The following is a 48,032-nucleotide window of genomic DNA, read 5'->3' on the forward strand; positions in this document are numbered from 1 at the left end:
GTGCTAGAGAAATAACTGAAGTAGGCAAATTATGCGTCGTCATATCTAACTCAAGCTTGCTCTAATTGTGTGAAGAGAAAATTAGTGTTTTCAGTAGTAGTTTTACTTTCTAAATTACCAATTAAAATTTTTGAACCACCACTTGGCTGACTTTGTTGATTTTGCGGTTGATTCTTTTTGGGAATCGTCGATAAACCCATCTGTTTGAGCAAGCGTTTGATGTGGCGATCGCTGATTTCTATACCGAATTCTTTAGCTAAATGTCTCTCTAAAAAATTAGCTGTCCAACGTCGGAAAGGATAGCCATAATCACGGGGATTACTGTTAACTAATACTCTTAATCGTTCAATATATTGATCATTTACTGTTTTAGGACGACCAATAGGACAATCTTGCCATTGATGAGCCATACCCGCACGCGCTATGTGCATCCAATGTCTCACAGTTGCAGGAGAACAACCCAATCTACGACAAATTACGGTTTGTGATTTACCATCATCTGCCAGTAACATAATTTCAATGCGCTGGCGGTAAGATGTCGAAAGATTTTCTTGCAAACTCTTTTCTAATAATTTGCGTTGAAACGGTGTTAAATACTTACCCTGAATATTTTGTGATCGATGTTCAGACATAATAGTTTGGTTCAACATCAGATTGTGCAAGTTATTTTTGTCACTCCGTAACCTAACTTCTCAACTCAGTAAATGTAAAAAATACAGAAGTATAGGTACGAGTTTTGTGCCAAAAATAAAACTCTTTATATTTATTCAGGGCAGTATGTAAGTTTTATGCAAAATGATTGGTTACGCGTCACATTATGTAACACTTAGCCGATAGCCACAATTTTGGGGGATCAACACTAAATTTCTCAGTAATTAAGTAGCAAATCCTGAGAGAATGTGTATTAGAGTCATAACGCTGCGCTTAATTACCAATAGTTACGAAACAGGTATAGTAAGTGAAAGCAAAATTGAGATAAAAATAGCAAAATACTATAATTAATTATTTGTGTTAATTACTAAGAATAACTTGATCTAAGCATTCATAAGAATTGCGATCGCTATGACTGCAACCACTAAAAAACTCACTTTTGCTGAGTATCTCAAATATAACGATGGCACAGATACCCAATATGAATTGGTAGACGGAGAATTAATCCCTATGAGTCTTGGTACTGGTAAACACGGTAGCATAGCCAAGTTTTTAGAACGCAGCTTTGATGACGAATGTGCCAAGATGAGTAAAAATTGGACAGCGCAAAAATTCTTTGTAGGAGTGCGTTCACCACGTGGAGGACGCTGGGACACTTTACGAGTGCCGGATGTAGTAGTATTAACGGCAGAGCAATGGGAAGCACTGGCTCATCGAGAAGCTGTAATTGAACTTAACGAAACTCCACCCATATTAGTAGTAGAAGTAGTCAGCGAATCTACACAAACAACAGACTACCGCAGTAAGCGTTCTGAATATGCCGTTCTGGAAATTCCTGAATACTGGATTGTTGATCCAATTCAAAAGATAGTCACAGTATGCACCCTAGTCGAAGGGTTTTATGATGCAATGGCATTCCAAGGAAAAGAACTCATCAACTCTGCCACTTTTCCACAGTTGAATTTAACGGCTGAACAAGTTTTGGCAGCTAAAAAGTAGTATTATTTCCAACTCCCAGCCTACATCAATTATCGAAACAATTGGGTCTAAAACCGGACTTCGTCCCGCTACGCTAACGCCTTTTAAGGCGAAAAGTTTTGGCACGGGGTTAAAACCATGTGACAAAACGTAATTGCGAATTGCGAATTGCGAATTGCGAATTAGTTTATCAGGTTGGGTCATTTATTGCACCCATAAATAAGATACTACCTGTTTGATTGTCGCGAATGACAGTAAAGAAGGGACGGTCAACAACCATATTAAATGGTGTTTCTGGCTGTCTGATAGATGTAGCCACTATCCCCACAGAAGTAGCCGCACTAGCTTCTGTACCTTCTTCATTGACTTCTACAAAGGTTTTATGTCTTACCTGACTAATAGCCAGATTTTTCCCCATACCGGAAAAGTTAGCTTGTTCAGTAAAAGCCTCACCCATACCTAAAGCCTGTAATGCGTCGTTGAGGGTGATATCGTAGTCTGTCTGAAACTTGGGTAACTTAATTGAGCCTTCACGCTGTCTAAATTGAGACATCCATTTGTCCCAATTTTCAGCATTTAATTTTTGAGAAAAGGCCTTGAGGTTAGAGTTTGACTTGGGTAAGAAAACGTACAGACTCACTTTACCATCTTGACCATAAGGCAAACTCACAGCCTGAAATTGTTCATTCTCGTAGTATTTATATTCACCCTTTTGTGACATCATTGGGTGTTGTTTTTGCTGAGTTGAGGAGATGTAAAAAGGCTGGGATTTAGTTTGACTGACATCAAACTTTTCACTCCATTGACCTTTGAAATATATAGCGTTCACTAAGAATAGAACTTGATTCGGCTCTATTTTGTCAACAATGCTGTCAATTTTACCCTTGGTATTATCTTTTACCCATTTGTTAATCGTCTTGGGGGTAGCAGCATCCTGAAAATTTAAACTTGTGACTTGAGCTTGATAGAAATCTTTGGCTTTTTGAATAAACTCAGGACGCAGACTAGCATTTTGATTTGCCCATAACGAGTTAGCAATCTGCAATTGGACATTGTGCTCAGGATTTTTTAACAGCTGATGGAGTGAAGCATAAGCAGAGTTAAGTTCTGGGAGATTGATACCCTGTAACTCCAGAGTCTTAGCCATTGCTTGCTGAGTCGAGCCGCTAGCCCCATTGTAGGTCATGGACAAAGCGATCGCGACACTAGTCGGCGACACAAAGATATTCTTGCTGTTACCCTCTTGTTTGGAGATTTCCTGAAATAGCTTAAAGCCAAACTTATTATTAGCAGAGATAACTTTTGTATCGGGAATTACTGTTTTTTTTTGCACTGATGAAGCTGTGGGTGATAGTTCAGATTGTGCTAGCGCACTGGTATTATCATTTACCTGGGAACAACCTAACACCCCAAACAAAACCACGCTAGCTGCTGCTAAAACATAACGTCTTCCTAAGCTAACAGCGTAACGTCTTTGCAGGAAACTTCTCTTCACACCACTGAATTTCTGCCGATTCATTCTACTACCTCGTGTGCCGAAATTTTTGCTATGTTTACCAAAAACTGACGTTAATGCTGTGTTCAATATCTAAATTCTGCACTAACAACAATTTAAATACCCTGTGGTTACAGTTTTGGTAACGGTAATTTTGCGGCAAAATTCAATGATGATAGATTGAATCGTTAGTAGATTTACTCACTAAAATTCAATAAATGTAGAATACATTTTCTAAAAATAAACAGTATTTAAAATTACAAAAATTCATCGAAAATTGGGAATGGGGCATAGGGAATTGGGCAGAGGGCATGGCGCATAGGGCATAAGAGTAAAATCTCCCTTGTCCCCAATCCCCAATCCCCAGTCCCCAGTCCCCAATCCCCAATCCCCTAATTCCCAACCGTCCACCACGCCAAAGCATAGGCTTGAGTCGGTTCGTTAGCTTGTTTTTGGAACTGTACACGAATTTTGTAGTTACCGTTAGCAGGTACAGGACAAAAAATGTGTTCTACGCTATCAATTTCACTAATTGAAGAACAAATCACGCCTTTATCGGTAGTTTGAGCATCGGCTTTGACTAGATAAAGGTCTAAATTATTTAAACCGCGATCGCTAAATTTTTCTCCCACATCATACATTTGATTATTGTTAGCATCCTTGAGTTCGACTAAACGATCCCAAGCCAAAGTGATAGAAACATAACTTCCCTGCTTTAACGGTTTTGCTAACGTATAATCAACAGCATTATTAACATCTACCTGTCGATAATCCCAACCAAGAGAGGGGATAGCAGCTGTCGGTTGCCATTGACCAGCACTAAACTGTTGATAGGCACGAGAAACATTTAAATGACCAGTTCCCATTTGAGCATCTAAAGGTACTTTAGGGTTTTGGTAAGCATCAGAAGCTAGCCAATCTTGATTTTGTTTATCAATCAAAGTCCGCGTCATCCCCAAAAGTAAACCGTTACCTTTATCTTGGATTTTATCTGCGGAATTCATCAACACAGCCTTCATCACTTGATGGCGACGACTATCAACACTCCAATTGGGTTGTTTTTTGCGTAGTTGTCTGTCGCCAAATTCTTGGAGTAAAGCCACAGTAGCCGTCACATGAGGTGCAGCAAAGCTTGTACCCGTAACTTTATTTAATTTGCCATCAGGATTCAGCAGAGAAATATTACTCCCAGGTGCAACTATACCTATAGCACGCCGTCCATCCAAATTAAATTCCCTACCCGCTAGTCGTCCACTCACCCCTTGATTTAAACCAGCCAGATTAGAAACATCGACTTTATTAAAAATCCCTCCCCGTCGGGATGAAAAAGCCACGTTGATTCCGTTAAAATTATCTGTAGGGATAGGAATACCACCTTTACCTTGATTGCCTGCGATCGCATACAAAACATCATGCACACGACTAGACCAATCAACACATAGCGTCAATAAAGCATTACCGTCTAAAGTCGCATCAGGCCGGGGGTCGCGGTTCAAAGGTTCGCCAAAACTAAAGTTAATAGCACGAACATCACCGCCATTTTGCAAAGCAATGTGTTGAGCTGATAAACACTCTTCTGGTTGACCCGTATTTTTTGTAGAACCTACAGCAGTAGAATATAGTCTCGCCTGTGGAGCGACTCCAGGATAAGCCTTATCTCTACTGACCATAACTCCAGCCACATTGTAAGCGTGGGGGTCAACACCATTATTAGACTTAGCCGGAGCATTGCGCGAAAAAACTGCCGCCAAAGAAACAGCGCGATTTTTAGAAACCGCCTTATCCCAACCAAACATCCCCGGACGACCAATTTCCACCTGACCTATAGCAATTTTCCGTCCCAATAAATTATAAGGAGCCTGATGTAACTTCAAAGCATCAATACCATTAGTTCCTAAAGAACTTTGTACAGCCACAGCCAACACCGGCAAACTCAAAACCGAAGCACCGAATCCCCAGAATATCCAAGTTAGTTTTTTAGTCATAGTCAATGGTCAATAGTCAATAGTCAATAGTCAATAGTCAATAGTCAATAGTCAATAGTCATTAGTCATTAGTCACCACCGGCTAAACGCCGCGCTTCCGCTAACAGCACTTATTACTCATTACTCAGCACTCAGCACTCAGCACTTATTACTCATTCTGATTTGTCCACTCAGTCATCGGTCAACAATCAATAATTATCAATGATCATTTTCAAAGTTCTCAATATTTTGTTACAGTATTTTGTTACAATGCTTACAGACGAGGACGCTTAAAAACCCACTAGCCATGACCCAAAACCGATCTGAAAAACCCATTGTTATTTCTCCATCTATCCTATCAGCCGACTTTAGTCGTTTAGGTGATGAGATTCGGGCTGTAGATGCAGCTGGAGCTGATTGGATTCACGTTGATGTAATGGACGGTCGTTTCGTACCTAATATTACAATAGGCCCTCTGGTAGTGGAGGCGATTCGTCCAGTAACTAAAAAACCTCTCGACGTTCACTTGATGATTGTTGAACCAGAGAAGTATGTAGAAGGTTTCGCTAAAGCAGGTGCAGATATTATTTCCGTACACTGTGAACATAACGCTTCTCCACACTTGCACCGCACTCTGGGACAAATCAAAGAACTCGGTAAGCAAGCTGGGGTTGTACTTAACCCTGGTACTCCTCTAGAACTAATTGAATATGTTCTAGAACTGTGCGATTTAGTATTAATTATGAGCGTTAACCCCGGTTTCGGTGGTCAAAGCTTTATTCCCGAAGTTGTACCCAAAATCCGCAAACTGCGTCAAATGTGTGATGAACGTGGTTTAGATCCTTGGATTGAAGTTGATGGCGGATTGAAAGCTAACAATACTTGGCAAGTTTTAGAAGCTGGCGCAAATGCAATTGTGGCTGGTTCTGCTGTATTCAACGCTAAAGATTACGCGGAAGCAATTACCAATATTCGTAACAGCAAACGTCCCACACCAGAATTAGCCAAAGTTTAATTCTATTAATAGTTCTGTAGCACAAAAATGAGGGTAGAAGATGTTCTACCCTTGTTTTTTGCTAAATCCTGGCAAAATCTTCTAAAGGCGCGATCGCATATTTTCCTTGCTCATCCTGACTCACTAAACCTAAAGCGAGTAAATCTCTATCAATAAACAACTTTGTCGCTTTACCACCTGCATCAATCTTGGCGTTAATTAACTGCACGGCGTAGCAGATAGTATCATAAACCCGTTGGGGATTGATTGCAGTGCTAATAGGTTGATATCTGCTGACTGATTCACATAGTCGGTAAACACCGTGTTCTTGAGATTGAGGATAGCCATAATGCTGAACGGCGCGTGGTAAGAAATATCCAGCCGTGATTGGCTGTTCTCCTGAAGGACGAACACAGGAGTAACTGCAATCACCAATTGTATCAGCAGCTATACTCCCAGGCATAAATCGCAGAACATTGAAATTTAAAAAGTCGGGATTGCACTTTTCAATTCCAAAGCGAATTGCTGCGATATCATCTGCAAAAGTTGTCGGTTCATAACCGATAATCTCAGTTTTATCATGCTTCAGCTTGGCTTTTGGCAATCCTAAAATCAAAAAATAACTGCTAGGTAATCCAGCTTGATTCATATCTTGAAAAACTCTGGCAATTTTATCTGGATAATCAAATGCTTGCTTAATTTGACTTAAAATAGAGCCATTAAATTTGTGACTTGCTAAGGATACTTCTGGTAAAGTATGCTCAACGCCAAAAAACATATATACACAATTATGTTCTACTAAATAACGCATCTGTTCATAGTTAATTTTATCGATGCGAGTATTTGAACCCCAAACAAATCCTTCTGCTTTGAGAATTTCTGCTTCCTGTCTAGCAGATTGATCATGAACTGTGAAAGTATCAACATCTAAGTAAATTGCTTCATAACCGCGCTGCTTTAATTGCTGTAACTGTCTGCGGAAAGAGGCTTCACTTAATCTGATGATATGATTACTCTCATTACTTTTATTACAGAAACCACATCTCCAAGGACATCCTCGCTGGGTAAAGATTTGAGCTGTTTTTAATTGTCTACCATTTGTATCTTTAAAAATATCCATATCATGCACTTGTTCTACATGAATCAAACCAAAATTTTGGTCGATATCGTCAAATTTATGAACTCTTGGTGCAATAGCATAATGAAAAACAGCATTTTTACTATCCTCATTAACGCGGTGAAATTTACCATCCTGAGTCATGAAACATAACCCGGATAAATGGTTCATCTCTTCATAAAAAGTGCCTCTAGCCATTGCATGAGCAATTTCGATAATTGATTCTTCTCCTTCCCCATCACAAAAGGCTGTAATCCAAGGAGTGATGCGGGCAATATCGGCAACACTTTTAGTTGCATAACCACCAACTAAAATTGGTACATTTTCTCTGCCATATTTTTGGAGTTCTGCGAAAATTTTGCTACCATGCTCGTCAATTTCTGTCCATTGATTTGTTAGACAACCAGAAAAAATGATTAAATCTGCATCTCTAATTTCATTTAAAACATCATTGAAATTTAAATCCCGACGTTCTAAATCTAATTGTACAACTTTACTAAATCCAGAATTTACCAAACTAGAGGCTAAAACAGGCAAGGCTTTGTTCGCACCGTTGAAGCTTCTGTGTTTGATATATTCACCAATCAATACAATTTTAATAGAAGGAATCTGAGTAGAGATTTGTTGATTTTGAGTTTGATATAATAACACCATTACATACCTAAAATGATTACTTTTGGATGGTGTAATGCCCTGGCTTTGCAATCTACACCTATAAATCATCTCAATAAGTGAATAGAAAAACAGAGTGATGGACTTGTATTCATATATCCTCAGCCGTATTTTAGTAACTCACTTTCATCAAGAATGTATTAATTAGACCTCTTGCATGAATCCTTGGGTGTTGCTAAAAATATTATTTAAAAGCTCACGCAAAGGCGCATACCGCTAAAGCGGAACCCGAAGGGTAGACGCAAAGAAGAACGCAAATAAATAACTCTTCAATTATTTGTGCAAGAGGTCTATTTTTGAGAAAACTACTGCTCAATAGCACCTAACATTTTTAAAGAAGCTCTTTCAGCATCGTTTAAGCCTGTAGTATGGCTAATATCCATGCGTTCATAGAGGCGATCAGATTTTAGCGATCGCGATCGGCTACAAGTTTGCATATCCCACAGCTGAATCTTTTCGTCTTCACTACCACTAGCTAATAACTTGCCATCGGGACTAAAAGCTAGAGAACGAATCGCTGCTGTATGTCCCAATTTCAGAATTTCTAGACACTCACCTGTATTCACTTGCCATAACATCACAGTGGTATCAGCACCAGCACTAGCTAAAATCTGTCCGTTGGGACTAAAGGCGACTGAGTGGACTTGTTTATCATGTCCTGTCAGGGTTTGAATACATTTGCCTGTGGTGAGATTCCATAACTTCACAGTTTGATCTTCGCTACCACTGGCTAAAAGTTCCCCGTCGGGACTGAATGCGACTGACCAAATCATGTCTTGATGGTCTGTGAAAGTTGCGATACATTCTCCGGTGGTGACATCCCACAGTTTAATTTGACTGTCAGCACTACCACTGGCCAGAATATTTCCACTAGGATGAAATGCTACTGTCCACACCCAATGGCCATGTTCTTTGATTTTTTTCAGGCACTCTCCACTAGAGATATCCCAAATGCGGATACTGCGGTCTTCGCTGCTGCTGACTAGGGTTTGCCCATCAGGACTAAACGCCACTGTCCACACCCAGTTACCATGTCCGATCAAAGTTTGCAGACATTTGCTATGGCGAATATCAGTAATGTCCCAGAGTTTAATTGTGTTATCCGCACTACCACTGGCGAGTAGTTGCCCCTTGGGATGAAAGGCGACAGAACGAATCCGCCCTTCATGTTCTCTGAGAATGTGGCATTCTAATGTTTGTAAGTTCCATAGACCGATGCTGTAGTCATCCCTTCCACTAGCCAGGATTTGACTATTGGGACTAAATGCTACCGAATAAACATCACGGGTATAGCCTTGCAAGACTTTGAGACAATTACCTGTATTGACATCCCACAGTCTGGCTGTTTGGTCATCACTACAACTGATCAGGGTATTACCATCAGGACTAAAAGCGATCGCCCATACCTGGCTGTTGTGACCATGTAAGCTTTTCAAGCATTCACCCCGTTGGATATGCCAAAGTTTAATTGTTCTGTCTTCACCAGAACTAGCCAAAATTTGACCATCAGGGCTAAAACGCACAGAATAAATTTTTTTAGTATGTCCCTCCCAGATTTGCTGACATTGACCTGTATTGACATCCCACAGTCTCAGGGTGAGGTCTCTACTTCCACTAGCTAGTGTTTTCCCATCGGGACTAAAAGCAACAGAATGAACATCGCGGCTATGACCATTCCAGGTTTTGAGACATCTACCTGTTTTGATATCCCACAGTTTAATTGTGTTGTCGGCACTGCCACTAGCAAGTAAACGAATATTGTGAATAGTGGGAGATGGTTGGAAAGTCACAGACCACACCCAACCATCATGACCACTGAATGTTTGCTGACAAACACCTGTAGCAATGTCCCAGATTTTAATAGTTTGGTCTTCACCTGCACTAGCTAACAGAGAACCATCAGGACTAAAAGCTACTGAGTAAACTTTATTGGTATGTTCTTTGAGGGTATGTAAACATTCGCCTGTGTATACATCCCAGAGTTTAACTGTATAGTCAGCACTACCACTAGCCAGGATTTTACTGTCTGGGCTAAAAGTAAAAGCCCAAACCCAAGCATGATGGCCTCTATAAATGCGAATTTGCTTGATATCGCTAGTGCGCCATAGTCTGATTTCTCCAGTGATTAAACCCGTAGCAAAAAATTTGCCATCAGGACTAAATCTCACAGAAACGACACTAGACATGGTTTCGGTGAATACAGAGCCACTTAAATCAGTATTAGCGAAGCTGGTGTCTTTTAAGTTGACATCTTTGAGATAAGCTTGCCAGATTGTCAAACCAGAAAAGTCACGCCCACTTAAATCAATGTGAGAATCATGCGGAGATTTATCTATCTGGAGTTGTCGAAGTAGATTAATTAAATTACCAGCCGCATAACCTTTTTTTGGGGGCGATTCTTGCTGTAAATTCCTCAGAATTCGCCTTAGATGAGATTCTAGTTCTATAGTTGTCCCAAAAGCTTTGATCAGCTTTTGTTTAACAGGCTCTAGGATCAGCCGTTCTTGTGCTTGTCGGATATAATCAAGCGATCGCACCTGCATTAAAGGGTGGACATTAACAAACTCCGGTTTTTTTTTTCGCTTAAGTCAGAAGTGAACTGTTCAATGTAACGTTTAGTGACATATTCCATTACTACAGATTGTTGGCGGAATCTGCTGGCGTTTGCTTCTTTTTCAATGAGCGATCGCCGTAATAATGATTCCACAACTTCTAGAATATTAGAATCTGCATCTGTGTTTCTTAAATCATTTTTTAGTTGTGCCAGAGAGACGTATTCTCGATGTATTGCTAGCCGATACATCACTTGTTTTTCTAAATCTGACAAGCGTTTAAATTGCGTATCTAGCAGAATCCGAATATCTCCGTAAACAGCATTTGATTCTTCAATTTCTTTGATAAATTCCGTAAGATTATTGCTAAATAAGTCATAAACTGTAGTAGCAACTATCTTTAACGCTAAAGGATTACCAGAATATTTTGTGACTAATTGTACCAATTGTTCATCAGTACAATTGCATCCTTTGTCTAGCATAATCTCCCTAGCTTCTGCTAAATCTAGACTAGATAATTGCAGAACTTTAACTGGCAGATTTTTACCTTCTAGGGCAGCTACTTCTTTGGGTTTTTCCCGACTAGTTAATAGTAAGCAACTTTTATGTGATGCTTCTGCCACCTTCTTAAACAAGTAGCCGTAATTTTCATAGCCAGGTTCATATTCACCTGCCCATTCTTGAGTTTTCCCTTCACCACTACGTAGGACTGATTCGACATTATCTAAAATAATTAGATATCGATGTTTTCTTAAAAACTCAATCAGTAAAACTATTTTGTCATTTTCGCTAACTTTTGCATAATCTTCCGCATCAATAGGCAATAATCGCAAAATTTGGGTGAGAATCTCCTCTAATGGTGGAGCATTGCGGAGCGATCGCCAAATCAGATAGTCAAATTCTGGTTGGACTTGTTTGGCAATCTTCGCTGCTATCACAGTTTTACCAATTCCACCCATACCCAATATTGCTACCAATCGACATCTGAGGGCATCATCTCCAACTATCCATTCCTCTAATTCGTGGATTTCTCTATCTCGACCACGAAAACCTTCTACATCAACCGCTTCCCCCCAGTCTTCTTGGGAAGATATAACATTTTTATCAATGCCTTGATACTGAGCATATAGCTTTTCTTTGAGGTTCTGAATTTTTTTATTACCACCTCCTTCTATACCTAATTTGCGGTAACTTTCTCCCAATCTTTTTCTGACTGCGGGTTGCGAAATATTCAGTTTTTCGGCAATTTCTGCACCAGATTCCCCTTTTAATGCCAGTATTAAAGCATCTAACTCTGTTGAGGTTACACCATGTTGATTGGCAACTCCTCTGATGAAATCATCAGGCAACAGAGGCATATTAGTTGCGCTCTTCATCTCATTTCAACTCCACAGTTATATTTAAATTATCAGTATGTGAGAATATTTTGTTATAGCATGACTTGCAAGTCTAGATAAAGAGTAATATTTTGCTTTTTTCCAGACTTCACAGTAACTACACAATTGTATTACTAGTTGCTAGTTGATGTTGTTTCAGCTTCTATCAAATTGTTTTTTCTACCTGAAGAACAAAAATAGGTCTAAGGTGTGTCATCGATTAGCTTTAGATTCCTTATCAGTATTAACTTCTGGGCTTTAGGCTTACACTCAGTGATAATTGCTGAAATTCTTGCCATGAGAGCAGTTCATCTTTAATTGATGACAGATCCTAGTTATGTCCCGAACAATCGGCTGATTAAAAGGTTTTTGTATAAAAGCTTACTTTTAGTATAGCTAGCTATATTTAAGTGAGAGAAAAAGTATATCTTTTGTTACAAAACCTAACGTTATTAAAGAAATATTTCCATTAAGTGCTTGCTTTTTCAGAATCAATGCGTGTATCTTATAGCTATGTATCTTTATGTGAGATATACATATAAGTTTCAAACTCAACAGCAACTTTAGGGAGCAACTATCATGACCAACTTCTCACGGATGTCAGACTTTATCAGAAATTCCAACTCCATCTCAACCGTCTTAAAGATAGCAGAACAATCTCCAGAAGTATTGCGTACGTTCAAACTGCAAGAAAGAGGTAGTCCAGAAATGTTAGCCAATCCCAATTGGTTGTATGAAGTTGAGTTACCAGCAGTGTTTTCACATATAAGTCTTTTGCTGATTGAAACTTTATCAGAAACTCAACATGGTCAACTACTTATCTCTAGCAAAGATGCTAACCATGAAACGATTATCGAATTGAGTGGTCATATCAGTCACCGCCATAAATTGAGCCGCAAACAGCTACAAGAAATGCAAAAATTACATGATTACATTCTTGACGCTTGGATAAATTGTAGACATTTCTACAATCGCAAATAATGCACTACAGACCCACAGCTATCGACAGGTTGAGAAAACTAATAGCTAGTTGAGGTGAGCAACACAACTAAATATTTGATTTTCTGAAGACATTTGGCTTTTGATAAATGAGAAGTTTACAAGCCGGACGTGTAATTTAATTACATTGCCCGGCTTTTTGTTTAGCTTTATTTGATACCAGAGGAAATCCTTATGAACAGTAACAACAATCGCGAAAGTTCTCTTGTTCATCTCCCTACAGAAAACAGACAAAAAACTATGAAAAAAAATCTCCAAGACAAGCAAAATCCACTGTTAATTTTGACTGGTACGGGACTGAAATATTTTGTATTAACTTTAGCTGGTTTTGCGATCGCTATAGTTGTGTTTCAAGTTTTCGGAGCATCCGCACTCACCGAAATCTTGTTATCTGGTGCTGTTTGGATATGGTTCCTACGGGTTGCAGCTTTGCTATTTTCATTATTTGCGGTTGGCATGATTGTTGAGTCTTGGCGTTGATGTAGATTTTTAGTGCAGCTTCAGATATTGCCTTTGGTTTAAGCTAATCAGCCAAAGGTTTCTCATTACTAGGAGGTCGTATTATGTCAGATCCAAATAAAGAAATAAAAGGTGAAGCACTTTCGCCAATTTTGGTCATACTAGTTGCAGGCTCAATATCTTTAGCAATTGTCAATAAAGATAATCATCCTGCTTATTTCGATATTGTAAAAATAGCTATGCTATACAGTTTAGGTTCTCACAAATCCAAGAGTCAACCAAAAGAGTAAGCCAGACACAATCGATTTCCAAATCAAGACAGATATTATCATTGTGTATGCAAAGGGACAAGGAGCAAGGAAAAAATAGACAATAAATCTAAATTATTGTCTATTTTTCCCTAAAACCAATTCCTAATTTGCAATAAAAAAAGGTGGGTATTATCCCACCATGTTATTACTGAACTCTAAACTTATTTGCGGCTACCCAGCCACTTAGCAGCTGCAATCCCAATAATTCCTGCAACTACGGGATTGCTAAGGAATTTGATAATCCCTGGTTGTTCTGCTAGAACTTCCCGGAAAATGTCGGGGTGGTTGTGGTAGGCGAAGGATGCAAGTCTGCTGACATCATCAGCATTCATACGGCTGGCGTGGTGTGTCGAAAGTCCTAACTGCTGTTCTAGGTGGCGTTCGTCTAAACCCCTTTGCTTGAAATGCTTGAAAAAAGCGCGCGCTACATCATCACGTTCATTGGGTTTAATTTGGGCGATCGCTTTTTGTAATTCCGGTTCCATTTGGCTAGGGGGAATCCGTTCTGGCTGTAAGGAACGATTGAACAAATTACGACGTTGATCTGGTGTTGTTCTTTGTGCAAAATCGTCAAAGTTTTCGTATTGAGTCTCGTTATCACCTAAAGACTCAACATCGCCTCCAGCCAAATCTTGCATGATTTGTCTTCTATATTCTTCGCTGCTAGTCACTTTTCTCATCTCCTTATGAAAGGATTGGGGACTGGGATTGGGATGTAAAAAAGAGTTGCTATACTTCACACTCTTTTCCCTGTAACCTCTTTAGCTATACTGAATTTGATTTGTTTGGCTATTGTATTTGGCAGTCAAAATCAACTTCTTATCAGGGCCGTAAACTAAAACAGTGAGATTTTGATCAGGGAAATTTTTCCGAAAACCTTGTGCTAAAGATTTAGCTAAAGGTTTCACTTCGTTAGGACGCACTTGAGGAGAAATGACAACACCTAGTTTATTGTTGTCACGTACATAAGCATCTTGAACTAATCCTTTAGATGTTTGTACAACCCAATTACCAAAAGTTTGTCCTGTTGGGGTGTTACCTCTTTCTAATTCTGAGTAGGTGACATTTCTACCAATGGCTGGTTGTGTTGTAGTGCGATCGCTTTGCGTTATTGTTCCACCAGCACAAGCTGTAGTTATCATCAACACTGCAATTAAAACAAAAGTCGTTAAAATTTTGCGACTCTGTTTTATTAAATTCATATTTTTTCCTCCTGTTATTTTTTCAGCTATATATCTTCAGTTTAAAAAGCTGAAATAATTAATGTTTTTATAAAATGTTGATCAAATACTAGAAATACGACTTGATTATTGAAATTATTTACGTATGTAGGGAACAGGGAACACAAAAAAAGTCTACAGAGGCGTAATGAACTCTTTGAGAATCAAACGTGATTTTTGTATATTTCTTTGCTTCTGATAGTTGATAAATGTAGAGATATGATACCAATTTAGGCTGAATGGTGTTATCTATTTTGAGATTCTGGAGTAGTTTATAAATCTAGACTTTTAACCCAAAATCCCAAATCCAAAATTGGTATGAAATTCATATCTCTACAGTCACTACTATATTCCTACCAAGCCATGAAAGCCTAAAATCACCCAACAGACAATTACCTTAATCAAGCTTTTTCTTAACCTCGTCTTTAACATTTTCCACAGTGTGACGAACTTTACTTTCAGCTTGTTTGGCTTTACCTTCAGCTTGATCTTGAGGATCGCCAGTTACGTTTCCTAAAGCTTCTTGGGCTTTACCTTCAATATTTTTAGCTGTGGCTTTTGCCTTGTCTTCTAAACTCATAATACACTCCTAAATTAGTGTGATGTGGAATTGTTTCTCAAGCAATAAAGAAAATTTGAGATTAGTTGATTAATCTATGCAAGATTTTTTTTCACTTCATCTTTGATATTTTCGATGGTGTGACGAACTTGGCTTTCAGCTTGCTTGGCTTGTCCTTCAGCTTGGTCTTGAGGATTACCAGTAATGTTTCCTATTGCCTCTTGAACTTTGCCTTCGATATTTTTAGCAGTCGCTTTTGCTCTTTCTTCTAAATTCATGTTTCACTCCTACAATTACCTAAAAAGTATTTTTTCCAAGCAATTACTATGAATTGACCTGATGTTGTTTGCCTTCAACAATATATAATTTAGCTTTGTAAATTCCTCAAATCTTCCACCACTAGATATATTATTCATCTATGCACAAAGACATAATGAGGTAGATTTTGTAGATAACGGCTAGCAATTATATAAAATAAAATATGACTATACAATTTACTGATGCCATGTAACAATCAAATGCTGGTCTTCTTAAGCGATCGCCCAGTCATAAAGATGATTTTCTCGTATACACTATTGACTATTGATGCAAAATCAATAAGCTGCCATCTTCAAAATCCAATTACTCAGTTAATATATTATATGAACTCATATAGCCACTAAATTCGATTATTGAAAAAAACAGTACACCTCTATTGCCTATTCCTTACTTAATACTGCAACTTTATCAAATCCGATTTCTATATAAACTTGATATCATCCATACAAACAAATCAAAAACCCAGTTCCTTAATAGAAGTAACTGGGTCAATAATAGATTGATTATAATTAACGAGATTCTCTGTTTCTCTAGTCTATAAAACCCATCAGATTCTCAGAATCATCAATATCATTGGAAGCCACAGGACGATTACCCATCACAGAATAGCTGCTGGAAATGACTAGCGCACTAGAAGAAATGGGACGAACTCCTGACAAATTAATACTGTCAACAACTTGAATTGTATTAGCAGCGATAGGACGAATTCCCATCACATTCATTGTTTCAACAACTTCCAAATGACTAACTCCTATGGGACGTAACCCAGCACTTGAAAATGTGTGAGATACTTCTAAATCACTACTAGTAATGGGACGATCGCCTGCAACGGCTAATTTCCCTACCACCTCTTGTTTATTGGACTTTTCTATCTCCACTGGCAGATTAGCACCTTTTTCGACTTGTTCTTGATTCGAGCTATGACCTTGGTTATTTTCAACTTCCACCGTTGTTTCTCCTTTAAGTTTGGCACGTCTTTGCCGAGGGCTGACCGTTTTGCCATTACTGCTGATGGTCATAACTAGACACCTCTGGTTTCTTAACTTGACTTTACAATATTTAAGGAAAGCTTAGAATATTTCCTATATAAGAGAGTTTAACCTTAAATAACCTTGCATAGATATAAGTATCTTCAAAACTGATACATAAGTAAATTTAAACTGCGAATTTTTGTAAAATAAAATTGCTGATTGAGAAGGGACTGGGGATTGGGGACTGGGGACTGGGAATTTTGGATTTTGGATTGAATTCCAAGCAAAATACTAGCGTGGGGATAAGAATAACCCTTGTTTCCCCTACACCCTTACACCCCTATACCCCTACACTCTTACACCCCTACACCCTTACACCCTTACACCCCTATCTATACCCCCATACCCCTATATCCCATCCCTAACGCTACTATGAAATAGGGTATTTTTTAGTACAAATGTATGACAGAATTTGGTCTGCAAGCTCCCTTTAGTCCGACTGGCGACCAACCACAAGCGATCGCCCAGTTAGTTGCTAGCATAGAAGCAAATAACCGTTATCAAACCTTATTAGGCGCGACGGGAACAGGTAAGACATTTTCCATCGCCGCAGTCATTGAGAAAGTGGGTAAGCCGACTTTAGTTTTGGCGCACAATAAAACCCTAGCTGCACAACTTTGTAATGAGTTGCGGGAATTCTTCCCAAAGAATGCTGTGGAGTATTTTGTCAGTTACTACGATTACTACCAGCCAGAAGCTTATATTCCCGTTACTGACACATATATTGAGAAGACAGCAGCCATTAATGACGAAATAGATATGCTGCGTCACTCAGCCACGCGATCGCTATTTGAACGGCGTGACGTAATTGTTGTAGCATCAATTAGCTGTATCTATGGTTTGGGTATCCCTTCCGAATATCTCAAAGCCGCCATCCCCTTAAAAGTAGGGATGGAAGTCAATCAGCGTGAGATTTTACGGGATTTAACTTCAGTACAATATAGTCGCAACGACCTAGAAATGGGACGGGGACGTTTCCGTGTCCGTGGTGATGTGCTAGAAATCGGCCCCGCCTACGAAGATAGAATCATTCGGGTAGAATTCTTTGGCGATGAAATTGACGCAATTCGCTACATTGACCCAGTTACAGGGGAAATTCTCCACAGTTTATCAGCCGTCAATATTTACCCGGCGCGTCACTTTGTGACCCCAGAGGAACGCTTAGAAATCGCCTGTGAAGATATCGCCGCCGAATTAAAACAACGCAAAGCCGAACTCGAAGAAACAGGTAAATTAGTAGAAGCACAACGCATAGACCAACGTACACGCTACGACTTAGAAATGTTGCGGGAAGTTGGTTATTGTAACGGCGTAGAAAATTATTCCCGTCACTTAGCAGGAAGACAAGCCGGAGAACCACCAGAATGTTTAATTGATTATTTTCCCAAAGATTGGCTATTAGTAATTGATGAATCACACGTTACTGTCCCCCAAATTCGCGGGATGTATAACGGCGACCAAGCCAGAAAAAAAGTCTTAATTGAACATGGCTTTAGATTACCGAGTGCGTCTGATAATCGACCTTTGAAAGCTGAAGAGTTTTGGACGAAAGTTAATCAATGTATTTTCGTTTCTGCGACCCCTGGAAATTGGGAATTAGAAATTTCTGAAGATAGAATCGTCGAGCAAGTAATTCGCCCCACTGGAGTAATTGATCCTGAAATTTTTGTTCGCCCCACTGAAGGACAAATTGATGATTTGTTAGCAGAAATTCAAGACAGAATAGACCATCAAGAACGGGTATTAATTACCACGTTAACTAAACGCATGGCAGAAGATTTAACCGAATATCTCCAAGACCATAGCATTCGTGTGCGTTATTTACACTCAGAAATTAATTCCATTGAACGCATTGAAATCTTACAAGAATTACGCGAAGGCAACTTTGATGTTTTAGTGGGTGTAAACTTATTGAGGGAAGGTTTAGATTTGCCAGAAGTTTCCTTAGTGGCAATCATGGATGCCGATAAAGAAGGGTTCTTACGTGCTGAACGTTCCTTAATTCAAACTATCGGGAGAGCCGCGCGTCATATCCGAGGACAGGCGATTTTATATGCCGATAATTTAACAGATAGCATGATTAAAGCTATTGAAGAAACCGACAGACGGCGGGGAATTCAGATGGCATATAATAAGCTGCACGGAATTACACCACAGCCGATTGTCAAAAAATCCAGTAATGCAATTTTGTCTTTCTTAGATATTTCAAGAAGATTAAATTCTACAGATTTAGAAACTGTAGAAGAACAGCTAGGAGAATTGCCACTAGAACAAATTCCTGAATTGATCACTCAATTAGAATCCCAGATGAAAGAAGCAGCAAAGAAATTAGAATTTGAAGAGGCAGCAAAATTGCGCGATCGCATCAAGCAACTGCGCGATAAAATGCTAGGACGCTAGATGCAGTCGCTGGTTTTTCTTGGCATCAACCCGACACCAACAAATACATGATTTCAAATTTTATAGATTAGTAGGGTGCATCAGTATCAATAAATTCATCATGGGAATAGTTAGCTTTTCTCTCGCTGACGTACCCTACATCCACTAATACCAATTCACTAAAATCATGGGCGTTGCTGATTAATGGGATGATTTATGTTTCGCGCAAAGGCGCAAAGGCGCAAAGGTGCAAAGAATTAATTTTCTACTTTGCACAAAAGTCTCAGTTCATCCCGCATTTATGCAACGCCAAATCATGAAACAGATTCAAATCCAGAAACTCTTACAAAATATGGATTTTCTTAATTTTGTAGGCGCAAGCCTTTGCTACGCAACGCTACCGTGTTCACCGGAGGTGTTCTCGGAGAGTACCCGTAGGGTATTTTGAATTGGTATGAACACTATTTCCAACATGAGAGCGGATAGCGTTGACCGTTCCATGTAGTCCAACCCGTGGTTCTATTGTTTGTAGGCTTTGGTAAATACCATCGATTACCATCAGCATGACGGAAATACAATCCGCCACGATTCCCTTGACGCGGTTCTGTCAACGCCACCCAGCGCGAACCGTTGTCAGAAAAACTACCTTTCCAGCGTACACCAGAAGAGGTGCTGCAAGTATCACCGTTACAGCTTGTTTGGCTATCATCAACTACATCCCATCTCATACGGGCTGGTCGTCCGTCGATATTACAGTCCCAATAACCACCCCACCAGCCAGAAACCTGACCAGCAGGGGAAGGAGGGGAAACGACGAAGGATAAAGCGATCGCAGATGATAGAGTTAAAAGCGATCGCTGCATTAAAGTCTTCATAAAATTACCTCTTATTTTGAAAACTAGATTGTCGGTCATGTGATTTTTGGCAATGGTTTAAAAATCAAAGTAAAGGCTATCAGTCTTTAATAAATGAGGTATTACGTTCTTATTGTGGACATCAGAGTAAGATTCAAAACGAAACCTAACATTTAAATCATTTGATAATTAAATTACCAACTTTTCCCAACAGGCTCGCTATGAAAATACAGGCATAAACGAGCAAGGAAAACTAAAAAATAGATATTAAATTTATCAGCTAGTAGGGTGTGTCAGTATGAATGATTTCTGAAGATAGTTAAGTTTTTCGCACTGACTCACTCTACATATAAGTAGAACGGTGTAAATAATTAAAGGTTTGTAGTAAGGACTTTAGTCCTCTCATAAGGACTAAAGTCCTTACTACGAACTAAATGCAATTTTTTTACATTACTTTACATAGTTTGGTTTTTTCAAGTCGTTCTACTTACTCAATAACTTGCCTTAACTTTTATTGAGATAATCTATTCCCTAACGGCTCCATAAACTACCACCAAAATTCTCTCCACCTGAGATTTTTTCGATACGATTACCTGATATCCTCAGCGTCATCTCACCATATCCTCTAATTGCACCTTTAGGAACATCAGCCCAGCTGCCAATTATTTGGTTGCCCCTGATTGTACCCTGAAATACGTTTGACCAAGTTTCTCCACCATCAGCACTTTGACCATACCACCACAACTGATTACCCACTTGGCGAATAAAGTAAACTCCACCATCATTACAGTTCCAAACGCCTGTTAAACTGCTAGCTTGTGCAACAGTAAAAGAGGTCTGAGAAAGCTTTGTAGAAAGGAAAGCATTGTTTTCTTGTGTGGAGACTTGAGGCTTTCGATTTAAAGCATTAGCATAAGTTGATTGAGATATCATGATAACCGCAAGCGGAATCATTGACATAGACGCAAGTTTTAATAATCCCAAACTTGGTTTTCGGAATTGCATAAAATCTCCTTTAAGTTTGTATTAAATTACTGTCTATACGTAACAACAATCAGTAATTTAACTGAGTAATTTATCATCTGGAAATTTGCTTTTATATGAAAAATCATAAAATTTCATAAAAATTCAGGTACAGTCACACTACTTTTAATTGCGATCGCTAATACCTTATCAACTAAGCAGATATAAAAATTTAAATATTATATTGATTTAAGATTAAGACGTAATCGTTAATAGTCAAGGGTTTCAGCTTGCTTAACATAGCTAAATAAAGACTTTACAAAACTCCTGACATTTTATGAAGTCCGTAGTGAGGACTAAAGTCCTTACTACAAACTCAATCCTGTTACTAAACAGCCGTAGTTTCTGCTGTATTCGTAACTTGCACCAACTCATACAATTTGGTTTCAAATTTCTCCATACAGGCTGACCAATCATATTCCAAGATGGAAGGACGCGCCTGTGCGGCCATAGCTGCTTTCAGTTCAGGGTTAGAGAGAATTTCTACAACCTTTTGAGCAAAATCTGCTGGGTTGTTGGGTTCAGCTAAAAAGCCATTTTGACCAGGAGTGACTTGTTCTGAAGTTGACGGTGCTAAGGCTGCAACTACAGGAGTACCAGAAGCCAAAGCTTCGTTAGTAGTGGTGCAGAAGTTCTCTGTCACTGAAGGATTGACAAACACATCCGCACGCGCAAACCAACCTAACAACTCTGTACCATGAGACTCACCCCAGATAGTAATACCTGAGCCGAACTTTTCAGCACGTTTGCGAATTTCTGCATCTAGAGGGCCACTACCGACAATCACTAAATGCACGTGGGGAATTTTAGCCGCAATCAAGGGATAAGCATCAATTAATTGGGGAACATTCTTTTCAGCAGTGATGCGTCCCACAAAGAGAATCGTCGGTCTATCATCGTCAGGGATGGGGTTGTGAGAGATATTGCGAGGATGGAATTTCTCACAATCTATTCCCTGATAAGGGACATATTCGCTAGGGTAGCATCCTAAATTTTGGTATTTAATCAGTTGTTCGCGAGAAGAAAAGACATTGAGATCGTAGACTTCGCTAGACTGCTTCACCAGCATAGGAATGATGGGACGAAAGAACTTAAAGAAGACATCACCCAAGTAGTATCTGATATAAGCAACGATATCTGTGTGAAAGACTGAAATAATGGGGGTTTTAGTCCGTTGGGCATACTGCACACCTACAGGACGACCATAACCTTGGATTAAAACCGAGTATACACCCCGCATTTGGGCTGATTCTTCAACAATGATGATATCAGGTTGAAATTCTGTGAGTAATTCGGTATCACTCCAATGGCGATAACTCAGAGGTTGGGGTAGAGATTTGTAAAATATCAGGGGTTCAGTGGGGAAAGAGTAGGACGAGAAATTAGGATAAGACTTTAACTCATCTAACCCAGGCATAGGGCGATCGCCCACTTGTTTAGGATACTGATCATTAAACTGGGGATGGACTAAAAAAACTTCATGTCCTTGTTGTAGTAACCAACGCACCCTCTGATGAACAGCAACGGAAACCCCAGTTAAAAAAGGAGCATATAACCCTGTAAATAAAGCAATACGAAGTTTAGGCTTGTTCATAATTTTGAATAAGTTTGTGAATCTTGTTTGATCAATTTGAATAAGGTCTAGGATTTACGCATTGATTCCAAGAGTTCACAGAGAAATTTGGCGATCGCTTGGTTGATCTTTCGTCTGATAAGGATGATATTCCTTTAATCGGATCTGCCAAGAACCTTGCACTTCATAGGTAACACCACGCCAATGGACTGTCGGCATATCCAATGAACGAAACATGGCTATGGCATAAATCCAGTGTGTGAAGGGCATTCCTATAATCATCTTCCAGATGAGTGGCCATGATAATTCGATGACTGGTTTACCTTGAGAACGAATCACTGGCTGAATACTCAACTCCAAAATGATCATGAGCATCACTAACGCCAGTATATAAATTACGTACCAAAGGAAGGCGAGAGTAGCTGTATTCCCATCACCGCTAAACCAAGCTAGTACCATCACGACAATTAACAGATGTGGTAGCAAAATCGTCAACACTGTATCAGCCACCACCGCAGGCCACAAAGGATGGTAAAGACGAGAAGCCATCAATTGACGTTGTAACCAATACCTCAAACTCGGTAAATCTGTCTCCTCTTGATTCAACATAATCAAAGAAGGTACAAACTTCACCTTCAGGTTATGTTTACTCAAGACACTACGAATCATCGTGTCTTCGCCAAAGGCTTGTCCCCACTTCTCCAACAGTCCTGTCTGATGTAGAACCTCTGTCTTAATAGCTAAAGTCCCACCCCAAGGAATCCCGTAGAGGGACATCTGTACAACAGCTGAAACATTCCAGATGTAACGAACTAGAGAACCCCAATACCTACCAGTTGGAAGATACCAACGATTTCCTGTAGTTGCGCCCACAGAAGGGTTATTTAACGGTGAGACTAATTCCCGCAACCAATTGGAATGCACTATCGTATCAGCATCAACTAACGCCACAACCTTATAAGACTCATCTAGTTCTGATACCGCTTGAATTAAAGAACTACATTTGAGACTACAGGTCTGTCGAATGCTTCGCAAATGATTAATTTGGTAATTAGTCACACCCAATTGATTAATCGTATCGCTCACAACTTGCCAAGCTGGGTCTTGTTCACTATCGATAATCAGCTTCACATCGTAATTTGGATAGTTTTGCTGAAGTAGCGATGTTAAACAATTAGGTAAAAACGGGTCAGCACCCCTTAAACACAACAAAACGGCTGTTTTCGGTAATTGCTCATCAGGCAAAGTTTTGGAACGAGAATTTAAACTCCACAAAAACAGCAAGATGATACTGACCTGAATAACTAACCAACTCACCAAAAATTTCGATATCGATACCACAAAATCATTCATTATTTATGACCTCTACAAAAAATCATTCACCAGTTATTTACAAAGCTCATGATCTGTTCTAGAGAGCATATCTAATTGTGATTGAGTGACTATGAAGTCTTGCACCACTATTTATCTGAAGCAAAAATTTCTTCATGTTTTTAGAGACTCCAATCAGCAATTAAATTCTCGATATTCCCAGGATTAATCGGAAATAAACAACTGTAGGATTTACGCAGAATTCAAACAGATCAAGAGTTCGCACCACTTTGTTATGTAAATCCTCAGTTAAAAACTTAAGAGCTAATTCACTTCTGACTTTTCACGGTATCTAGAAAACCCCTCTCCATAGAGCGAAGCTCTTCTCGGAGAGTACCTCTCCCCTACAAGGAGAGAGGCTTTAATTTTCCCCCTTCCCTAGTAGGGAAGGGGGTTAGGGGGTTAGGTTTTACGTTAACTTTTCTACATAACTGAAAAGTCAGAATTCACTTCTCAAACAAAACCAAAAAACTCCTTTTAACCTGGTTCGTTCTCTGGATTAATGTTGGCATTTATTCCTGTATTTCTTATGCTCCATAACCAGAGAATGGGAGTTTTCAAAGAGAAATTTTGCTATCAACAGGTTGATCTAAAAAATCATAGGGATGATACTCAACTAACCGCACATTCCAAGGGCCGCGAATCCGGTAAACAATCCCTCGCCACTTTACAGTTGATATCCATATAGAAGAGAGCATCGCTAGCCCATAAACCCATTGTGTTAAAGGGATAGCTAACAAAATCCTCCCTATCAATGGTAAAGACAGTTTTGTTCCTGGCTGACCTTGATTGCGAATCACTGGTTGTAATACCATCTCAACCAGCAGCATTAACGAAAGTAATCCCAAAGTGTAAATGCTGTAGGATTTAAACAATAAATCTGCTACTTCCCACTGGGCATCACCTAACGACAAGAAAAACAACACAATTGTGAAAGTGGGAAAAAAAATACTAGACACAGCCTCACTGACAATAGCCAACCATCTGGGATGGTAGAGACGTGAATAAAGAATCAGACGTTGGATATAGTCAAGTATCCCCAACAAATCACACTCTTCACGATTCACCATAATCAGCGACGGCACAAACCTCACCTTCAAACCATGCTTTTTGAGGATGTTGTGCATCATCAAATCTTCTCCAAAAGCCTGCGCCCACTGCTCTAAAATTCCCGTGTGACGCAGTACCTCTGTTTTCACAGCCAAAGTCCCACCCCAAGGAATACCGAATAGGTACATCTGCACAACTGAAGCAATATTTCCTGTGTAGCGTACCAACGAACCCCAATATTTGCCAGTAGGTACATACCAACGATGACCGGTAGTAGCCCCAATTTTAGGATTTTCTAAAGGACTAACTAACTCTCTTAGCCAATTGGAATGTACGATGGTGTCTGCATCGACTAAAGCCACTACTTGATAGGAATCATCCAAATCAGAAATAGCTTGAATCAAAGAACTACACTTGAGACTACAGTTGTGGCGAATGACCCTTAAATGATTGATTTCAACATTAGTTACACCCAGTTGATTAACTATATCCTGAGCAATTTGCCAAGCTGGGTCTTCTTGACTGTCGATAATCAGCTTTAAATCATAATTGGGGTAATTTTGTTGTAAGAGTGCCTCAATACAGTTGGGTAAAAAAGGATCAGCCCCACGCAAGCACAGAATTACAGCTGCTTTAGGTAACTGTTCATCAGGTAAATTTTTCGTCTGTGATAATCGCACATATAACAAAAACAGCAGCGAAATAAATACCTGAATCCCCAACCATCCCAGTAAAGACCTAAACAAGAATGCTGCCAGTTCTCTCATGACATTTATCAGTCTCCGGCAACCTGTGCCATCTGTAATAGTTGAGAGGTAATTTGTAGGTTGGTAGTAAGGACTTTAGTCCTTGAGAAAATCAGCACTAAAGTGCTTACTACCAACTATTGCCAACTTAGGGATCGAGTGAGTATTTCAAATCAATATTGACAGTTGTATTTTTGGTGACAGTAAAACTGGATTTACTAAACTTAGGTGTCCCAGTTTGAATAGAAACTTTAGGATTATTAGAAATCCCGAAACCTTCCTTGGGAATACCAAAGAAATCAGAATCTAGTTTTTGATTACCATTTTGATCATCTACTACGGCTATAGCATAAGTGCCACGTTTCAAGCCATAAAAATGCTTAGTGATAGACTTACCTGTAATGCGAGTGCAACCGCTTTGTACCTCGCTGCGATCGCTTAAAGGAAAGCCTTTTTCACTATCATAAATTCTCAGGCAAATTTGACCTTTTTGATGCCGGATTCCGTTGACAACTACTGTTAATTTAGATGTAGGCTCTGCATTCAAAGGTCTAATACAAGTGAAGCTTAATAAACTAGCTAATAAAACTTGACTCAAGCGATTGATTTTCATCTTTTTCTCCTTGTTATTAGGGATTGGGGACTTATCAATTCAAAATTCAAAATTCAAAATTCAAAATTAAAGAAGAATTGGGGACTAGGGATTAGGGGGACTGGGGACTAGTTTCAAATCTCTCCTGCTCCCGTTCGGCTGACGCTCACGGCGGAAGCCTGCTCCCTGCCCCCGGCTCATTTCAGTAGCTTTTGAATATCAGTCATTTCTAGCCAATGCTTAGTTTGACTTAGTCCTGTTTCTAAATCAATTTTGGGTTTGTAATCTAACAAACTTTGGGCTTTAACAATAGAACAGGCATAGGGACGACTCATAAAATCTACCGACTCTGGCAGGATATCCGCTTTTTTACGAAATAGTTTTTGTCCCTGATGACGTAGTTTTAAAAACAGTTTGATTTCATCTTTTGGTAAAGACATCGGCGTTGGTAAACCTTCCATTGCGGCTAGGCGCAGGAAATATTCTTTCCAAGAAGTTGTTTCGCCATCGGTAATGTTAAAAGTTTCGCCATACGTCTGTTTTTCTATTGCTAAGAAGATGGCATCAATTAAGTTATCTACATAGACATGATTAATCACACCTTGCCCATCATTAGGATAAGCAAATAACTTTTGACGCATGAAGTGAATTGGTCTAACTACCCAAGGTAAACTTCCAGGCCCATAAACATCACCAGCGCGAATAATAATGATGCCGAAATCTGGGGGAGAATTGAGGGGTAAAAGTTCCTTCTCGGCGGATATTTTGGTTTGACAATAGGGGTTATCGTTAGTGGAGAGTTGACCAGATTCGGTGATGCGATCGCTATAATCAAATCCATACACCAAAATACTAGAAAGATGCACAAAAGTCTTGACACCAGCACTTTTAGCAGCTTTCGCCATGTTCACAGCCCCGCCAACATTCATTTCCTGAAATTGTTTAATGGAGCCAGCTTCCTCGGTAAGTTGAGCAGTATGTAAAACAACATCTACTCCCTGACAAGCTTTTTGCGCCACAGTAGCATCGGTGATACTACCAACAATCACCTCAGCACCTAATTTTTTAGCCGCATCAGAATGATGAGAACTTTGTAACCCACGCACCTTAATTCCCTGCGCGATAGCTAACTCAGCCGCACGCAAGCCGATAAATTCATCAATTCCAGTAATCAGCAGAGTCTTGTTTTGCAAATTCATACTTATTAAAGAGGGGTGTAAGGATTAAGGGTGTGGGGGTGTAGGGGTGTAGAGGTGAGGGGGTGTAGGGGTGTAAGAGTTTAAGGGTGAGTTACACAAAAAACTAATTACTGTTCCTTCTTCCCTCTTCTCTAATGACTAATGACTGTTGACTATTGACTATTGACTATTGACTAATGACTAATGACTGTTGACTATTGACTATTGACTATTGACTATTGACTATTGACTATTGACTAAAAAATATCTGCCGGATCTGCGGAGCGAAGTTTGTTAATAGCAAGTGCGCCTGAAGTTATGCACATTAATACGGCTGAAATAAAGACAATTAAAGCATTGTTTCCGGTCATAACAATTGGTAACTTTGTAGCTTCCATCGCAAAATCATATAAAGCTATGGAAACTAAAAACCCTGGGATGTAAGCTAATAATGACAAGATTAAAGCTTGTTGAAATACCACATTTAAAAGATAAGAATTGGGATAACCAATTGCTTTTAACGTGGCATAAGCAATAAATTGGGTAGCAATATTACTGTAGAGAATTTGATAGACAATAACCACACCCACAACAGAAGCCATTGTCAGCATGAGGTTAAGGATGAAACCGATTGGTGTTCTAGCAGACCAATATTGTTTTTCAAAATCAATAAACCCTTGGCGTGTAAATACCCTGACATCATTGGGTAAATTAGCACGTAAATTTGCTAATACTTTCTCTTTATCAGCCTTGGGACTGAGAGTGATGATACCTATATCTATTTTTTCAACTGGGCGAGTATTGGGATTGATGCGAAGAAAAGTTGAGTCACTGACAATTAAGTTACCATCAACACCAAAGGAAGGGCCTAAACTAAATAAGCCACCAACTCTAACTTTGTAACCTCTAGGCCCATCAAAGGGAAAGATTTCAATTGTCTGTTCGGTATCGCCTTTTTCAAAATTTTCTGCGATGGGGCCAAATTCTGGTCGTGAATCCCTGTCAAATAACATGACATCAGGAATTTTCAGCCTATCTAAATTCTGCTCAATTTCAGGAATATTCAACACAGATTGTCCTGGGTCGAAACCCATCACATAGATAGAATATTTCTCACCAGTTGCCGGGTTTTTTAACTTAGCAAATTGCAAATACATGGCGTTAACTGATTCCACGCCATCAAACCCTAAAGTTTGGTATAAACGAGTCCGAGAAAAACTTTGATTTGCCGTCAAAGCTTTATATTGAGAACTAACTAAAAATAAGTCACCTTTAAGGCTTTGATGTACGGCGGTAGCACTAGAATAAAGAGCATCTTGGAAACCAAGTTGCACAAACATTAGCAAAACAATGAAGGCAATACCTGCTACAGCTACCAGAAAACGCAGCCTTTGTTGCGCTAGCTGTAGCCATGCTAAAGGAATTTTAAAATTCATGGCTTTGGGTTGGGGACTGGGGACTGGGGATTGGGGATTGGGGACTGGGGACTGGGGACTGATCACTTTCCCTGTTCCCTAATGACTGTTGACTAATGACTAATGACTGTTGACTAATGACTAATGACTATTGACTATTGACTAAATCTGAATCGCTACATCAACCTGTAAGTTAGTTAAGCGAGATACCCGTTGATTATCTGCGGGTTTATCGATAGATATTTTGACTTCGATGATTCTGCGGTCTGTGTCAAAGTTGGGGTTGATGCTGAAGATGCTTTGTTTATCGACTTGTGAACCAATTTCTTTGACTGTCCCCTGTAGTTTCCCGCTAAAAGCTGGACTGGTGATAATGGCTTTTTGACCTAGACGGACGTTCTGAATATCGGTTTGATAAACTTCTGCAACAACATACATTTGTGATGTTTTGCCAATATCCGCAAAGCCTGTATTACCTATTGCTTCCCCGGTTTTGGCATGAATTTTCAAGATTTTGCCGTCTATTGGAGCTTTAAGATAAGCTAATTCTTGGTCGGCTTTGGCTTGTTTGACGGCTGTTACAGCACTTTTGACTTGATTTTGCGCTAACTCTACATCTACAGTCCGTACTTCTTGAATACTGTTGAGTCTCGCTTTACCTTCTTTGATTTGGTCAGCGAGGGTGTTTTGAGTGCGGGTAAGTGCAGCTTTGGCTTCTGTTAGTTGTTGTTGGGCTGTTTTTAGTTGTAAGGCTTTTGCATCAGCCGCCGAAGCAGTCACAGCACCTTCTTTGAGTAATTGTTGATAGCGATCGTTTTCTGTTTGGGCGTTATTCACTTCCGCTTGGATGCGATTGATAGTTGCTTCTTGAGTCGCAATCTCTCCTTTGAGTTGTGACTGTAACCGCGCGATGGTTGATTTTTGTGCTTCAATATCTCCAGGTTTAGCACCTGCTTTCACTTGTGCTAGCTCAGTTTTAGCAATTTGTAGTTTGTCTAAAGCTTGCTCTAGAGCTGCTGTTGCGCGACCATAATCTTCTAAATATGCTAAGACTTGCCCAGCTTGTACTTCGTCGCCTTCTTTCACCAACAACTTATCTACACGAATACCGTTAGTAGAACTAGGTGCTGACAAAGTTGTTACTTCGCCATCTGGTTGTAAGCGTCCTAAAGCTGTGACAGCAACTTTCACAGGTGCGACTTTAGAAGCGTTAGCAGACAGAGGTTGGTCTGATGAACGAAATTTTTGCGGCGCAAAGTTGTATAAAGTGACAATTCCAGCTGCAAAGGTAATTGAAGCTGCCAAAACTAACCGCCACCGACCTTGAGGTTTAATCATTAATTGGCGCAAGCGTTCTTTGTTGACTTCCATATTTTTATTTCCAAATTATTCATGAAGGGACTAGGAATTTTGGATTTTGGATTGAAGTAAATCCAAAATCTTCTCTGTGTTGCGTTTGCTACCCTAACGCCAATTTACAATCCAAAATTGAGAGGCTGAGAATTAGTACAAGAAGCTTTTATACTTCCTTATGTAAACAGTTAATGATGGCTAATATGAACAACTTTTCCCTGTATTAATATCGATGAGCAAAAGATTCTAATTAGAGTTTTGTAAATACTTGGAAAGTTTGATACCTACCGCAAATAAACGAACAGCGATATAAGTGATTGTGAATTAACTACAAATCTTTCTATGTTCTACACCAATTAGACTTTGCATCAAGTAGCGTAAAATACGCTTGCTTTTTTTAAACTTAAACCCCAATAATTACGAAGCGAAAACTAAAGAGTTGATGGAGGGAGTTTCATAAATACGTGTCTAATCATTGCAAAAAAATGTGATTTTGTCAATTCATCAGGTTGGGCATCGGGCATTGGGCATGGGGCATTGGGCATCGGTAATTAATGAAGTAATTTATTGATTATTTGTTAGTTCCTATTCCCTATTCCCTATTCCCCATTCCCTATTCCCCATTCCCTTTCAATATCTATGATGTGTGTTGAATATTATTGATGAATTGCGATCGCCTAAGCTGTGTAGTATTGGACATTCTGAGAAATCGCGGTTGTTAAATCATGGTTTCTGGATATTCTTGAAACATATCTGGCATATCTAAGTCGTAATGCTCAGTGATTTGATTCACTGTCTTGAGTTTTGCATTTTGTAGGCGCAAGCCTCCTCGTAGAGTATTTTAATTTTGAATTGTCTATGCCTACAGTAGCCATCGCCCAAATTAAAATCGGTCTTAACCGCCGTCCTGTCAAGGGTGAAAAGGTTAATGAACTCAAGGAGTCAATTAAGGCTAATGGCTTGCTTAACCCCATCACTGTAGACCAAAAGCTCAATTTGGTTGCGGGACTGCATCGCCTGACGGCTTGTAAATTATTGGGCTTGGAGGCAATTGAGTGTAATATCGTCGCGTATGCTGGTGCTGATCAGGCGAGATTGGCGGAAATTGACGAAAATCTGATTCGCAATGAGCTAGAACCGCTAGAACGTTCAGAATTATGGCTAGAGCGTGACCAAATTCTGGAACGCATGGGTTTGCGAGCAAAAGCGGGTGATAATCAACATACTTTAAATCAAAATACAGCAGGTGGTGAAACGATTTCACCACCTAAAAGAACTGTAGAGTTAGCCAAGGAAGCTGGTTACTCAGAACGCACTTTTCAGCATGGGAAGCAGATTGCTAAAAGTATTCACCCAGAAGTGAAGCAGCTAATTAAGGGTACAGCGATCGCGGATAGTCCCACCGCACTATTAAATATAGCGAGAGCAGGGACAAAGGAACGTACCTTAGCTGAATCAGCACAACAAGCTAGTGAGTCAGCGTTAGCTAGGGGAGATATCGCTGAAGCTGAACGCCAAGCGAAAATAGTCGAAGAATTACAAGCACAGCAAAAAGAATTACAGACATTAGCTTACAAAAGTGCTGTGGCGCAAAAAGCCGCTAAGTTAGCTGTCAAGAAGACTCAAAATAAATCAGAAACAATAGCCAGTACATCTCCTCATCCCAGACAAGCAGGTAATGAATGGATATTAGGCAGACATCTAGTATATTGTGGCGACACCTCAAAACCAGAATTTCGTAATCTATTACCTTCAGACGCAGCACTGGCGATCGCGACTCTCTCAACTACCTGGGAGCATAATTACTTAGTAGATGAAGCCAGAGTTGTCGCCGTCATCCGTTCGGAAGGACAGATTTATGATTTTTACAAACATAATCAAATGCCATTTCAATATGAGTTATTACTGGGCAATCTTTATATAGGAATTTTTTCCCATCAAACAATATTGAAACCCCAAACACCAATTAATGTTGAAGGTGTGGAAGGAATTATTAACTATTTGCTCAATTTGTACACCAACCCTAATAATTTTGTGATTGCTCCATTTATGGGACACGGTGAAATTCTTATTGCTTGTGAAAGATTAGGAAGAATTTGTTTTATCGGTGACAGCAACTTAGAATTGGTTAACCGTGGACTAAATAGATGGCAAACATGGACAGGTAAATCAATTCACAATTCAACATCCTCTACAGCTAGCCTAACAACCACAAAATTTCCAGTGGATATATAGTGTCTGTTACTTTCGTTCCAGAATTTATTCCCTATGCCCAATTCCCCAATATTTGTTTTGTTTATTATGTACAATATATGAAATGGATCTTTGCTTAATAAATACTCTTCAATTGTCAGCGACCATTTATATTAAAAATTCATCAAAAAACATCTTATGATTATGATGTGGTGGTGAGAAATAAAATTTCTCCATCATGTAATCTGATGTGCTAATTGATGAAAAATCCACGTAAATAATCTCAAACTGTAACTATCTCCTAACCAAAGATATATGCAGATTTACCATCCACATCAAGTTAGTTATTACCTTGATTTTCTAAGTCATCACTTATACTAGTAGGCACTGAGTAATTTGATATTTTCATCACCAATTATTCATTTGGTTCATAAAATTAATTTAAACCAATGATTTAGTTTCTATGAATTATGCTATTCTTTGTATTAATTCAATGTTCCAAAGCAACCCAGCAAATTAGTTATTTATGTGCAAGTAGAACAGTAGTAAAAAATAACTAAAGCTAGTTGCATTTCTCTCACCTTCTCAATGGTTGATAATTCGTTCTCATTCCTGTATTTATTCGGATTCAAGGTGGTATTTCTTCTGTAACGAAATTGTCAACTTTTTCGGGTTAAATCCCATAACATATATTATCCTGGACGCTGAAACTGGCTATGGCATTTATCAAAATACAGAACGTTGTCATTAATACCAGCTATGTGGCTGCGGTCAAACTAGACCATCAAACTAGTTTGGGAGAAAAAAGCGTTTCTGTTCTAATAGCTACTTCTAAGTTTCCATTGTCCAATCTAGATACAATTGCTCAAGATTTCTGCCATTACGAATGGGTAGAATTTACTGGTCAAGCAGCTACCGCGCTTCAAGATTATTTTACCAGCTTTAATAACGTTATCGACCTGTTGCCACAATATCAAGAGTCGAGCGTTGGATAAAGGGAAGGAAAAAGGAAAAAGGAAAAAGGCAAAAATTAAGATAACAATACTTGACCTTTTTACTTTCTTCTACAACTTTCCAGCAATTTTTTTCACAAGCAATAAAAATCGTCAGGGTAAGCAATAGCAACTATACCGATTCATCAAAATTCATCAATAATTCGCGACTAATAAACCTTTGTAGAGGGTTTTATCAATTGCGAATTGCGAATTGCGAATTGCGAACTGGTATGTAGATTCACAGTACCCCAGAACAGAATATGTCCTATGTCTGCTAATCCAATTGATGCTGCCTTGGCGGAGTTAGAAAGCCAAATTAGTAATTGCGAAAAGGCTTTGTTGCGGTGTATTGAGGAAAAGAAAGTGAACTCGGAAAAACCTATGTCAATTAACAAAATTAACAGACAACTACAACAAAATCCTATTGCGATCATTGGGATGGCTTCCATCGTTCCTGAAGCCAGAAATTTGCGGGAATATTGGCAAAATATCATTAATAAAGTTGATTGTATTACTGATGTTCCTGACACCCACTGGAGCGTTGAGGATTATTACGACCCCAACCCCAGAACACCAAAAGATAAAACCTACTGTAAGCGCGGTGGGTTCATTCCAGAGGTTGATTTTAACCCCATGGAATTCGGTATTCCTCCCAGCATTTTAGAAGTTACCGACGTTTCCCAACTATTAAGTTTAGTAGTTGCAAAGGAAGCAATGGAAGATGCTGGTTACGGTGAATCTCGTGATTTTAACCGCGAGATGGTGGGGGTAGTTTTAGGGGTAGCTATGGCCAAGCAATTGGGTATGCCCCTTTCTGCACGGTTAGAATATCCTATTTGGAAGAAAGTTCTCAAAAGCAGTGGACTCTCTGACGAAGACACCGACAAAATCGTCGAAAAAATCCAAAGTGCTTACGTCAAATGGGATGAAAACGCTTTCCCAGGGATGTTAGCTAACGTTGTGGCTGGACGCATTGCTAACCGCTTGAACTTTGGTGCAATGAACTGCGTAGTTGATGCAGCTTGCGCTAGTTCATTCGGTGCGTTGAAAATGGCGATTAGCGAACTAGTCGAACATCGCGCTGACATGATGCTGACTGGTGGTGTAGACACTGATAACACCATCATGGCTTACATTTCCTTCAGCAAAACCCCAGCCGTGTCTCCTAGCGAGAACGTTAAACCCTTCGATGCTAAATCCGATGGGATGATGCTGGGTGAAGGTATTTGTATGCTGGTGTTGAAGCGTCTGGAAGATGCAGAACGCGACAACGATAAAATTTACGCAGTCATCAAAGGGGTTGGTACTTCCAGCGACGGACGCTATAAGAGTATTTATGCTCCCCGCAAAGAAGGACAAGTCAACGCTTTGCGTCGTGCTTACGAAGATGCTGGTTTTTCTCCCGCTACCGTTGGTCTGATGGAAGCCCACGGTACAGGGACGATGGCTGGCGACCCCACCGAGTTTGGTTCTTTAAGAGACTTTTTCTCTCAACACGACAACAAAAAGCAGCATATTGCTTTGGGTAGTGTGAAATCTCAAATCGGTCACACCAAAGCTGCTGCGGGTGCGGCTAGCTTAATTAAAACAGCTTTGGCACTGCACCATAAAATTCTGCCACCGACAATTAACATCACTGAGCCGAATCCCAAGCTCAATATTGAAAACTCCTCTTTTTATCTCAACACCGAAACTCGTCCCTGGATTCGGGCGGAAGGTGAAGCACCAAGACGTGCAGGTGTGAGTTCCTTCGGGTTCGGTGGGACAAACTACCACATAGTTTTGGAAGAACACGACAGCGAACAAAATCGCCCCTACCGTTTACACAGTAACCCCCGCGAAATCATGTTGTTTGCTGCTAATCCTGCGGAACTGCTAACAAAGTGCGAGGAAGCTTTCGGTAACTTGCAATCAGCAGACGGCGAAAGACATTTTCTCAACTTAGCGCAAGCTTGCCAATCTGTGGAAATTCCCCAAAATGCGGCGAGAGTTGGCTTTGTGGCGGAAAATCTTGCAGAAGCTTGCAAGTTGATCCAAACTACTATCGATTTGCTCAAGCACAAAGCAGGCGCAGCTAACTGGGAACATCCCCAAGGTATTTACTACCGTGCTTCCGGGATGGAATTAGGCGGGAAGGTTGTATCGTTATTCTCTGGTCAAGGTTCTCAATACCTGGAAATGGGTAGAGAATTGGTGATGAACTTCCCCACCTTACGCCGTCTCTATGGTTACATGGATGGGTTGTTGCTCAGAGATAACTTGCGATCGCTCTCAGAAATCGTCTTCCCCAATCCCGTATTTAATGAAGACGAGAAAAAGGCGCAAGCGGCTGCTCTGCAACGCACAGAATACGCTCAACCCGCGATTGGTGCATTTAGCGCAGGTTTATATTCCATCCTCAAGCAAGCTGGCTTTAAGTCTGACTTTGTAGCGGGACACAGCTTTGGTGAAATCACCGCTTTGTGGGCTGCGGGTGTGTTGAGTGACCAAGATTATATGTACTTGGTAAAAGCTAGGGGTCAAGCAATGGCTGCACCCAAAGACCCTGACCATGATGCGGGTACAATGTTGGCGGTGAAGGAAGACCTGAGCAAAATCGAACCGATTCTGAAGCGATTCCCACAGGTAACGATCGCCAATTATAATTCTCCCACGCAGTTTGTATTGGCAGGTTCCACTGGTGAAATTGCCAAAGTGCGGGAAGCCTTACAAGCACAAGGTTATGCAGCCATACCCTTACCAGTGTCCGCCGCCTTCCACACCTCACTGATTGCTTTCGCCCAGAAGTCATTTGCGATCGCAACTAAATCAGTCACCTTCCACGAACCCAAACTTCCTGTATTCACCAACGTTACAGGTAAGCAATATCCCAAAGAACCCCAAGCGATTCAAAAAATCCTGGAAACTCACCTCGCTAACTCGGTGCTGTTCAAGCAGGAAATTGAAAATATCTACGCGGCTGGTGGTCACTGCTTCGTGGAATTCGGGCCAAAGAGAATCCTTGCTAACTTAGTCAAAGAAATTCTTGGCGATCGCCCCCATGTTACCATCGCCCTCAACCCCAGCGCACAGAAAAACAGCGATCGCTCCTTACGGGAAGCAGTAGTGCAAATGCGCGTCCTGGGTATGCAGTTGAAGAACATCGACCCATACCAAACCCAGCCTACCTTACCCCCAGCCGATAAGAAAAAAGGTATCAGCATCACCTTACGGGGTATCAACTACGTGTCCGAAAAAACCAAAAACGCTTTTGCACAAGCGTTGAATGATGGACACAAAATTTCCTTCCCCAATGCGCCCACAGTTAACGTTGCTGCTACCCCAGTGGTAGAAACACCCGCTATCTCTGCATCACAACCAGAGACAACAGCCATGTCTGCATCGATGACCGCAGCTACACCAGAGATGTCTGCACCAGTGAAAGCAACTAACGGCAACGGTAACGGACGTGCCGCCAAAATCGCCAACAACTCTACTATTACTACTGAAGTAAAACCAGAAATGAACTCTGCGATCCTTGCACCTCAACTAGCCGAATCAAAGACCATGCAAACACCTGAAAAACTGGAAAACTTCCAGCGTGTGCTAGCAAGCTTAGAGTGCCTCATGACTCAGTTCCAGCAAAACCAAGCTGAAAACCTGCAAGTACATGGTACTTACCTCAACCATCAGATGGAATATACCAAAGCGTTCTTCCAACTGATGCAACAGCAAAATGCTTTGTTTGCTAACGCTAAGACTTCCCAAGAAGCTGCTCAACTCAAGCTAGTAGTGATGGAAAGCTTGGAGCGCAGTTTGATGCAGTTTCACTCCCAACAAGGTGAAACCCTCCGCGTTCATGAAAAATATCTTCAGGAACAAGTAGCATACGCGAAAAACTTCTTCGACCTCATCCAGCAACAATACTCAATGGTTCTTTCCAGTGGCGTAACCACAGAAGCACCAGTTCAAGAAGTTAATAAGCAAATCCCTGCTTTCACTATTGACACCCCCGTTGTGGAAGCATCCGCACCTGTAGCCAAAGTTGAGCCTGTAGTTGAAGCCCCAGTGGTTGCACCCACAGCTTGGCAAATGCAGCCTGAGCCTGTAGTTGAAGCACCCGTGGTTGCACCTGCGCCTGTGGCTCAAGTTATCGCTCCTCCAGTTAAAGAAGTTGAAGTTACTCCCGCACCTGCACCCGTTGCACCTGTAGCTGTAGCTGCTCCCGCCATAGACTTGGCTGAGTTGGGTAACAACCTGCTAGCAATTATCAGCGATAAGACTGGCTACCCAGTAGAAATGCTCGAACTGGAAATGGACATGGAGGCTGACTTAGGAATTGACTCCATCAAGCGGGTAGAAATCTTAGGCGGATTGCAAGAAGTATATCCTGACCTACCCAAGCCCAACTTAGAAGAACTCGCAGAAAAACGCACCATCGGTCAAATTATCGCGTTCCTCCAAGCTAACGCTGCTAGCGGTCAACCTGTAGCAGTTGCTACTCAACCAGTAGTTGAAGTAGCCGCACCTGTTGCACCTGAACCAGTTGTAACTCCTGCTGTACCTGAACCAGTAGCAGTTGTAGAAACAGTTACCGAAACTGAAGTTACAGACACCACTGAATATGCAGATATCGGTAAAACTCTCATCAACATCATCAGCGAGAAAACTGGCTACCCAGTAGAAATGCTCGAACTGGAAATGGACATGGAGGCTGACTTAGGAATTGACTCCATCAAACGGGTAGAAATCTTAGGCGGATTGCAAGAAGTATATCCCAACTTGCCCAAACCCAACTTTGAAGAATTAGGCGACTTACGCACAATCGGTCAAATTGTTGACTACCTCCAGAAGCTGGTGGGAGGTGAAAAAAAAAAGCCTCAGTCTGAGTTTAGCTGGCAACCAGTAAAAGTCATCGACGGTGTTCAACGCCGTCCAGCCAAACTCAGATACCTGCCAACACCCGATCGCCTAGAGTTCAAATTGCCAGAGGGACACATCTATTTAATCACCGATGATGGAACTTTGACTACCTCCCAAGTAGCCCAAGCTTTAACAGAAAGTGGCTCCAAAGTAGTAGTGTTGAGCTTCCCCCAATCGATAGTTCCCCAACGCTCGCCCTTACCCGCAGGCGTGAACCAAGTCAGCCTCGCAGATATGAGTGAAGAACTACTCCAAGAAAAATTATCTGCGATCGCTACTAACTACGGCACGATTGGGGCTTTTGTTCACCTCCACCCCAGATTTCAGGTAGCGAACACCGGCAAAGTTCCTTTCATCCCAGAAGAAAAAGCGATTGTGAAGCACGTTTTCTTTATGGCAAAGTACCTGAAACAATCCCTGACTGAAACTGGACGTTATGAGCGTAGTTGTTTCTTCACTGTCACTCGGTTAGATGGTAGTTTTGGGTTAGAGCATGATGTAAACTTTGGTGCGATCGGTGCTGGGTTGTTTGGGTTAGTCAAGACTCTGAGATGGGAATGGTCAAATGTATTTACCAGAGGAATTGACCTCAGCCCCAACTTAGATGCAAGAACTTCAGCACAGCACATCATTAATGAGTTGCATGATTCTAATCTTTGTATTGCTGAAGTTGCTTACGGTTCTCAAGGACGCGTCACTCTCATCAGTTCCTTCGAGTAATTAGGAAAAACTACTCTGCGTTACTTTGCGTTAAACTCCGCGTTCCTCTGCGTTGAAGAATAGACTTTTTTGCCTCACGCAGAGGCGCAGCGAAAAGTCGGAGCGGAGGTTTCCTCCGATCTGAACTTTTCAAGACAGAGGCGCAGAGAGTTTTGATGAGAGGTTGTCTCTAGGTTTATAAAATTTCAGATTTTCAATAATTATGACTACACTTACTCAAGTTCGTCCTTCATCGGTTTTTGTTGTTAGTGGTGGTGCTAAGGGAATTACGGCGCAGTGTGTGGCTAGATTAGCACAGCACCAACCTTGTCAGTTTATCTTGCTTGGGCGATCGCAAGTTATTGAAAATGAGCCGGAGTTTGCTCAGGATTGTTTTGAAGAGGCTGTATTAAAAAAACGGATTATGCAACATCTCATCTCCCAAGGTGAGAAGCCGACACCGATGAGTGTACAGAAGGTTTATAACACAATTGTTTCTAGCCGTGAGGTTAAACAAACTCTGGCGGAGATTGAAAAGACTGGTGCAAAGGCTGAGTATATCAGTGTTGATGTAACTAATGTGGCGGAGTTACAAGAGAAATTAGCTGCTGTGTCTGCACGGGTGGGGAAAATTACGGGAATTATTCACGGTGCGGGTAATTTAGCTGATAAGTTGATTGAGAAGAAGACAGACCACGATTTTGAGAAGGTTTACACCGCTAAGGTGCAAGGGTTAGAAAATCTGCTGTCTTGTGTGGATGCTAAACAATTAGAACATTTGGTGTTGTTTTCTTCCGTGGCTGGATTTTATGGGAATATTGGGCAATCAGATTATGCGATCGCTAATGAAATTCTCAACAAGTCAGCCCACTTAATGAAGCAATACAATCCTGATTGTCATGTTGTCGCTATCAACTGGGGCGGATGGGATAGCGGTATGGTGACACCAGAACTCAAGAAAGCCTTTGCTGAACGGGGAATTGATATTATCCCTGTGGATGTGGGTACACAAATGTTAGTTAATGAACTACATCCCAGCCATCGTGACTCTACACAAGTAGTCATTGGTAGCCCCATCATCCCCCCACCAGGAACACTAGACCCCCAACTCCGCAGCTATCGCATCCATCGCCGCCTGACTGTAGATGCCAATCCCTTTTTGATGGATCATGTAATTGCTGGGACTCCCGTACTACCAGCCACCTGCGCCATGTCCTGGATGATTCATGCTTGTGAAGAATGTTATCCAGGTTATCGCTATTTACGTGGTAAAGAATTTAAAGTTTTAAAGGGTATTACCTTCAATCAAACCCTAGCGAAAGAATACATTCTCGAAATTCAAGAAATCGCCAAACATGGTTCTGAATCCATCGAATTTCAGACCACAATTCTCAGCAAAACCCCCGAAGGAAAAACCCACTATCATTTCCGCGCCAACATTACAACTGTGCGCCAAATCCCAGAAATTCCCATCTATGAATCTGTTAATTGGCAAGAAGATAATATCATCAAAACCATTGGTAAAGACTTCTATCAAAATGGTGATTGCTCCCTATTTCACGGGCGAGCATTCCAACAAATTACCAGAATAATTAACATAAGCCCAGAGAAAATTACTGCTGAATGTTACTGGCCAGAAATCTCACCAGAAGCCCAAGGACAATTCCCCATCAGATGGTTCAATCCCTACGCCATAGACCTCAGTACCCAACCCCTCTGGATATGGTTAAGTCACTATCACCAAGAAGTTTGTTTACCCGGACAAATAACAGATTCACAACAATTTAGAGCCATTCCATTTAACACACCCTTCTACGTTTCTTGTGAAGTCATCAGCAAAACCGCAACAGGCTTAACCTCCAACTTCATGGTTCACGACACCGAAGGAAAACTCTACTCCCGCATCTTAGGAGCAAAAGCAATCATTGCACCAATGAACCTGCACAAACCCAAATAGGAGGCAGGGGGGCAGGGGGCAGGGAGCAGGGGAGAATAAATAATGAATTTTACCCTCACCAATTGCCCTCTCCTTCTCTCTGCGCCTCTGTCTTGAAAAGTTCAGATCGGAGGAAACCTCCGCTCCGACTTTTCGCTGCGGCTCTGCGTGTTAGCGTAGCGGGGCGTAGCCCGACAAATCTTAAATAAAACCCCTCAAAACATCCTAAATCAATTAGGATTGCTATAGTAGGCCATTCATAAGCACAGTAAATCCCTAATCGTCTCAAGTTCCGGGAATAGCGTAAATCCTCGTAAGTTTAGAAAACAGTTTAAATACTGTCATATTCAGCAGAAACAAAGGTGACAGGTTACAGGTTACAGGTGACAGTGAAATAGTCATTAATTCTTTTTCCCCCTGCTCCCTGCCCCCTGCCCCCCTGCCTCTTATCGCTACCCAAACGAGGATAAAAACAGTGGAAAAAATCGCCATCATCGGATTATCATGCCTCTTTCCTGACGCTAACAATCCCGATCAATTTTGGCAGAATCTCACTGAGCAGAAAGATTCGACATCATCAATTACTGTCGAAGAAATGGGTTTAGACCCCACAATATTTTACGACCCAGTCAAAGGCAAGCCGGAAAAATTTTATTTTCTCAAAGGTGGATTTATCCGCAATTTTAAATTTGATGCCAGCGAATACAATCTGCCATCGGAATTTGTGGAAAGCTTAGATAACACCTTCAAATGGTCACTATACGCTGCAAAACAAGCTATTCAAAATAGTGGCTACTGGGGAAATGAAGAAGTCCTATCTAAATGTGGAGTAATATTAGGAACTCTTTCTCTACCCACCAAAGTTTCTAATCAATTAATTGCACCCATTTACCGCCAAACCATCGAACCAGCAGTAGCGGAACTTTTACAAAATCAAGATTTCCATCTAGCGGCTATCCCTACAACTACTAAAGCCGCGACACAAAACGCCATGATTTCCGGCTTACCGGCTGCATTAGTCGCCAAAGCTTTCTCCCTTTCAGGTAATCACTTCTGTATTGATGCAGCTTGTTCCTCTGCCTTCTATAGCATCAAGTTGGCATCTCATTACCTACAATCCCGCAAAGCTGACGTAATGCTCGCTGGAGCTATCAGTTGCTCAGATCCTCTCTTCTTACGGATGCTCTTTTCCGGTATCCAAGGCTATCCAGAAAACGGCATTAGCGCGCCTCTAGATAAAGCTTCACGAGGCTTAATTACCTCTGAAGGTATTGGTATGGTTATGCTGAAACGCTACAGTGATGCCGTCAGAGATGGAGATAAAATCCTCGCAACAGTTTGCGGTAATGGTCTTTCTAACGATGGTAAAGGTAAGCATTTACTAAGTCCTAATACTAAAGGGCAAGTTCTAGCCTTCGAGAGAGCCTATCAAGAAGCTGAACTTAACCCCAAAACTATTGATTATATGGAGTGTCACGCTACCGGCACATTACTGGGAGATACCACCGAATTAACCTCTATAGAATCCTTCTTTGGACAACACCAAGCCAAGCCTTTAGTTGGTTCAGCCAAAGCCAATGTCGGTCACTTGTTAGTAGCCGCCGGTATGGTGAGTTTGACGAAGGCAATATATAGCCTCAACCACGGCATAATTCCCCCACCATCAACGTCAACGACCCTATTAAGTCGGAAAATAACGTGATTTCATCCGACAACATCGTGCGAAATCAGACACCCTGGCCGCAAAACAAGCCAACCAAACACGTAGCTTTAAGTGCCTTTGGTTTCGGTGGTACAAACTCCCATCTGATTCTAGAAAAATAAGAAGTTTAGTGTTGCGGAGAAAGATATGATTATGTCTCACGCAAAGTCGCAAAGACGCAAAGTTACAAAGAAAAAAAAGGTAATTTCGACATTTCATATTCTGATACAGCAACATCAAAACCCTTCACTAGACCTCTTGCAACAATTTGCGCTCTTACCTTTGCGTCTTTGCGCCTTTGCGTGAGCTTTTAAAAAAATATTGATGCAAGAAGTCTAAATAAATTCAACCTCAACAATAGTAAAGAGATGTTAGAACAAAAAATCGCTATTGTAGGCATGGATGCCTTTTTCGGTGAATGCAATGGCTTAGATGCTTTTGAACGCAGTATCTACGACGGTAAACAACACTTCATTCCCCTACCGCCGAAGAGATGGTACGGCATCGAAACACAACCAGAATTACTACAAAAGTACGGCTTAGTAGAAGGTAAAGCACCCGTAGGTGCATATATCAAAGAGTTTGATATTGATACCCTCACCTATAAAATTCCTCCCAACGAAGTCGAAAAACTCAACCCCCAACAACTGCTACTTCTGACAGTGGCCGATCGCGCCCTTAAAGATGCGAAGATTCCAGAAGGGGGTAATGTCGCGGTCATTATCGCCACAGAAACTGAGTTATCAGTTCATCAACTCCAACAACGCTGGGATGCGTCTTGGCAAGTTAAAGATGGACTCAACGCGGCGGAAATTACTCTACCCCAAGACAAAATCGCTCAACTAGAAACCATCGTTAAAGATAGCGTTCACCATCAAGTCGAAATTGGTGAGTATTTAAGCTACATCGCCAACATTATGGCGAGTCGGATTTCTTCTTTGTGGAACTTTACCGGGCCTTCCTTCTCTCTCACGGCTGTAGAAACTTCTGCATTTAAGGCGTTGGAAGTGGCACAAATGCTACTGATGACCGAAGAAGTGGATGCTGTGGTTGTCGGTGCAGTAGATATGGCTGGCGGTGTTGAGAACGTATTAATACGCAGCCAATCAGCTAATATTAATACTGGTGTTAACACTCTGAGCTATGACCAAAAAGCCAACGGTTGGACACCGGGAGAAGGTGCGGGGGTTGTAGTTCTCAAGCGTCATGACCAAGCATTAGAAAATGGCGATCGCATTTATGCTGTAATTGATGCCATTAGTATCGGTCAAACTCACTCAAACCTAGACGGTACAAGCATTAACCAAGCTTGTCAGCAAGCTCTACAAACAGCAGGTATTCAAGCTGAACAAGTGAAATATGTCGAGGTTTGCGGGAGTGGGATTCCCCAGGAAGACGAGGCGGAAATTGCTGGTTTAGTCCAAGCTTATCCACCTGTAGGTGATGGTTTACACTGTGCAATCGGTAGCGTCAAAGCCAATATCGGTCACACTTTCGTGGCTTCGGGTATCGCTAGCTTAATTAAAACGGCTCTGTGTTTGTATTACAGATATATTCCTGGGACTCCTGGCTGGTCTGGGGTGAAGAATCCCCAAGCTTTTGAAGGTAGTCCTTTCTATGTGGCGACGGAATCTAGACCTTGGTTTTTGAGCAAGAATGCTCCCCGACGCTTCGCGGCGGTGAATGGGATAGGTTCTGACGGGACTTATGCTCATGTGATTTTGTCGGAAGAAGTCAAGCAACAAGAGCGTCCAAATACTTATTTACAGCAAACACCTTATTATCTGTTACCTGTAGCTGCTGATGACCGCGCTAGTTTGATGACAGCGTTGGACAGTCTGCAAAAGAGTATTACAGAGAGTGATTCTCTATCTCAGAGTGCTAGCCAAGCTTTTAATACCTATCAACAACAAACCGCCGCACAGTACGCCGTTTCCATTACCGGACGCAACAAAAAAGAAATCCTCCGCGAGATTGAATCAGCACGTAAAGGGATTACTGCTGCTTTTGAAAAGGGTACAGATTGGCAAACACCTGTAGGTAGTTACTTCACCGCTAACCCCTTGGGGAAAAAAGGTGAGTTGGCTTATGTGTATCCGGCGGCGGTGAATTCCTATGTTGGGATTAGTCGTAATATCTTCCGTCTGTTCCCCAAACTGCACGATAACCCTTTCATCAAGAGCCTCTACAAACGTGCGGCTGATGTGGAACGTCGGGTATTTCCGCGCAGTTTGAGTAAATTAACTACTAGACAACTAGAAAAACTAGAGCGGGAATTGCTCGATGATTCTCTAGCAATGTTTGAAGCGGAAATGTCCTTTACCCGACTGCTCACTACAGTCATTCGGGATGATTTTCAAATCAAACCCAAATACGTGTTTGGTTATAGCTTGGGTGAAACCAGCATGATGGTTGCTCAAGGAGTTTGGAGCAATTTTTATGAGGGTAGTAACTCCTTCAACTCCTCAGCTTTATTTGGCGATAGATTATCTGGCCCGAAAAATGCTGTGCGTGAGTATTGGGGATTACCAAAATCTACCTCGGCTTCAGAGGATAATTTGTGGGGTAATTATGTGCTGATGGCGAGTCCTGTACAAGTGCGGGATGCAATCAGAAATGAACCGCGTGTTTATCTGACACAAATTAATACTGCCGAAGAAGTATTAATTGCAGGTGATCCTGCGGCTTGTCAAAGGGTGATTAAAACCATTGGCTGCAATGCTTTCTCTGCTCCCTTCGATCATGTCATTCATTGTCAAGCCATGCGATCGGAGTTTGATGAGCTAGTTAAATTAAATACTTTACCGAGTCAGGAAATACCCGGTATCGTATTTTATTCGGCGGCTGAGTATGAGACTATCACATTAGAAAGTGGTGCGATCGCTCGTAGTATTGCGACAGGGTTATCTCAAGAATTAGATTTTCCCAAATTAGTTAACCGCGTCTACAATGACGGAACCAAAATCTTTATTGAAGCTGGTGCGGGTAGCGTCTGTTCTCGTTGGATAGATAAAATCCTGGAAGATAAAGAACACATCACCGTTTCCCTCAACCGTCGCGGGATGGATGATCATAGTTCCATCGTCAAAGCATTAGGTAAACTCGTTAGTCATCGGGTGAATTTAGACTTATCACCGCTTTACAGTCCGGTAACAAATACCAAGCAAAATAAAGCCATGCTGCGGACTGTGACAGTTGGCGGTGATTCAATTACTGGCAAAATTTTGACAGCAGAAAATCGTCAACTCTTCCAAGATGTAGCGAAGAAAAAGCAGCCAGAACAACCGCTATTTAGTGATTCCCTCACTATCAATTCTCTGAATTTATCTCAGGCTGTGAATAAGATTGAAACTCCGGCTGTAGAAATTCCTACTCTTAAAGTTGAGTCAGCAAAAGATTCCATGAAAACTATCATGGAATACGATTTAAAAACTGAAGAGCAAGTAGAATTTTCTGAGTCTACTGTTTCTGACTCTGCAACGCCTGAAATAGTTCCCGATTTACCTGTAACTGACGAAGAATTTCGCATCATCATCAATATGTTGGAATTAAACAAAGTTCAGTATCAAAAGCTGAATGCAAACAACGCACGCATAACTAAAAATCACACAGATTTCTTAAATTCCAGACAAGATTTTAGTAAACAATTGAGCGAAATCATTCAATTGCAAATGGTCTGCGCCGCAGATTTATTGAGTGAAGAAGCTAAGTAATTAATGTTTGTAGTAAGGACTTCAGTCCTTATCAAGCCAGGACTAAAGTCCTTACTACAAACCAAACATAAATTCATTGCATATCGTGCGAGGGAACGACTGTGACGACCGTGGATACATTTATAAATAGATATGATAATGGACTGGGTTATTCCAGCCATATCTACAATCACAATCTCATCTGGAAAGGTGCTTTAGATTGTGTTGCTTTTGAACAAACAGATATCAAAAATAAATTACTAGCTTTAGATAAACCTTGTTACATTGTCAAGCTTGCAGGGAAAGTAGGCGTAACTAATGATGGTTATTTAGCTCCAGCAGAACACGGTGCAGCCGGACAATTAGAACTGATTACATCAATTCCACCCATCAAAAGCCAGCAACTAGGCGACCCTAGTTTTCTATCATTTTATGGCGTAAAATATGCCTATATGACTGGCGCAATGGCTAGCGGTATTGCTTCCGAAGAAATGGTCATTGCATTAGGTAGAGAGCATATTTTAAGTTCCTTTGGTGCTGGTGGTTTACCGCCTGAAAGAATAGAAACAGCAATTCATAAAATTCAACAAGCTTTACCTCATCAACCTTACGCTTTTAATTTAATTCACAGTCCTAATGATATGGCAGTTGAACGCCAAGCTGTGGATTTATATTTAAAATATGGTGTGAGAATTGTTGAAGCTTCAGCCTTTTTAGACTTAACTCCCAACATTGTTTATTACCGTGTTGCGGGATTAAGTTTAAATGATGCTAACCAAATTGAAATCAAAAATAAAGTCATTGCTAAAATTTCTCGCCGAGAAGTAGCGAGTAAATTTATGCAGCCAGCACCACCTAAAATGCTGCAAGAATTGCTGCAACAAGGTTTAATTACTGAGTTGCAAGCTAAACTGGCGGCGAAAGTACCAATGGCTGATGATATTACTGTAGAAGCTGATTCTGGTGGACATACTGATAATCGTCCCTTGGTTTGTTTACTCCCTTCACTAATTGCTTTAAGGGATGAAATTCAAGCTCAATATAATTATTCTCACCCCATTAGAATTGGTGCAGCCGGTGGAATTGCTACCCCAGAATCAGCTTTAGCAGCTTTTATGATGGGTGCGGCTTATGTAGTTACTGGTTCAGTCAATCAAGCCTGTGTTGAATCTGGTGCTTGTGAGCATACCAAAAAACTATTAGCACAAGCAGAAATGGCTGATGTCACTATGGCTCCCGCCGGCGATATGTTTGAAATGGGTGTGAAGGTACAAGTGCTGAAACGGGGTACGATGTTCCCCATGCGCGCACAAAAATTGTATGAATTGTACCGCACTTATAACTCCATTGAAGAAATTCCTTTAGCAGAAAGGGGAGAGTTAGAAAACAAGTTTCCGTAAAACTATTGCTGAGGCTTGGGAAGGAACGGCTGCTTATTTATCACAAAAAAATCCAGAGAAATTAGGCAAAGCAGTTAACAATCTAAACTCAAAATGGCTGTAATCTTTAGATGGTATTTAGGATTATCTCTCGTTGGCCTACCACTGGTGAAAAAGGTAGAGAAGTAGATTATCAAATTGGTGCGGCCCAGCAATGGGAAGTTTAATGACTGGGTGCGGGGTTCTTATTTAGAGGAAGCGCATAATCGTCATGTTGTTGATGTTGCTAATCACATCATGAAGG

33 protein-coding genes and 3 pseudogenes are annotated in these 48,032 nt (G+C 40.8%); 15 read left to right on the forward strand and 21 right to left on the reverse strand.

Annotated elements, in window-relative coordinates; translation table 11 throughout:
• Positions 1-50: 50 nt before the first annotated feature.
• The gene (locus CV014_RS12345) at positions 51-632 is read right to left on the reverse strand and encodes a helix-turn-helix domain-containing protein (protein ID WP_236142298.1); all 582 of its coding nucleotides are present in this window, start codon (positions 630-632) and stop codon (positions 51-53) included.
• A 430-nt stretch (positions 633-1,062) separates the two neighbouring features.
• Between CV014_RS12345 and CV014_RS12350 the strand changes: the two genes are divergently transcribed.
• On the forward strand, positions 1,063-1,650 hold the full coding sequence (locus CV014_RS12350) for a Uma2 family endonuclease (RefSeq protein WP_236142299.1): 588 nt from the start codon (positions 1,063-1,065) through the stop codon (positions 1,648-1,650).
• 169 nt (positions 1,651-1,819) lie between these two features.
• Here the strand turns inward: CV014_RS12350 and CV014_RS12355 are convergent, their stop codons facing one another.
• The 3 genes from CV014_RS12355 to CV014_RS12365 form a co-directional block, all read right to left on the reverse strand.
• Positions 1,820-3,148, reverse strand: a complete 1,329-nt coding sequence (locus CV014_RS12355) for a serpin family protein (protein WP_236142326.1) — start codon at positions 3,146-3,148, stop codon at positions 1,820-1,822.
• Positions 3,149-3,391: 243 nt separating this feature from the next.
• A complete protein-coding gene (locus tag CV014_RS12360; RefSeq protein WP_236142300.1) occupies positions 3,392-3,535 on the reverse strand; it encodes a hypothetical protein in 144 nt (47 codons plus the stop codon).
• Positions 3,517-5,109 carry a S8 family serine peptidase gene (locus CV014_RS12365; protein WP_236142301.1) on the reverse strand — a complete coding sequence of 531 codons (1,593 nt, stop codon included), beginning with the start codon at positions 5,107-5,109 and terminating at the stop codon, positions 3,517-3,519. Before CV014_RS12365 ends, CV014_RS12360 begins: the two co-directional genes overlap by 19 nt.
• 286 nt (positions 5,110-5,395) lie before the next feature.
• On the opposite strand from CV014_RS12365, the gene rpe reads away from it, so the two are divergent.
• Entirely contained in the window at positions 5,396-6,103 is a 708-nt protein-coding gene (gene rpe / locus CV014_RS12370) for a ribulose-phosphate 3-epimerase (protein WP_103140099.1), read from the forward strand.
• A gap of 61 nt (positions 6,104-6,164) precedes the next feature.
• Here the strand turns inward: rpe and CV014_RS12375 are convergent, their stop codons facing one another.
• From CV014_RS12375 to CV014_RS12385, 3 genes are all read right to left on the reverse strand, one after another.
• Positions 6,165-7,853: a B12-binding domain-containing radical SAM protein gene (locus tag CV014_RS12375; RefSeq protein WP_236142302.1), complete on the reverse strand. Its 1,689-nt coding sequence runs from the start codon at positions 7,851-7,853 to the stop codon at positions 6,165-6,167.
• 323 nt (positions 7,854-8,176) lie between these two features.
• Positions 8,177-10,414 carry a WD40 repeat domain-containing protein gene (locus tag CV014_RS12380; protein WP_236142303.1) on the reverse strand — a complete coding sequence of 746 codons (2,238 nt, stop codon included), beginning with the start codon at positions 10,412-10,414 and terminating at the stop codon, positions 8,177-8,179.
• Positions 10,414-11,799 carry an NB-ARC domain-containing protein gene (locus CV014_RS12385; RefSeq protein ID WP_236142304.1) on the reverse strand — a complete coding sequence of 462 codons (1,386 nt, stop codon included), beginning with the start codon at positions 11,797-11,799 and terminating at the stop codon, positions 10,414-10,416. The genes CV014_RS12380 and CV014_RS12385 overlap by 1 nt, the downstream gene beginning before the upstream one ends.
• Before the next feature lie 579 nt (positions 11,800-12,378).
• Here CV014_RS12385 and CV014_RS12390 point away from each other — a divergent pair.
• The 3 genes from CV014_RS12390 to CV014_RS12400 all read left to right on the forward strand — a co-directional run bounded on the left by CV014_RS12390 (position 12,379) and on the right by CV014_RS12400 (position 13,547).
• Positions 12,379-12,780: a hypothetical protein gene (locus CV014_RS12390; protein ID WP_236142305.1), complete on the forward strand. Its 402-nt coding sequence runs from the start codon at positions 12,379-12,381 to the stop codon at positions 12,778-12,780.
• Between the two features lie 192 nt (positions 12,781-12,972).
• Positions 12,973-13,278: a hypothetical protein gene (locus CV014_RS12395; protein ID WP_236142306.1), complete on the forward strand. Its 306-nt coding sequence runs from the start codon at positions 12,973-12,975 to the stop codon at positions 13,276-13,278.
• A gap of 83 nt (positions 13,279-13,361) precedes the next feature.
• Positions 13,362-13,547, forward strand: coding sequence for a hypothetical protein (locus CV014_RS12400; protein ID WP_236142307.1), 186 nt, complete (start codon positions 13,362-13,364; stop codon positions 13,545-13,547).
• A gap of 182 nt (positions 13,548-13,729) precedes the next feature.
• On the opposite strand, the gene CV014_RS12405 is transcribed toward CV014_RS12400, so the two are convergent.
• From CV014_RS12405 to CV014_RS12425, 5 genes are all read right to left on the reverse strand, one after another.
• Positions 13,730-14,239: a hypothetical protein gene (locus CV014_RS12405; protein ID WP_236142327.1), complete on the reverse strand. Its 510-nt coding sequence runs from the start codon at positions 14,237-14,239 to the stop codon at positions 13,730-13,732.
• Between the two features lie 90 nt (positions 14,240-14,329).
• Entirely contained in the window at positions 14,330-14,770 is a 441-nt protein-coding gene (locus CV014_RS12410) for a hypothetical protein (RefSeq protein WP_236142308.1), read from the reverse strand.
• 415 nt (positions 14,771-15,185) lie between these two features.
• Positions 15,186-15,368, reverse strand: coding sequence for a CsbD family protein (locus CV014_RS12415; protein ID WP_236142309.1), 183 nt, complete (start codon positions 15,366-15,368; stop codon positions 15,186-15,188).
• 74 nt (positions 15,369-15,442) lie between these two features.
• Positions 15,443-15,625 (reverse strand): CsbD family protein, encoded by a 183-nt coding sequence (locus CV014_RS12420; protein ID WP_236142310.1) that lies wholly within the window; start codon positions 15,623-15,625, stop codon positions 15,443-15,445.
• Between the two features lie 570 nt (positions 15,626-16,195).
• Positions 16,196-16,684 (reverse strand): hypothetical protein, encoded by a 489-nt coding sequence (locus CV014_RS12425; protein ID WP_236142311.1) that lies wholly within the window; start codon positions 16,682-16,684, stop codon positions 16,196-16,198.
• Positions 16,685-16,848: 164 nt separating this feature from the next.
• Here CV014_RS12425 and CV014_RS12430 point away from each other — a divergent pair, with 164 nt between their 5' ends.
• On the forward strand, positions 16,849-17,061 hold the full coding sequence (locus tag CV014_RS12430) for a hypothetical protein (RefSeq protein WP_236142312.1): 213 nt from the start codon (positions 16,849-16,851) through the stop codon (positions 17,059-17,061).
• Positions 17,062-17,098: 37 nt separating this feature from the next.
• Positions 17,099-19,096, forward strand: coding sequence for an excinuclease ABC subunit UvrB (gene uvrB / locus CV014_RS12435; RefSeq protein ID WP_236142313.1), 1,998 nt, complete (start codon positions 17,099-17,101; stop codon positions 19,094-19,096).
• Positions 19,097-19,536: 440 nt separating this feature from the next.
• On the opposite strand, the gene CV014_RS12440 is transcribed toward uvrB, so the two are convergent.
• Complete coding sequence (locus tag CV014_RS12440) at positions 19,537-19,950, reverse strand: DUF6006 family protein (RefSeq protein ID WP_236142314.1); 414 nt, start codon at positions 19,948-19,950, stop codon at positions 19,537-19,539.
• A gap of 47 nt (positions 19,951-19,997) precedes the next feature.
• Between CV014_RS12440 and CV014_RS30610 the strand changes: the two are divergent.
• Positions 19,998-20,099: pseudogene (locus CV014_RS30610) on the forward strand (BrnA antitoxin family protein); the annotation flags it as partial.
• A 361-nt stretch (positions 20,100-20,460) separates the two neighbouring features.
• Here CV014_RS30610 and CV014_RS12445 read toward each other — a convergent pair.
• The 8 genes from CV014_RS12445 to CV014_RS12480 all read right to left on the reverse strand — a co-directional run bounded on the left by CV014_RS12445 (position 20,461) and on the right by CV014_RS12480 (position 30,248).
• Entirely contained in the window at positions 20,461-20,862 is a 402-nt protein-coding gene (locus CV014_RS12445; protein WP_236142315.1) for a hypothetical protein, read from the reverse strand.
• 418 nt (positions 20,863-21,280) lie between these two features.
• Positions 21,281-22,546: a glycosyltransferase gene (locus CV014_RS12450; protein WP_236142316.1), complete on the reverse strand. Its 1,266-nt coding sequence runs from the start codon at positions 22,544-22,546 to the stop codon at positions 21,281-21,283.
• A gap of 75 nt (positions 22,547-22,621) precedes the next feature.
• Positions 22,622-23,878, reverse strand: a complete 1,257-nt coding sequence (locus CV014_RS12455; protein ID WP_236142317.1) for a glycosyltransferase — start codon at positions 23,876-23,878, stop codon at positions 22,622-22,624.
• A gap of 575 nt (positions 23,879-24,453) precedes the next feature.
• Positions 24,454-25,713 (reverse strand): glycosyltransferase, encoded by a 1,260-nt coding sequence (locus CV014_RS12460; protein ID WP_236142318.1) that lies wholly within the window; start codon positions 25,711-25,713, stop codon positions 24,454-24,456.
• A 127-nt stretch (positions 25,714-25,840) separates the two neighbouring features.
• A complete protein-coding gene (locus tag CV014_RS12465; RefSeq protein WP_236142319.1) occupies positions 25,841-26,305 on the reverse strand; it encodes a DUF2141 domain-containing protein in 465 nt (154 codons plus the stop codon).
• Between the two features lie 176 nt (positions 26,306-26,481).
• Positions 26,482-27,483, reverse strand: coding sequence for an NAD-dependent epimerase/dehydratase family protein (locus CV014_RS12470; RefSeq protein ID WP_236142320.1), 1,002 nt, complete (start codon positions 27,481-27,483; stop codon positions 26,482-26,484).
• Between the two features lie 236 nt (positions 27,484-27,719).
• On the reverse strand, positions 27,720-28,898 hold the full coding sequence (devC, locus tag CV014_RS12475; protein WP_236142328.1) for an ABC transporter permease DevC: 1,179 nt from the start codon (positions 28,896-28,898) through the stop codon (positions 27,720-27,722).
• Between the two features lie 141 nt (positions 28,899-29,039).
• Positions 29,040-30,248: an ABC exporter membrane fusion protein gene (locus CV014_RS12480; protein WP_236142321.1), complete on the reverse strand. Its 1,209-nt coding sequence runs from the start codon at positions 30,246-30,248 to the stop codon at positions 29,040-29,042.
• Positions 30,249-31,088: 840 nt separating this feature from the next.
• On the opposite strand from CV014_RS12480, the gene CV014_RS12485 reads away from it, so the two are divergent.
• From CV014_RS12485 to CV014_RS12515, 7 genes and pseudogenes are all read left to right on the forward strand, one after another.
• Complete coding sequence (locus CV014_RS12485; protein WP_236142322.1) at positions 31,089-32,465, forward strand: ParB N-terminal domain-containing protein; 1,377 nt, start codon at positions 31,089-31,091, stop codon at positions 32,463-32,465.
• A gap of 674 nt (positions 32,466-33,139) precedes the next feature.
• Entirely contained in the window at positions 33,140-33,418 is a 279-nt protein-coding gene (locus CV014_RS12490; protein ID WP_103140084.1) for a hypothetical protein, read from the forward strand.
• Between the two features lie 267 nt (positions 33,419-33,685).
• Positions 33,686-39,040, forward strand: coding sequence for a type I polyketide synthase (locus tag CV014_RS12495; RefSeq protein WP_236142323.1), 5,355 nt, complete (start codon positions 33,686-33,688; stop codon positions 39,038-39,040).
• 202 nt (positions 39,041-39,242) lie between these two features.
• Positions 39,243-40,976: an SDR family NAD(P)-dependent oxidoreductase gene (locus tag CV014_RS12500; RefSeq protein ID WP_236142324.1), complete on the forward strand. Its 1,734-nt coding sequence runs from the start codon at positions 39,243-39,245 to the stop codon at positions 40,974-40,976.
• Positions 40,977-41,430: 454 nt separating this feature from the next.
• Positions 41,431-42,779: pseudogene (locus tag CV014_RS12505) on the forward strand (polyketide synthase).
• Between the two features lie 246 nt (positions 42,780-43,025).
• Positions 43,026-46,370 carry a PfaB family protein gene (locus CV014_RS12510; protein WP_236142325.1) on the forward strand — a complete coding sequence of 1,115 codons (3,345 nt, stop codon included), beginning with the start codon at positions 43,026-43,028 and terminating at the stop codon, positions 46,368-46,370.
• A gap of 101 nt (positions 46,371-46,471) precedes the next feature.
• Positions 46,472-48,032, forward strand: a pseudogene (locus tag CV014_RS12515) (PfaD family polyunsaturated fatty acid/polyketide biosynthesis protein); the annotation flags it as partial.

The sequence above is a fragment of the Nostoc sp. CMAA1605 genome, from assembly GCF_021596505.1.
Taxonomy (GTDB): domain Bacteria; phylum Cyanobacteriota; class Cyanobacteriia; order Cyanobacteriales; family Nostocaceae; genus Trichormus.

Bases quoted from the DNA above. Each gene is read 5' to 3' on its own strand.
- CV014_RS12500 (WP_236142324.1), top strand. From the start codon at position 39,243: ATGACTACACTTACTCAAGTTCGTCCTTCATCGGTTTTTGTTGTTAGT.
- CV014_RS12355 (WP_236142326.1), bottom strand. From the start codon at position 3,148: ATGAATCGGCAGAAATTCAGTGGTGTGAAGAGAAGTTTCCTGCAAAGA.
- CV014_RS12345 (WP_236142298.1), bottom strand. From the start codon at position 632: ATGTCTGAACATCGATCACAAAATATTCAGGGTAAGTATTTAACACCG.
- CV014_RS12495 (WP_236142323.1), top strand. From the start codon at position 33,686: ATGTCTGCTAATCCAATTGATGCTGCCTTGGCGGAGTTAGAAAGCCAA.
- CV014_RS12510 (WP_236142325.1), top strand. From the start codon at position 43,026: ATGTTAGAACAAAAAATCGCTATTGTAGGCATGGATGCCTTTTTCGGT.
- CV014_RS12420 (WP_236142310.1), bottom strand. From the start codon at position 15,625: ATGAATTTAGAAGAAAGAGCAAAAGCGACTGCTAAAAATATCGAAGGC.
- CV014_RS12385 (WP_236142304.1), bottom strand. From the start codon at position 11,799: ATGAAGAGCGCAACTAATATGCCTCTGTTGCCTGATGATTTCATCAGA.
- CV014_RS12415 (WP_236142309.1), bottom strand. From the start codon at position 15,368: ATGAGTTTAGAAGACAAGGCAAAAGCCACAGCTAAAAATATTGAAGGT.
- rpe (WP_103140099.1), top strand. From the start codon at position 5,396: ATGACCCAAAACCGATCTGAAAAACCCATTGTTATTTCTCCATCTATC.
- CV014_RS12455 (WP_236142317.1), bottom strand. From the start codon at position 23,878: ATGAATGATTTTGTGGTATCGATATCGAAATTTTTGGTGAGTTGGTTA.
- uvrB (WP_236142313.1), top strand. From the start codon at position 17,099: ATGACAGAATTTGGTCTGCAAGCTCCCTTTAGTCCGACTGGCGACCAA.
- CV014_RS12490 (WP_103140084.1), top strand. From the start codon at position 33,140: ATGGCATTTATCAAAATACAGAACGTTGTCATTAATACCAGCTATGTG.
- CV014_RS12400 (WP_236142307.1), top strand. From the start codon at position 13,362: ATGTCAGATCCAAATAAAGAAATAAAAGGTGAAGCACTTTCGCCAATT.
- CV014_RS12365 (WP_236142301.1), bottom strand. From the start codon at position 5,109: ATGACTAAAAAACTAACTTGGATATTCTGGGGATTCGGTGCTTCGGTT.
- CV014_RS12375 (WP_236142302.1), bottom strand. From the start codon at position 7,853: ATGGTGTTATTATATCAAACTCAAAATCAACAAATCTCTACTCAGATT.
- CV014_RS12470 (WP_236142320.1), bottom strand. From the start codon at position 27,483: ATGAATTTGCAAAACAAGACTCTGCTGATTACTGGAATTGATGAATTT.
- CV014_RS12380 (WP_236142303.1), bottom strand. From the start codon at position 10,414: ATGCAGGTGCGATCGCTTGATTATATCCGACAAGCACAAGAACGGCTG.
- devC (WP_236142328.1), bottom strand. From the start codon at position 28,898: ATGAATTTTAAAATTCCTTTAGCATGGCTACAGCTAGCGCAACAAAGG.
- CV014_RS12350 (WP_236142299.1), top strand. From the start codon at position 1,063: ATGACTGCAACCACTAAAAAACTCACTTTTGCTGAGTATCTCAAATAT.
- CV014_RS12390 (WP_236142305.1), top strand. From the start codon at position 12,379: ATGACCAACTTCTCACGGATGTCAGACTTTATCAGAAATTCCAACTCC.
- CV014_RS12410 (WP_236142308.1), bottom strand. From the start codon at position 14,770: ATGAATTTAATAAAACAGAGTCGCAAAATTTTAACGACTTTTGTTTTA.
- CV014_RS12480 (WP_236142321.1), bottom strand. From the start codon at position 30,248: ATGGAAGTCAACAAAGAACGCTTGCGCCAATTAATGATTAAACCTCAA.
- CV014_RS12440 (WP_236142314.1), bottom strand. From the start codon at position 19,950: ATGAAGACTTTAATGCAGCGATCGCTTTTAACTCTATCATCTGCGATC.
- CV014_RS12450 (WP_236142316.1), bottom strand. From the start codon at position 22,546: ATGAACAAGCCTAAACTTCGTATTGCTTTATTTACAGGGTTATATGCT.
- CV014_RS12425 (WP_236142311.1), bottom strand. From the start codon at position 16,684: ATGACCATCAGCAGTAATGGCAAAACGGTCAGCCCTCGGCAAAGACGT.
- CV014_RS12465 (WP_236142319.1), bottom strand. From the start codon at position 26,305: ATGAAAATCAATCGCTTGAGTCAAGTTTTATTAGCTAGTTTATTAAGC.
- CV014_RS12460 (WP_236142318.1), bottom strand. From the start codon at position 25,713: ATGAGAGAACTGGCAGCATTCTTGTTTAGGTCTTTACTGGGATGGTTG.
- CV014_RS12445 (WP_236142315.1), bottom strand. From the start codon at position 20,862: ATGATATCTCAATCAACTTATGCTAATGCTTTAAATCGAAAGCCTCAA.
- CV014_RS12395 (WP_236142306.1), top strand. From the start codon at position 12,973: ATGAACAGTAACAACAATCGCGAAAGTTCTCTTGTTCATCTCCCTACA.
- CV014_RS12485 (WP_236142322.1), top strand. From the start codon at position 31,089: ATGCCTACAGTAGCCATCGCCCAAATTAAAATCGGTCTTAACCGCCGT.